Below are 57,671 nucleotides of genomic sequence, written 5' to 3' on the forward strand. Positions count from 1 at the left end.
TGTTGTCGCGCGAGTCGAGGTCGCCGTTGTGGACGGCCAGGTAGGCCCAGTCGAGGAGCTTGACGAAGGACGCCGTGTCGCGCTTCTCGTTGTAGTCCGTGACGAGGTGCCGCGCCTCGCGGAGGAGGGTCTTCGTCCCTTCGCTCTGGACGTCCTTGGCCGCCTTCGTCAGGTGGAAGTCCGGCGTCGGGACGAGGAGGTCCGCGGCGCCCTCGTCGGCGACCGCGTCGTTAACCATCGTCGTCGCCTCGGCCCCGAGCGGGAGCCGATGCTGGGTCTTCGCCGTCCGCGTCTTGCGCTCGGTATCGTGGAGCGTCCATTCGTGGAGCGAGACGATCCCCTTCCACGGGGCGTCCACGAGGAACTCGCCGAGCTCGATCGCCTTGGCGAGGACGACCTCCTCCTCCGCCGTCAGGAGGGCGACCTTGCCGATCTCCTTGAGGTACATCCGGACCGGGTCGTCGATCCCGATCATGTCCGCGGAGAGCGCCTCGAGCTCCTCCGCCGTGGGCTCCCCAAGCTCCTTCGCGTCGAGCTTCGCCGGGGCGTCGACGAGGGCCACGACGATCGGGTCGGCCTCCCCGATCACCTCGACGGCGAGATCCGGGGCGTCGACGATTCCCTCGGGCGCACGCGGGTCGAGGTCGTCGTCGTCCTCGTCGAGCTCCACGACTGGGGTCTTGATGACCCGCATGTTCGCGAGCCGGGCGGCCTCGAGATCCGCCTTCGCCCGGCGGGGACGGCTGAGGACGGCCTCGACGAGGAGCTTGTCGGTGGGATCGACGGTCATGCTCTGCCTCCAGCGGATCGGGTGAGGAGATGGGTGAGCTCGGCTCGGCGATCGAGCGAGCGGCGTGCCTCGTGGTACTGCCGTTCCTGGTCGAGAAGGCGATGCATCGCCTCGCGGTCGCCGCGGAGCTCCGCGTCCGCCTGCTCCGCCTGTGTGTAGGCGATCCGTTCCTCGAGCTGATCGGCCTCCAGGGTGAGGAGGCACTTGTCGATGGCGTAGGCGATCCGCTCGGCCGGCAGCTGGGCCGGATCCGGGCCGGAGCGCGCGTACAGCGCGATCGCGAGCGCCCGCGTCTCGGGATCGAGCGCGTCGAGGAGGGCGCCCCGGACGAACCGGGCGGGCATCGCCTCCATGCCCTCGTCGCCATCGAGACCGCGCTGATGGAGAATCGCCCGATGGAGCTCCCGGGCCACCGTGCTCGGCAGGTCCAGGCCGGCGTCCCGGAGGGCGATCGCGACCCGCGGCTGCTCGTCCGGGACGAGGAGCATGAGTCGGAGCAGCTCCTGCTCGACCGGCGTGATCGAGCGCACGACCTCGTCCGGGCTCACCTGCTCCTGGGCGGCGCGGACCGCCTCGAGCGTGAGGCGAACGCCGCCGTGGTCGGGGGCATCGCCCGCCCTGCCGGGTCCGGCCATCCGTCCCGGTTCGCCTCGCGGCGCCTGGTGGAGCGCTTCGAGGAGCGTCCGCTCGTCGACGGTGGATCGGCGGGCGAGGAGCTGGAGGTACGTGTCGCGGACGGTGGGGTTGCCGACCCGGCGGAGCGTCGGCAGCACCGCGGCGACGAGCCGGTCGCGACCCTCCGGGGTCCGAACGTCGAACCGCGAGGCGTGATGATCGATGAGGTAGGCGAGGATCGGGTCCGGCGTCCGGACCGCCTCGCGCCACAGGTCCGGCGTCTCGCGGATCACCTCATCCGGGTCCTTGCCCTCCGGCAGCCGGACGACGCCGACATCCGTGAGCCCGAGTCCGGCCTCGCCGGCCTGGACCTCGCTGATGAGGGCGTTGAGCTCGGTCACCCCGAAGGTCCCCGCGCTCTGGCCGGCCGGGTCGACGTCGTAGGCGAGGGCGATCCGCTTCGCATAGCGGGTGAGGAGGGCGACCTGGCCGGGCGTGAGCGCCGTCCCGAGGCTCGCCACGACCGTGTCGAAGCCCGCCTGGTGCGCCATGAGCGCGTCCGTGTACCCCTCGACGATGACCGCCTGGCCACCCTTCCGGATGGGGCCCTTCGCCCGGTCGATGAGATAGAGCGTCCGGCTCTTGTCGAAGAGCGGCGTCGCCGGCGAGTTCAGGTACTTGGGGCCATGGTCCGCCGTGTCGCCGTCCGCGACGAGGTACCGGCCACCGAGGCCCACCGCTCCCCCGCTGGCGTCACGGATCGGGAAGACGATCCGCTCGCGGAAGCGGTCGTAGGCGCCGCGCCGGCCCTCGCGCGCCGTCGTGAGGCCCACCTCCGCGAGCTCGCCGGGCTTGACGCCGCGCTTGATCTCGAGCTGCCGACTCATCGTGTCCCAGCCGCCCGGCGCCCAGCCGAGCTGGAAGCGCGAGATGGTCTCGTCCGTGAAGCCCCGGCCCCGCAGATAGTCGAGGGCGGGCTGGCCGAGCTTCGAGCCCGTCAGCACCGCGTGATAGAAGGCGATCGCCGTCTCGAGGACCTCGTGGAGCCTGGCCCGACGGGCATCATCGCGGGAGGTCCGCTCGTCGAGCTCCACGCCGGCCTTCGCGGCGAGCGTCCGGAGCGCCTCCGGGAAGCCCACTCCGTCCCGCTGCATGACGAAGCTGAAGACGTCCCCGCCGAGGCCACAGCCGAAGCACTTCCAGCTCTCGCGGGCGGGTGTCACGACGAACGACGGCGTCTTCTCGCCGTGGAACGGGCAGAGGCCCTTGAACGTCTGGCCGGCCTTCCGCAGCGTCACCGTCTCGCCGACGACGTCCGCGACCTGGAGCCGGCTCTTCACTTCCGCCGCAACGCCGACCGCCGTGGTGGGACCTCCCGCTGTCTGCCTGGTGGTACCGACGACGAAGGCCGGAGGTTCGATGTTCCGGTCCCGTGAGGCTCGTCGGCAGCGCCTGCCGGACATGGCTGCGGGCCTGTCAAGTCTTGACAGGCCCTCTTGGAACGAATCCTACCACTTGACACGGGATCTGTATACCCCGTGGGAGTATTGACATGTCAATGGCTGGCGGTGTCTGAGCCGATCGTCTCGATCCGCCGGCCGATGGTGATCCCGGCGGTGGCGGGACCGCCCGTTCCTGACAGGTGGTCACCAGGCGCACGCTGGTCAGCCGGATCGCGACACACGTTCTCCAGGCGGTCCGATGGCAGGAGTTGACCGCGCTCTGCGCGTCGTCTCACGCTCAGCGCTCGGTCCCGACCCCGGATCGACCCGATGCTCGCGGACGAGTGCGCGCCTGGCGGTCGTTTGACGGAATCGAGATCCTGCGGCCCGGCGGTCAGGCGGCCGGGTTGGCGTTCGTCGCCCCGAGGTCCGCCCGCGCGTGGCTCTGGCCATCGTCGTGCGGCTCGCTACCATCGAAGCTCGCGACGCGGTTCCGACTTCCGCGCTTGGCCCGTCGGCGACGGCCGCCTGGTAGCGGCTGAGGGCCGTCGGATCCGCCGACAGCGTTCTCTTCGACGCTCAACTCAGCCCGCGGCACGACGGGTCGACGACCCGACGCACGTCCCGTGGCGATCGCGTCAGGCGCCCGGCGAGTCCAGAACGCTTCGCACGGCCTCGGCGAGCCCTGGCCCGGTGTACGGCTTCGGCAGGAATGCGGAGGACGTCCAACAGGGCTCTCGACGAAGCGTGCGGATCCATGCGGAACGTGCCTATGCTCTGCGACGTGAGCAACGCAGCGGAACGCTCCTCGAATCTCCCGCTCACGGCAGGCGATCTCGTGGGCGCGTGGCGCCTGCAGCGATGGGACACCGCCTTCGACGATGGATCGGTCGGCTTCGTCATGGGCGCGGAACCGGTGGGCCTGATCGTCTACACGATCGAGGGAACGATCATCACGACGATCTCCGCCGCCGACCGGCCGGCGATCGACGGCAACGACGTGGTCCACGAGGTTGCGATCAGCCTCTTCCCGAACTGGGTCGGCGGGACGCAGCGGCGCCACGTTTCGCTCTCCGACGACGGGCGTGTCCTCACGCTCAGCACCGACCCGCTGGTCGCGGGCGGTCGACGAGGCGTGCAGCCGCTCGTCTGGGAGCGGATCGCGACCGGCTGAGGGCCTGATCCGGCGGCGGCCGACCACCTCAGCGGGCGATGGTCCGCTCGATCCGGCGATCGGGGACGGACCAGATCACGGCGACGGCCAGGTACTGCCCGAACGCGGCGATGATGGCGCGCACGAGCATGGAGTCGGCGAGGGCCGGGTCGACCGGTGACGATCCTCGCCGCTACCATCGCCCCGCACAGCTGCCAGCCTCTGGAGGGACCGTGGAGATCGGCGTCTATACCTTCGGCGAGCTCGCGCCGGATCCGGTCACCGGCCGGACGAGCCCGGGCGAGCGGATTCGCGACCTCGTCGAGGAGATCGTCCTCGCCGATGAGGTCGGCCTCGACGTCTTCGGCGTCGGCGAGCACCACCGGCCGGACTTCGCGGTCTCCGCGCCAGCCGTGGTCCTCGCGGCGGCGGCGGAACGGACGAGCCGGATCCGGCTGACGAGCGCCGTCAGTGTCATCAGCTCGGACGATCCCGTCCGAGTCTTCGAGGAGTTCGCGACGCTCGACCTCCTGTCCGGCGGACGGGCGGAGATCATGGCCGGCCGCGGGTCGTTCATCGAGTCGTTCCCGCTGTTCGGCTACGACCTCCGCGACTACGACGCGCTGTTCGCCGAGAAGCTCGACCTGCTCCTCCGGATCCGCGCCGCCGAGCGCGTGTCGTGGTCGGGAGGCCACCGGGCGGCGATCGACGACCGGGGCGTCTATCCACGACCGATCCAGGATCCGCTCCCGGTCTGGATCGCGGTCGGTGGCACGCCGGAGTCCGCCTGGCGGGCGGGATCACTCGGGCTGCCGATGGCCCTCGCGATCATCGGCGGGCTGCCGGAGCGGTTCGCTCCGTTCGCCGAGATCCACCGTCAGGCAGCCCGCGAGGCGGGGCACGTCCCCCCGCCTGCCCTGAGCATCAACTCCCACGGCTACCTCGCGGACACGACCGAGCGCGCCGCCGAGGAGGCCTATCCACCCCTCGCGACGCTGATGGATCGGATCGCCCGCGAGCGAGGCTTTGCACCGCTGGACCGCGCCTCGTACGACGCATCGCGGACGCTCCGTGGCGCGAACTTCGTCGGAAGTCCGCAGGAGGTGATCGACAAGATCCTCTTCCAGCACGACATCTTCCACCACGATCGCTTCCTGCTCCAGATGATCGGCGGCGGGATGCCGCACGCCCAGGTGATGCGGTCGATCGAACTCCTCGGGACCATCGTCGCGCCCGCGGTGCGGACGGCGCTCGGGACTGCACCGGCGGGCTGATCGGGGTCCGGTCTACCGGTGTCGACGACGACGCCGACCGGATCCGGCGAGACCGAGAGCGATGCCCGAGAGGGCCGCGACGAGGATCGCACCGGCGATCGTGAAGGCGAGGGCGATGAGCCCGCCGACGATCGAGACAAGGGTGCGCGCGACTCGCGGATGGTGGTGGGCGAGCCATTCATACGCGAGGCCGGTGAGTCCGGATGTCGCCCCGGCGAGCAGCGCAGAACCGGCGTTCGATCCCCCGGCCGCGGCCAGCAGGCCGACGACAAGGCCGAGGAGCGCGGCGAGGATGTAGTCGACGGTCGTCGCCGGCGAGGGACCGACGGTCGCATCGGTGCCGGTGACCGGTTCGGCGACGTGCTGGACGTGGCCGGTCGCCGGCGCGGTCGCCGTCGCCTCAGCGTTCCGCGGAGGATCCGCCGCGGGTGCGATCGTCCTCGTCGCGAACAGCCCCGTGCCCGGGATGCCGACCGTCTGGCGGATCCCGCGCCGGCCGACGGTCACCTTCGCGCCGCGCGGGCCCACGGACAGGCTCGGCCCCGACTTCGAAAGGTTTACCGTGACGCCCGGTGCGACCCGGATCCGCCGCCACAGGCGCGTGTGCCACCCCGCCATGTCTCCCCTCCGACCACTGGTCGGGCCACCGTACCACCGACCCGCCGAGCGCGCGGGCTGGCGCGCGGGCCGTCGCGCGATCGCGATCAGGCCGGGACGGTGGACGCCGTGGACCCCGTGTTCGCCGTCGTGGCAGCGTCCGTGCGCTCCTCCGCCCGTGGCACGAGACGGTCGAGACGGGCGACGACCGGCGTGGCCCCGAGCTCGACGAGGATCGGCCGCGCCTCGGCGGCGGCGGCCCGGACCGCCGACTCCCCCGGACCGACGAGTGCGGCCATGTCGAGAGCGGTGATCGCGACGTCGAAGCGGAGGCCGAGGTCGCGGTAGACGGCGAGCGCCGAGCGGTAGTCCGCGACCGCCTCGTCGGACCAACCATCGAGTGCGGCTCGACCTGCCTGCAGCGCGGCGAGGTCCGCATCGCACGCACCGCCGAGGCTGGGCTCGAGGGTCGCAAGCACCCGGTCGACGAGGGCCCGGTCGCCGGCGTGGAGCGCCGCCCGACCGACCCAGAACCGGGCGTTGGGATTCGCGAACGCGTGCTCGAGGAGACGCAGGCCGTAGGCGACCGCGGCCGGGTAATCCTCGCCGGCGAAGGCCGCCTCGAGAGCCCAGAGGCAGCCATTAACGAGCGACTGCGGGTCGCCCGCCTCCTCCGCCTCGCGGATGAGGCCCTCGGGGCGTCCCCGCAGATCCTCGCCGCGCCACGCCCCCTGCCACGATCCCATGTCATTCACCCACTGAATCGTGGGTTCATCGCGGATCGTTCCCGCGAGTTCCGCGGCGGCTTCACGGATGAACGACCAGTCGCCGGTCCGCTGGGCGCCGAAGAGGTTGCTGGCCTGATACGGGGCGAAGGCGCTGAAGCCGTATCTGCGCGCCGTCGCGATCCCATCCTTCGTCCATTCGAGGGACAGCCGTGGGTCGACGTCCATCTGCAACGCGGCGAGGTTCACACCCGCCCGCAGCGCCGCCACGTGCAGCGAGTGGGCGCGCGCGTCGAGATACGCGCCGTTGAGGATCGCGATCCCCTCACGATACGGACCAAGATTCACGAGGGACGATCCCTTCGTGATGAGCGCCATCGCCACGACCTCGTCGAGCCGGCGCGGCTCGGCCAGCGCCAGGGCGCGGTCCGACCATTCCACGGCCACCGCATCTCCCTCGGACCGGAAGGCCGCCCGCGCATAGACCTCCGAGAAGACGGCGACCGCGACGGCGGCCGACGGCTGGTCGGCGAGCGCCTCCGCCTCGCCGCGAGCCGCCTCGACGGTGGCGAGCGCCCGGGAAATCCTCGCCGCGGACAGCTGCGTCTGGGCGAGGAGGGCAGTCGCGTGGAGGGCTGCGGCGCGGTCGCCGAGATCGCGCGATGCTCCCGCAGCGGCCGCGAGGGTCCGTTCCGCGTCGTCGAACCGCGTCGCGAGCGCCTCGATGCCGCCCATCCGTTGCAGGAGCTCCGCCCGCTCAGCCGGTCCGGGCGCGACGTCGACGGCCGCCCGGAGCCAGTCGATGGCTTGGCCGAGCGCGCCGAGCGCCTCCGCCCGGTCCGCCGCGGCGCGGAGCGACACCCGGGCCTGCGCCGCGGCGGCCTCACCCTCCGGTCCGTCCGGCGCGGCGCGGTACGCCGCGAGGTAGTGGGTCGCGAGCGCGCCGGCGAGCTCGTCGTCCTCGAGCGACTCGAAGTGGCGAGCCGCGGCGAGATGGCGGGACCGTCGCTCCCGCTTCGCGAGCGTGCCGTAGGCGACCTCGCGAAGGAGCGCCTGGACGAAGGCGTACTGGCCGCGCGTCGGGGCGCGGGGATCCGTCTCGATGACGAGCAGTTCGCGACGCGCGAGAGCGGCGAGGCGCTGGGCGAGGGTCGCGACATCCTCTCCGGTAACCGCGGCGAGCGCGGCGACGGTGAATGACTGGCCGAGCACGGCCGCGTCCTGGACCAGGACTCGATCGGGGGCCGGAAGGGCGTCGAGTCGGGCCGCGACGAGCGCGTGAAGCGTCGCGGGCACGTCGAGGTCGCCGAGGTCGGCCATCGGCCGGTAGGCGCCGTCGCCGAGGGCGAGACGACCGTCGGCAACCAGCATCCGCACGGTCTCGACCAGGTAGAGCGGGATGCCGTCCGCCCGGGCGAGGATGCGCGCCGTCGCGATCTCCGGCAGGCCGGGCACGAGGGCACCGAGCAACTCGCGCATCGAGGTTTCGTGGAGCGGCTCGAGGCGCATCGCGATCGCACCCCGGCGGTCCGTCCCCCAGCCCGGACGGCGGTCGAGGAGCTCCGGACGGGCGAGCGTCACGACGAAGATCGGGTGGGCGCCGCTCCAGTCGAGCAGATGCTCGATGAAGTCGAGGAGTCCATCGTCGGACCATTGGAGATCCTCGAAGACGAGGGCCACCGTCCCGTCCGCCGCGATCCGCTCGAAGAGCGTCCGCCAGGCGGCGAACAGCTCCTGCCGGCCGCCGGGCGGCGTGCCCTCGAGACCGAGGAGCGTGAACAGGCGCGGCTCGATCCAGCGCCGCTCGTCGGCATCGGGGATGTGCCGCGCGAGCATCGTCGCCACCGCCGCGCGGGTCGTCGGCTCGTCGTCGCCTTCGGCGAGTCCGGCCCGTCGCCGGATCATCTCGCCGAGCGCCCAGAACGTCACGCCTTCGCCGTACGCCGGCGAACGCCCGCGGTGCCACCAGACGGGCTCGACGACGCCGTCAAGGTACTTCTCGAGTTCCCAGGCGAGGCGGCTCTTGCCGATGCCGGCCTGACCGACGAGCGAGACGAGGCGGGCGCGGCGCTCGCGACCTGTGGCGTGGAACTGCTCCTTGAGGAGGCGAAGCTCGTCCGCGCGGCCCACGAACGGCGGCTCGAGGAGGTCGGTCCGACCGGTCCCGCGGCGCTCGGCGACGACGCGGAGCGCGCGGAAGGCCGGCACCGGGAGAGCCTTGCCCTTGAGAACGGCCTCGCCGAGCGGTTCGAACGCGATCGCCGCCCCGGCCGCCTGTCGCGTCGCGTCGCCGACGACGACGGAGCCGGGCAGGGCGATCGACTGCAGGCGGGATGCGGTGTTGACGAGATCCCCGGCGACCATGCCCTGGTTGGTCGCGCCGATCGTGACGGCGGCCTCGCCGGTGAGGATGCCGGCCCGAACGAGGAGATCCAGCCCGGCACGCACCCCGAGGGCTCCGACGCCGTCGACGAGATCGAGGGCGGCCCGCACGGCGCGCTCGGCGTCGTCCTCGTGGGCCGTGGGTGTCCCCCAGACCGCCATGACCGCGTCACCGATGAACTTCTCGACCGTGCCGCCGTATCGCCCGACGATCTCCGTCGCGAGATCGAAATACGCGGTCAGCGTCTCGCGGACCTCCTCGGCATCGCGGCCCTCCGCGAACGAGGTGAAGCCGACGAGGTCGGCGAAGAGGATGGAGACGAGTCGTCGCTCGGCGGTCGGCGGCGGCGCCCCCTCGGGCACCGCTCGGGGATCCGCGCTCCCGAGCGCCGTGGCGCACTCCTCGCAGAACCTCGCCCCGGGCGGGTTCGCCGCGCCGCAGGCCGGGCACGTGATCGAGAGGCGCGCGGCACACTCGGTGCAGAACTTCGCGCCGACCCGATTCTCCGTGCCGCAGCTCGAGCAGATCATGCGGCCTGTCTCTCCCTCAGCGGCGGTCGCGATGGAACACGCCGAGGTGGCGTCGCTCAGGCGGCGACGACCTGGTCGCGGCCGGCTCGCTTGGCCATGAACAATCCGACGTCGGCGGCGCTGAGGAGCGCCTCGCGGGTGGGATCCGACGAGTCGAGCTCGGCACAGCCCGCGGAGACGGTCGCCCGAAGCTGCTGGCCGTCCGGACCGAGGATCGGACGGCCAGCGAGATCGGCCCGCACGTCCTCCGCCGCCGTGAGCGCTCCATCGCGGTCCGCGCCCTCGAGGATCGCGACGAACTCCTCGCCACCATAGCGGGCGACGAGATCGGCCGACCGGAACCGCGTCTTGAGGATGCCGGCAAACGCCCGGAGAACCGCGTCGCCGGCCTGATGGCCGTGCTTGTTGTTGAACCGCCCGAAGTGGTCGAGGTCGAACATGATCGCCGCGACCGGTCGTCGTCCCTCGCGATCGCGCGACCAGCGAGCGATGATGTGATCGAGGCTCGCGTCGAAGTGGCGGCGGTTGTAGAGGCCCGTCAGCGGGTCGCGGATGGCGAGCGCCCGGATTTCCTCGACGAGCGCCGCGTTCGCCAGGGCGAGTGCCGCCTGTGCACCGAGCAAATCGAGGATCTCGCATTCGGTCGGCGAAAAGGCACTGAAGTTCGCCTGTCTGCGGGCGACAGTGATCGCGCCGATGACCACCCCGTCATGGACGAGCGGCACCGCCGCCGACGAGATCGTGTCCTCCGGGATCCTGTCGCGGAGGTCACCCGCGTAGTCCGCCCGACCAAGGGCGTCCGAGACGACGAGTTGTTTCGTTGCGATGGCCCTTCCCACACCACCCTCGTTCGGCCGGATCTCCGAGCCGATCGCACCCTCGCCGAGACCGCGGACCGCCCGGAGGACGTACCGTCCGGTCGCGGGCTCGAACACCGTGAGCCCGACGATCTCCGCGGGGATGACTTCCGCCACGGCGTCGACGAGCGTCGGCCACAGTCGCTCGGAGTCGAGGACCCCGCCGGCAGTCCTGGCGAAGCCAGTGAGCGAGGCGAACAACCGCGCTCGATCGGCGAGGTTCTGCTGGTCCCGGCCGATGATGAGCGCCGTCGAAAGTCGATGGGCGAGCGTCTCCGCGAGGTGGAGGTCCGCCGCGTCGAGGGGAGCCTCGGCCGGCGCCTCGATCGAGAGGACGCCGAGCGTGACGCCCTCCGCTTTGAGCGGCATCGCGATCTCGCTCCGGACGGCACGATGACCGGCGACGTAGTCCGGGTCCTCGGCGACGTTCGTCAGGAGGATCGGTTCGCCGGACCGGAAGGCGCGGCCGACGACGCCGCGACTCGGGTCGAAGTCGTCGTCGAGCGCCTCGTACCCGCGCCGGGCGCGGAGGCGGAGGCGGCCGTCGTCGGCGAGGAACAGGGCGAGGAACGAGTAGCCCATGTGCTCGGCGAGCGACCTGAGGACGACGTCGAGCGTGTCGGCCGTCGGTCCGGTCCTGGCGAGGAGGTCGCCGGCCTCTTCGATCCCCGCCAGCGCCGCTTCCTCGCGGCGCTGGTCCGTGACATCAACCCCGGCGCTGATGACGTGGCTCAGCGTGCCGTCGGCGGCGAAGAAGCAGGAATTCGACCAGGAGATGAGTCGGATGGCTCCGTCGCGGGTGACCCAGTGGTTCTCGTTCGGGGCCGGAGGCTCCCCCGCCCGGAGGCGACCGATCGCGGCTTTCACCGTGCCGGCCTCCGAGGCCGGCACGAGGTACTCCCAGAACGGGCAGTCCGGCAGCTCGGCGCGGCGATAGCCGGACGATATCTCGCACGCCCGGTTGAAGCGGACGAACCGGCCATCCGGAGCGATGACGCACAGCAGCGAGCCGGCGACGTCGATGACGGCGTCGAGGAAGCCCCGTTCATCCTCGAGGATCGCACGGCGGGCGAGCTCCGACGGGCGATCGCGCTCGTCACGCATCGTTCGCCACGCCCCCGTCCGATCGATGTTCACCCGGGACCGCCTCGTCATCCTGGCACATGGCCGTACCGATCGCCGGAATCACGCTCGCGACGACAGACCCGGATCGTAGCCGCCGCACGACGAGATCCCATCCGCCGGAGGTCATCGCCGGGGCGCGCGATAGTCATCGCGGATCCACCCGTTCAGCGGAGAGGGCCGGTTCCTCCGTTGCGCCGGCGCGCGATGGTATGAGACCTCCGACCCGCCGGCCATCGTCTGTCAGGTCGGTGCCACGCAGCTCCGCTATCGGCTGCGGGCGATCGACGATCTCCACGCGATGCTCAGGACCCGCGGCGACTGGATGCCACTCGGCGCTGCGGACGAGCAGAAGGCGGCGGCGGAAGGCACCGTGGAGGCCTGGGGGCGGGCCGTGGACAACCCGGTCGGCGGCTGGTACGGCCTGAAGAAGGGACTCCGCGGCCGGTTCGGCATGTATCTCCCGCCGCTCCTCGAGGCACTCGGCCTTGCGGACGTCACCCACGACCCGAAGAACAACCGGATGCGCGCCCGCTGAGACCGCCGCCGGGGTTGGCGCGAACGGCGGTCCGGTCGCGGCGGCGAGTGCTCCCCCTTCGGCTTCTCCGCGATGTGGGCTTCCTACGCGATGCCGGCGGCGGGCACGGCCGGCTCGTAGTCCGCGTGGCTGAGGACCCGACCCGTCCGGGTCCGGCCGACGGCATGCGCGGCGACGCTTCCGACCACGACGACGCCGAGGTTGAGGACGAAGGCGACGAGGCCGATGTAGAGCTTCGTCCCCCCGGCGCCACCCACCGGATAGCTGGAGAGCGAGCTGCTGAAGCCATTGGCGAGGAGCCAGTACGTCCCCGTCGCCATGCCGACCGCCCAGCCGACCATCACGGCGCGGCGGTCGAGCCACGGGACGTAGAGGGCGAGGAAGACCGCGGGCAGGGTCTGGAGGATCCAGGCGCCGCCCGCGAGCTGGAGCGTGATCGCGTATTGGGTCAACCCGGGAATGAGGATGAAACCGACGGCCCCGACCTTCACGACGAGCGAGGCGATCTTGGCGACCTGCGCCTCTTCGCGGGGCGTCACGTCGGGACGGATGTACTCGCGGTAGATGTTGCGGCAGAACAGGTTGGCGGCCGCGATCGACATGATCGAGGCGGGAACCAGGGCGCCGATCGCGATCGCCGCCAGGGCGAAGCCGGCGAACCAGCTCGGGAAGGCGAACTGGAAGAGCTGCGGCACCACGCTGTTCGCTCCGTACGGCGCGACGGGCTTGATCCCGGCGGCGATGGCCATGTAGCCGAGGAGGGCGATGAGGCCGAGCAGGAACGAATAGGCCGGCAGGAACGCCGCGTTGCGCTTGATCACATGCTGGCTCTTCGAGGCGAAGGTCCCGGTGATGGCGTGCGGATAGAGGAAGAGCGCCAGAGCCGATCCGAGGGCCAGGGTCGAGTAGCCCGCGAAAAGCGAGGGCGGGAGCGTCAGCTTGGCGGCCGGGACCGCGGCGAAGACGGCGCCGAAGCCCCCGAGCTTGGCCGGGATGACGACGATCGCCGCGATCACGGTGATCCAGATGAGCGTGTCCTTGACGATCGCGATGAGCGCCGGGGCGCGCAGCCCGCTGACGTAGGTGAAGACGGCGAGCACGAGGAAGGCGATGATGAGGGCCGCCTCGATGTTGATCCCGAGCGCCTGGATCACCACGGCGATGCCGAGGATCTGGAGGGCGATGTACGGCATCGTGGCGAGGATCCCGGTCAGGGCGATGAGCAGCGCGAGCGTCCGGCTGTCGAAGCGATCCTTGACGAAGTCCGAGGCCGTCACGTAGCCCCGGTTGCGGGCGACCTGCCAGAGGCGCGGCATGATGAGGAAGACAAGCGGGTAGACGATGATCGTGTAGGGCAGCGCGAAGAGACCGAGCGCGCCCGAGCCGAAGACGAGCGCCGGCACGGCGACGAAGGTGTACGCCGTGTACAGGTCGCCGCCGAGCAGGAACCAGGTGACGATCGTCCCGAAGCGACGGCCGGCGAGCCCCCACTCCTCGATCAGGCTCGCCGCGGTCGTCAATGGGGTCGCGGCCGTCATGTTCATCGCCGTCGCGCCCGTCGCCTGGGCACCGGCCGTCCTCCTCGCCGTGGGCTCGATCGCCGGCGGTCAGCTCGGCGCGCGGATCGGTCGTCGCCTGCCGTCGACCGTCCTGCGCACGGTCATCGTCGTCGTCGGTCTGACCGTCGCCATCCGCCTCCTCCTCGGCTGAGGCCCCGCGGCGTCAGCCGATCGCCTCGAGGACGAGGATCCGGGCCCAGAAGTCGCCCTCGGCCGCGAGCGCGTGGCGGTCCACGTCGAGGATCAGGCCGGCCTGCTCGAGATCGTCGCCGCCGCGCGTCCCGCTGTTCGCCCGGCTCGTCGCGTCGTCGATCTCCGGCCAGGCCCGGACCCGATAGCTGGACGCGGGATCGAGGCCCCGCAGGCGGATCCTCCGCGGCCCGGGATTCGGATGGCTGAGGACGCGGTAGAGCCCGACGATCGCCCGGCCCCGATCCGGGGCGACTGCCATCCAGGCCACGAGGTTGCCGTCGCCGTCGAACGGTCCTTGGAGCCGGATGAACCGCCCGCGCTGGAGCACGTCCCGGTTCGCGACGTAGAACGCGATCTGGTCCGCCACCTCGCGCCGCTCGGCGTCCGTCCACGCGGTCGCGTCGAGCTCATACCCGAAGACACCGAAGAACGCCGTCGCGGCGCGGGTCGCGAGGGGTGTGATCCGACCCGTCTGGTGGTTCGGAACGGCCGACACGTGGGCCCCCATGGAGCTGAGCGGATAGAGCGTGGAGGCGCCCCACTGGATCGCGAGACGCTCGACCGCGTCCGTGTCGTCGCTCGTCCAGCCCTGCGGCGCGAACGCGAGCATCCCCGCGTCGAACCGGCCGCCACCGCCGGCGCACGACTCGACGAGGATGTCCGGGAACGCTGCCGTCAGCCGCCGGTACAACTCGTAGACGCCGAGCATGTAGCGATGGAAGAACTCGCCCTGGCGGTCCGGCGGCAGGCTCCCGCCGTACGGTTCGGTGATGTTCCGGTTCATGTCCCACTTGACGTACGAGATCGGTGCGCTCGAGAGCACGTCACCGAGGACGCCGGACAGGTGGTCGACGATCTCGGGACGACTCATGTCGAGGACGTACTGCTGGCGGCTTTCTGTCCGGTCGCGTCCGGGGATGGCGATCGCCCAGCCCGGGTGCGTCTCGAAGAGGCGGCTGCGGGCGCTGATCATCTCCGGCTCGATCCACAGGCCGAAGCCGAGCCCGAGCGCCTCGATGCGGCGGGCGAGGCCGTCGATCCCGTTCGGCAGCTTGCGGCGGTCCACGAACCAGTCCCCGAGCGAGGTCGTGTCGTCGTCGCGGGCCCCGAACCAGCCGTCGTCGAGGACGAAGAGCTCGACGCCCACCTCACGAGCGACGGCGGCGATGGCGACGAGCCGCTCCTCGTCGAAGTCGAAGTACGTGCCCTCCCAGTTGTTGATGAGGACCGGCCGATCGCGGTCGCGCCACACGCCACGAGCCAGGCGCGACCGGTAGAGCCGGTGGTACGCGTCGCTCATGCCGCCGAGACCGGCAGCCGAGTACACGACGATGGCCTCCGGTGCGGCGAACTCCTCGCCCGGGCCGAGTGTCCAGGTGAAGGTCTCAGGATCGATCCCGAGCCGGAGGCGGGTCGTCCCGTACAGGTGGACCTCCGCCTCGGCGAGGAAGTTCCCGGAGTAGACGAGGCTCAGGCCGATCGCCTCGCCGCACGATTCGGTCGTCGCCGGCCGGGCCACCACGAGCGATGGGTCGTGCTCGTGGCCGGATGCGCCTCGGCGGCTCGAGACGGACTGCCGGCCGGGGGCGAGCGGCCGGCGGATCACGTGGCGCTCGCGCGCCCAGGCCCCGCTCAGGGTGAGGAGTATCCAGTCCGAGTCCGGCAGGTCGAGGCTTGCGCTCATGACGGTCCGCAGGCGGAGCGGAGCGGCGCCGTCATTGCGGACGTGCAGGCTCCTCGCGATCGCCGGCTCGTCCCGGAAGATCGTCGTGAGGAGCCGGACCACGGTCGCACTCGGTTCGTCGCGGAGGACGAGCTCGAGCGTCTCGGCCTCGTCGTCCGCCTCGACGTACGTCGACGGCAGGCCCGGGATCGGCGGCTTGCCCGGCAGGATCCGGTGCTCGACATAGCGCAGGTCGAGGACGGTCGAGCCGTCCGGACCCTCGATCGCGAGGGCCGGCACGCGGAAATCGCCGCGGCCCGACGTCGGGAGCTCGAGGGCGATCGGGTCGTCGAGGCGATTCGTGAAGCCGGCGAAGTCGCGACGGCCAAGGTGCCCGTACGTCCGGCCCGCGGCAAGGGCGGGACCGAGATGGAGATGCTCGAGCATCCCGTTGTCGAGGATCCGCAGGAGGTAGCTGATCCGATCGTTCCGCAGGTGGAACTGGCGGAGCCCGGCGTCCCACTCGATCGTCATCGCGATCCGTCCCCGACCGGCCGGAGCTCCCACGCCCAGCGATACGTGCCCGGCCCGACGAGATACTCCGGCAGTGTGTCGGGGCCGCAGCTGGCGGTGCCGAGGCCACGATGGGCGGCGTCGAGATGGACGACCGTCTCGGCCCGCTCGACGACGTCCTCGACGTGATCGGCCGAGGCCAGGTCGACGGCCCGATGATGGCTCGCCGAGACCTGGCGCGGTCCGTCGAGCACCATCCGGACACCCCGGCCGGCCGCGTCCGTGAGGGCGACCCAGCGGACGTCCGCGTGGCCGCCGTTCTCCTGCGGGCGGATGTACGGCACATACTCGCCCGCGACCGTCGAACGCCAGCGCCCGACGATCCCAGAACGGCGACGATCCGGATACGTCTCGTGGGGGCCCGCTCCGAACCACTCGAGCGCCTCGAGGCCCGGCGCGAACTCGAGGACGGTCCCGACGCGCGGGAGATCGGCGAGCTCGGGCGGGATCTCTGCCGTCTCCTCGACCCGGATCCCGCCGTCGTCGAGCGGGCTGCATCGCTGCTCGTGGCGGATGACGCTCCCGCCGGCGGTCACGACCTCCGAACGGACGCGCATCGCGGCACCGTCCCGCTCGATCGCGACGAGGCGCCGCTCGAGCCGATCGAGGCCGAGGGCCGTCCAGCGCGCCGCCATGCCGCCGATCCGGTCGTTGTCCGTGGGCGCCCGCCAGAGGCTCAACGCCGGCGGCACCGCCAGGCGGGGGTGGACGAGTCTGCCGTCGGGATCGAGCGCGACCGGCGGGAGGTCGGTTGGCGGTTGCTCGGAGCGCGGGCGGCCGGTGGGCCGGGAATCGGCCGCCGGCGCGTCGTCCGACGGAGCGGCCTTCGTCGTGGACAGCCCGATCCCGTCGAGGTGGAGCTGGGCGACGGCGATCTCCGTCCCGGCCGGCGCCCACGGTTCGGGTCGCGCGGTCGAGAACCGCACCGTGAGCCAGGCCTCGGTGCCCTCGGCGTGCCGGTCCCACCCCGACCAGCCGGCCAGATCCGCGACGTCTCGTTCGCCCGGGCCGAGGGGAGGCAGGGCGATCTCGCCCTCGATGACCGTCGATCCGTCGACCGCCAGCGCGTACCGCGCGACGAGCCACGAGAGATCGCGGAAGTCGGCGCGATTGTGGATCGCGATCCGGCCGAACCGGACGGTCTCGGCCGTGACCCCGATGCGGACGGGAGCCGCGAGATGGCGGTGTTCGACCAGGGCCGGCTTGGGCGTGCGGTCCGGGAAGACGAGGCCGTCGAGGCAGAAGTTGCCGTCGTTCGGTCGGTCGCCGAAGTCGCCGCCGTAGGCGGCCCGGACCCGGCCGTCCGGCAGGCGCTGATCGAGGCCGTGGTCCCAGAACTCCCAGATGAAGCCGCCCTGGAGGCCCGGCGTCGACTCGATGGCGTCCCAGTACTCGGCGAGCGTGCCGTTGCTGTTGCCCATCGCGTGGGAGTACTCGCACATGATGAGCGGGTGGCGCTGCGTCCCGGAGCGCGCATGGGCGAGGAGCGCGTCGATCGGCGGATACATCGGGCAGGTGATGTCGCTCACACCCTGGTCGCTCGCCCAGTCGAAGCGGATGGCGCCCTCGTAGTGCAGCGGTCGCGACGGGTCCGCCCGGCGCACCCAGCCCGCCGCGGCGTCGTGGTTGGCCCCATGGCCGGACTCGTTGCCGAGCGACCAGAGGATGACGGATGGGTGATTCCGATCGCGCGTCACCATCCGGCTCACCCGATCCACCCATGCGCCAAGGTAGCGCGGGTCGTCGCACAGCGTGCCCCAGAAGGCGTGCGATTCGATGTCCGCCTCGGCGATCGCCCACAGGCCGAGCTCGTCGCACAGGTCGAGGAACGCTGGGTCGTTCGGGTAGTGCGAGGTCCTCACTGCGTTGAACCCGAACCGCTTCATGAGAACCAGGTCGGCGCGCATCGCCTCGACCGACACGGTCCGGCCGGTGTGGCGATCGAAATCGTGGCGGTTCACGCCGCGGATGAGCACGCGGCGCCCATTGAGGAGGAGGTCGAGACCGCGGATCTCGACGCGCCGGAATCCGGTCCGGATGGACGTCTTCTCCACGACCGCGCCGTCCGGCCCGCGGAGGGTGAGGATCAGCGTGTACAGGGTCGGGAGCTCGCCGGACCACGGGGCGACATCGGGGACCTCGGCGATCCAGCGGAGCGAGCCGTCGAGCGGCGGGGCGAGCCGTTCGTGGACGGCGTCGAACGTCGCCCGGTCTTCGGCGCCGAGGACCTCACCCCACGCGCGGCGAGCGACGACGAGCCGTTCGGCCGGCGTCGCCCGCTCGGGCGCACCATGATCGACGACCGTCGGCTCCGAGCGCGGGAGCGCGAGGACCTCCCGTCCGTCCGGATCGATGAGACGACCTTCGAGCGACCAGCCGGGCTCCGCTCGTTCGCCCGGGAAACCGACGACGGCACGGACGTCGATCGTGCCCGTCGCGAGATCGTCGGCGAGGCCGGTCGTCACCGCGAGGTCGGCGAGGTGGACCGGCGCGGTGGCGTAGAGGAAGACCGAGCGGGTGATACCGCCGTGCCACCACTGGTCCTGATCCTCGATGAACGTCGCGTCGGACCACTTCACCACCCGGAGCCGGAGGGTGTTCCGACCCGGCCGGACGTGATCCGACACGTCGAACTCCGCGGCGAGATGCGAATCCTTGCTCAGGCCGACGTCGCGGCCGTTGAGCGTGACGATGAGGAGGCTCTCCGCGGCACCGACGTGGAGGACGATCCGGCGTCCCGGCCAGCTCGCGGGAAGGTCGAATGTCCGCTCGTGGATCCCCGTCGGGTTGTCCTGCGGGACGGTCGGCGGCAGGTCCGGGAACGGCATCTGGACGTTCGTGTAGTGCGGGAGGTCGCCGCTGTCCTGCATCGTCCACACTCCCGGGACGGTGATCTCGCCCCAGTCCGGTCCCGGCGCGGCGTCGGGTCGTCGCACGAGCTGGAATGCCCAGCGGCCGTCGAGGTCCAGGCGATCGAGATGGGGCACGGCGTGCATCGGGAGGCGATGGAGGCCGCTGACCTCCGGGGCGGCCCATGGGCGTCCCGCGAGGAGGTCCACCGTCTCGGCGTCGGAGCGCCGCACCTCGATCGACATGCGTCTCGACCTCGTGCCTGCTCAGGGAGTTGTCGGGCCCGCACGGTCGGCGGCCCTCGGCGTTCAGGATATCGCCGCCGAGGCGGAGGCACGGCGTAGAGTGGCGGCCACAGTCATCCCCCACGGAAGGTGCGACGAGCGATGTCCAGGCCACGCCTCGCGGTCGCCGCCCTCCTCGCCATCGTCGGGATCGTCTGGTTCGGTCAGGGCATCGGCGCGATCGGCGGAAGCGTGATGACCGGGAGCTCGTTCTGGGAGTTCATCGGCCTCGCCTGCCTCGTCGGCGCCGGCGTCATCGCATGGCGCGCCCGCCGCCCGCCTCCACCTCGCTGATCGGCACGGCCGCTCCGGGGATGAGCCGGAGCGCGAAGACGGCAGCGAGCAGACTCGCCGCGACGGCGACCCCGACGGTCCCCTCGAACGACGCGGCGACGAGCCACCCGGCGAGCACGGAACCGATCGGCGAGCCGAGATAGTTGATCGACATCGAGACGGCGAACGCCCGACCGGTCCAGGCCGGATCCGTCCGGCGCTGGCGGAGGGTGAACATCGCGACGTCGATCGGCCCGTTCGCCACGCCGATGACGAGCAGGGCGACGATGACCGTCCACAGGCCGCCGGGCAGCAGGAGCACGCCGAAGGCGGCGGCGAAGGCGAACATCGGCAGCCCGATGAGCAGGCGCTCGCGACCGCGAGTGTCGATCCGGCCCATGAGCGACGCCGCGACGACTCCACCGAGCCCCTCGATCGCGAAGACGGCCCCGACGACGAGCTCACCGAGCCCGAGGCGCTGCAGGACGATCACCGGGACCATGATCGTCGTCATGCCACCGGCGAGGTTGAGCGTCGAGATCGCGGCCCCGAGACCGCGAAGCGTCGGATTCCCGAGCGTGTAGCGGAGGCCGAGCCAGGCGTCCCGGAGCAGGCTTCCCGTCGTTGCGACGACCGACTCCGGCTCCCGGATCCCGATCATGACCACGGCGGCGATCCCGAAGGCGAGGCCGATGACGATGAGCGCCCTCGGTCCGCCGAGCGTCGCCACGAGACCGGCCGCGACCGGCGGTCCGACGATCGAGGCGACGACGAAGCCGGCCGAATCGACCGCGTTCATCCGTTCCCAGAGGTGCCGCGGAACGATGATCGGGAAGAGGCTCCGCACCCCCGTCGCGCTCAGTGGGCCGGTGAGCGACGAGACGGCCGCGATGAGGACGAGGAGCGCGGCTGGCAGGGCATTCGCGAGGGCGAGCGCGCCGATGAGCACGAGCGAGCCCATCGCGGCCACGTAGTCGATGACCACGAGGCGGCCCCGCCCGTGCCGGTCGAGGAGGGCGCCGGCGATCGGACTTACGAGGAGGCCCGGGACGACGCTCGCGAACGTCACCACGCCGGCGAGGATCGTCGAGTGGTACGCGGCGAGCGTGAAGAGCACCGTCGCGACGCCGAGCATCGAGCCGGCGATCCGCGCGATCTGCATCGCGAGGAGGACGCGCCCGAGGGAGGGGACCCCGAGCAGCGCCCGATAGGACCGCTCGCCCGGAGTGTCCGCCGGTGGGGCGATCGGCGGCGGTACTCCGCCGATCGTCACGCGACCGGTCGCCGGGACCGGCCCGATTCAGCCCGCTGGCTTCTGCTCATCGTGGCCCCCGAACTCCTTCCGCATCGCCGACAGGAGTCGGTTCGCGAATTCAGCTTCGCCGCGAGATTCGAAGCGGTCGAAGAGGGCAGCCGAGAGGACGTGGATCGGGACCCCCTCGTCGATCGCGGCGAGCATCGTCCAGCGGCCCTCGCCCGAATCCGAGACCCGACCGCTGAAGCCCTCCAGCGTCGGCGAGACGGACAGTGCCTGGGCGGTGAGGTCGAGAAGCCACGAGGCGACGACGCTGCCCCGCCGCCACACCTCCGCGACGGCGGGGATGTCGATGTCGTAGCGGTAGAGCTCCGGCTCGCGGAGCGGCGTCGTCTCCGCGTTGACCGCGCGATCCACCTTCCCGACGTTCGCATGGGCGAGGACGTTGAGGCCCTCCGCGTAGGCAGCCATGATCCCGTACTCGATCCCGTTGTGGACCATCTTCACGAAATGGCCCGCGCCCGCCGGCCCGCAGTGGAGATAGCCCTCCTCCGCCGGCGACGGGGTCCCCGTGCGACCCGGCGTTCGCCCGGCCGAGGCGACCCCGGGCGCGATGGTCCGCAGGAGCGGATCGATCCGGTCGATGGTCTCGTCCTCGCCGCCGATCATGAGGCAGAACCCGCGCTCGAGCCCGAAGACACCACCGCTCGTCCCGATGTCGACGTAGTGGATGCCCCGCTCGGCGAGCGCCCTGGCCCGGCGGATGTCGTCGTGGTAGTAGCTGTTGCCACCATCGATGATCGTGTCGCCGGGCGACATCCGCGCTGCGAGCTGGTCGATCATGCCTTGGGTGGCGGCGGCCGGGACCATGATCCAGGCAACCCGCGGCAGGCTGAGTTTCGCGATGAAGTCGTCGAGGTCCGCGGCGCCGATCGCCCCTTCGGTGGCGAGGCCGGCGACGGTCGCCGGGGTCCGCGTCCAGACGACGCACTCGTGGCCACCGCGCATCAGCCGGCGGACGATGTTCGCGCCCATCCGCCCCAGCCCAACCATCCCGAGCTGCATCTCATCTCCTGTCCGTGGTCACGGCTCGTCGCCGCGACGTCCGATCCGGCGATCCAGGGGCGCCGCTCGCCCGCCGTGGTGAGGTCGTCTCACAGGATACGGTGCGCCGCGGAGTCGATGGTCCGGTAGCATCGGAGGGGTCACCATCGGGAGGCGCGGATCCTCCGCCCCTCCGGCCATGCCGCACGAGGTGTTTGTGCCAGCCGTCGATCCCGCGTCCGCCCGGAGCGCCCCGCTGGGCGCAGCCGACCTCCTCCGATCGGTCGGCCTCATGGCGGACGGGCCCGTCACCTGGGGCCGGCCGGTGCCGTCCGGCCGACCGGGCGTCTACGTCGTCGAGTGGCCAGAAGCTCGAGCGACGGCCCCGATCGAGCTGACGACGATCGGCAAGTGGATCGAGCGTCGGCAGGACCTCCGCCTCGACGGTCGGCGACCGACGTCGCGCGAGGTCGCCGCGCGGCTCCACGACTTCTGGTTGCCGGGGCAGGTCGTCCTGTTCATCGGCATGGCGACCGGATCGATCGGGGGCCGTGTCCGGGCCCTCGTCCAGACACCGCTCGGCGATCGGCGCCCATATCCGGGAGGCCAGTGGCTCAGGACGCTGACGGGTCTCGAGCGGACGCGCGTGTGGTGGGCCGCCTCCGATGCTCCCGAGGAGTACGAGGATGCGCTCTTCACCGCGTTCGCCGCGGCGGTCGACGCATCCCCCGACGCGGCGCCGCGACTGCCGGACCGTTCGCTCGTGCTGCCGTTCGCCAACCTCCAGGATGCGACCGGGCGGCGGCGGACCCATGGGTTGAGCGGGACGATCGAGCCGAAGCCACCGGCGGTTCCGGCGCCCGGCACGACCATCCGGGAGCTGCCGGGTGGTTCGGCCGACGGCGCCGAGGAGTCCGCCGTGGGACGGCCGCTCGAGCGCCGCGCTCCGAGCGCGCCGCGCCCGATGCCGGCGGACCGTCCGGCCGGCACGGGCTCGCGACGCGCCGCTTCCGTCGATGTCGCGACGCTCAACGACACGCTCCAGCGGATCGCCTGTCGGAGCCTGCTCCGCGAGCTGGCCGTCGCCGACGCAGCGGCCGAACTCGTCGCGGCCGGGTTCTTCCGCGGGACGAAAGCACAGCCGGTCGCCGTCCTCCGCGACCTCCTCAAGCAGGGGCTCGTCGAAGGTGCTCACCAGGACCCGGACCGGCGCTGGTCGATCCGCTGCGCACGCGGGTGATCCCGGCCGGGAACGACGCGGCGCCGACTTGACGCTGCCCTCCGCGCCGTCCCACACTCGGGTCCGCGCCGGCGGGGTGGGACGCGCGGCGAATCCGAGCGGTCGCGTCCAGCCCGTCATCGTTCCGAGCGAGGTGTCGGTGGAGCCCGTATGGGCCTGATCGTCCGTGGTGCGCGGGTCCATCCGACCCGCGACTCCGACTCGGGTCCGATGGACGTGCTCGTCGAGGGCGATCGGATCGCCGCGATCCGGCCCGCCGGGCAGCTGCCCTCCCCCACGGGTCCCGACGCCGTCGAGCTCGATGCGGCCGGGCGGCTCCTCTCGCCACCGCTCGTCGATCCCCACGTCCACCTCGACGCGGTCCTCACCGTCGGGCAGCCGCGCCACAACGAGTCCGGCACCCTCATCGAGGGGATCCTCACCTGGGCCGAGCGCAAGCCGTCGCTCACGCGGGAGGACGTGAAGTCGCGCGCCCGCCAGGCCATCCTCTGGGAGGTCGCCCAGGGGACCGGCCTCATCCGGTCCCACGTCGACGTCTGCGACCCGGGCCTCACCGCCCTCCGCGCCCTCCTCGAGCTTCGCGAGGAGTTGCGCGACGTCGTCGACCTCCGCCTCATCGCGTTCCCCCAGGACGGGATCCTCTCGTTCCCGGACGGGAAGGAGCTCATGCGCGAGGCGCTGCGGCTCGGCTGCGACGTCATCGGCGGCATCCCCCACTACGAGCTGACGCGCGAGGACGGGGTGGACGAGGTCCACTTCCTCTTCGACCTGGCGCGCGAGACGGGCCGGCCGATCGACCTCCACTGCGACGAGACGGATGACGAGCAGTCCCGCTTCCTCGAGGTGGTCGCGGCCCGCACGATCCGAGACGGCATGGGCGGGCGGGTCGTGGCCGGCCATACGACGGCGATGGCGAGCTACAACGACGCGTACGCCTTCAAGCTCATCCAGATCCTCCGCCGGGCCGGCGTGACGATCGTCGCCAACCCGCTCGACAACATCGTCCTCCAGGGCCGCTTCGACACGTATCCGAAGCGGCGTGGGATGACGCGGGTCAAGGAGCTCGACGCGGCCGGCATCAACGTCGCCTGCGGCCACGACTCGATCATGGACCCGTGGTATCCGCTCGGACGAGGGTCGATGCTCGACGCGCTCTCGATGCTCGTCCACGTCGGCCAGATGACCGGCCGGGCGGAGCTGTTCCGAGCGTACGAGATGGTGACGACGAACGCCGCCCGGGCGGCCGAGGTTCCGTATGGGGTGAAGGAGGGTCTGCCGGCCAACTTCGTGGTGTTCGATTGCGAGGACGAAGCAGAGGCGATCCGGCTCCGGCCGGCCGCCCGATGGGTCGTGCGCCTGGGACGGGTCGTCGCGGAGACGGAACCCGCCCGCAGCGTGATCCATCGCACCGCCGGCAGCGAGACCGTCACGTATGTCCCGGACCGGGACGCAGGAGGAGGATCTTCACGATGACCGCGATCGGGATCGGGCGCGACACGATGCCCAGGGGCGAGGGCGACATGACGATCGAGGGCCACGGCATCGAGCCGATCCCGGAATCGGCCCGCTACGGCTCCGTCTATCGGCTGTTCACGGTCTGGTTCACGCCGAACCTCGTCCCGGCGGCGTTCGCCCTCGGGGCACTCGCGTCCGTGCTCGGCCTCGGGTGGTGGTCCGGACTCCTCGCCATCCTCGTCGGCAACGTCATCGGCGGCGGCGTCGTTGCCATCCTCGGCACGATGGGCCCACGACTTGGGCTCGCCCAGATCCCGATCAGCCGCCTCTCGTTCGGCAAGAGCATCGTCGTGCCCGGCATCATCAACTGGCTGAGCACGATCGCCTGGGACGCGATCAACGCCTTCTTCGGCGCCTACGCGATCTCCGTGGTCACGGGCGGGGCGATCCCCTTCCCGGTCGGGCTGCTCATCGTCGTGGTCTGCCAGGCGGGCCTGAGCGTCGTGGGCTACGAAGCGATCCACACGTTCGAGAAGTACGCCGCGATCGGCCTCGCGATCCTCTTCGCGATCGTCACCATCGCCCTCCTGCCGAAGGCGAACTTCTCGTTCACCGGCTCCGCGGAGACGCTCGGCACGTTCGTCCTCATGACGACGATCGTCGGCAGTTTCAACCTCGGCTGGGCCCTCTACGCGTCGGACTACTCGCGGTATCTGCCGAAGGCGACGCCGTCCTTCCGGGTGGCGATCATGGCCTTCCTCGGGATCGCGATCTCAGCCGTCTGGATCGAGGCACTCGGGCTGGCCGTCGTCGGAGCGATCACGGACGCGACCGCCGATCCGGTCCACCAGATCAACACGCTTCTCGGCGGGGGCGTCATCGGCGCCATCGCGATGATCGCGATCTTCTTCGGCACGGTCGCCGTCAACGCCATGAATGATTACTCGGGATCGCTGTCGCTCCTCGCCGCCGGCATCAAGGTGTGGCGGCCGGTGTCCGCGCTGATCGTCGGCGTCCTCAGCTACATCGCGACGCTGTGGCTCTACTCGGCGAACTTCAACCAGACCTTCGAGAGCTACCTCCTCATCATCACCTACTGGATCGGCCCGTGGGCGGCGATCGTCCTCGTCGACTGGCGCCTCCGTCGCGGCTCGACCGCGGGCGCGGCCCACGTCTCGGATTTCTCGCTCCTCCCGAGTGGGCGGAATGCGATTCTCGCCCTCGTCATCGGGTTCCTTGTGTCGGTGCCATTCATGGATCAGTACCCACTGTTCGAAGGATTCGCTTCGACGGCTCTTGGCGGAGCGGACATCGCCTACGTCATCGGCTTCATCGTAGCGGGCGCCTCGTACTGGGCCCTCGAACGAAGCTCACCGACGTCCGTGCCTGCCTGACGCTCGACCCCGCTCGACCCCGCTCGACCCCGCCGGGCAGGGTCCAGGCCGGAAAAACAGTTCACGCATGAACGATTCACGGATGAACGACTTCCGGCGGGGCGGTCCGAGCGCGGCGGGGCGGTCCAGGGGCGGCGCGGAGGTCCAGGGCCTCGGGCGCGCGCACCCGAGGCACAATTGGTGGACGTTCGCCCTGCGATGATGCCGCCATGCGCGACGCCGCCCGGATCCTCGTCGTCGACGACGACCCTCGCCTCGGCGCCTCGATCGGGCGTGCCCTCCGCTACGAGGGCCACACGGTCGAGCTCGCCGGGGATGGCCCGACGGCGCTTGACGCCGCCCGCGACCGACTGCCCGATCTCGTCGTGCTCGACGTCATGCTCCCGGGCATCGACGGGATCGAGGTCTGCCGGCGGCTCAGGGCCGCGTCGGACGTGCCGATCCTCATGCTCACCGCCCGCGACGCGGTCGGCGACCGGGTGATCGGCCTCGATGCCGGGGCGGACGACTACCTCGTCAAGCCGTTCGCCTACGAGGAGCTCGTCGCCCGGGTCAGGACGCTCCTCCGCCGCCGCATCCCCGCCCACCGCGAGATCCTCCGCTGCGCCGACCTCATCATGGATGTGGGCGCCCACGAAGTGCGGCGCGGCGATCGCCCGATCGCACTGTCCGCCCTCCAGTTTCGCCTCCTCGAGCACTTCCTCCACCACCCCCGCCTCGTCCTCGGCCGGGACCGCCTGCTCGACGCCATCTGGGGCCTCGATGCGGACACCGCCTCGAACGTCGTCGACGTCTACGTCGGCTACGTGCGCGAACGACTCGAAGCTGCCGGAGAGCCGAGGCTCCTCCACACCGTGCGGGGTGTGGGATATGTCCTTCGGGAGCCGTGATGCGGATCCGGCGGCGACTCGTCCTCTATGCGATCGGGGTCGCGGCGGCGGGGATGACCCTGTTCAGCGTGCTCCTCATCGCCCTCGCCGCCCAGGGCGTCGTCAGCGACCAGGACCGGACCCTGGCCGCCCTCGCGGACCGCGAGGGCGGCGTCGTCGCGGGGATGGATCCGGGGACGCTGGCGAGCCGGCAGCCGCTCGTCGTCGAGGACCTCGCGACGTCGATCGATCCGTTCGTGCTCGTTCTCCACGACGACGGGACCTCGCTCTACGCCACGGCCCTCCTCGGCGGCGCACCGCCGCACATCCCGGCCGCTGTCCTGGTCGAGGCGATCTCCCTCGGCGACTCGATCGCGACGATCCGACCGGCCCCCACGATCGAGCTCCGCATCCACGCTCATCGCTGGACGGGAGTCGGGAACAAGGGAGTCGTCGTCGCCGGTCAGTCCACCCGCTTCACGGCAGACCAGCTGGCCGGTCTCCGGGCGTTCCTCATCTTCGCCGCGATCATCACGATCGTGGCGGTCGCGCTCGTCAGCTGGCTCGTGACGGGCAGGGCACTCCGACCGCTCCGCTCGCTCGCCGCGACGGCAGCGTCGATCGGCGCGACCGCCGACCTCGCCACCCGCCTGCCGGGGGTGCGGACCCGGGACGAAGTCGGGGTCCTGACGGCGAGCTTCAACGGGATGCTCGACCGGCTGGCGGATGCGCAGGCCCGGCTGGCGGCCGCGCTCGATGGACAGCGCCGATTCGTGGCCGACGCGTCCCACGAGCTGCGGACGCCGCTCGCGACGATCCGAACGAACGCCGGGTTCCTCGTCGAGCACCCTGACGCCACGGCTCCGGATCGCACCGAAGCGCTCGGTGACATCCTTGCCGAGGCTGACCGGATGGCGCGTCTCGTGGACGAACTGCTCGCTCTTGCCCGATCGGACGCCGGCGCCCCGATCGAGCGTGGGCCGGTCGATCTCGCCGCCGTCGCGGCCGACGTCGTGCGCTCGGCGCGGCGGGCGGACCGGGAGGTCCGGCTCGAGGATCGGGGACCGGTCGTCGTCGGGGGCGATCGAGATGCGCTCGCGCGACTGGTCTGGATCCTCGTCGACAATGCGATCCGCCACGGAGCCGGGACGATCTCCGTCGCCACGTCCTCCGATGACGGGTCGGCCCGCCTGACCGTGGCGGACGAGGGACCAGGCATCGCGCGCGGCGATGAGGAACGGATCTTCGATCGTTTCCACCGCTCCGATCCCGCCCGGGCCGGTGGTGGCGCCGGGCTCGGCCTCGCCATCGGGCGAGGCATCGTCGAGGCCCACGGCGGCCGGATCCGAGCGGTGAACCGCCCGACGGGTGGCACGATCTTCACGGTGGAGCTGCCATCCAGCTGAGGGAATCTCTCATCGAACGCTCATCGTCCGCTTGGGCGTCACTCATCCGCCGGCCGGATGCTGGGCCCCATGACCGACACTCCACGACCGCTCCGTCCGGCTCCACCCGACGACATCGTCGAGCTCGTCCGGATCATCGTCCTCCTCCAGGCGGCGACACTCACCCTGGCGACGCTCGAGACGACGGTCTGGTTCGTCGCATTCGGGCCGACCGTGGGTCCCTCCCTCGCGCTCACGGCGATGTCCGCGATGCTCACGTATGCGACGGCCGTCGGACTCCGTCGGCATGCGCGGTGGGCGCGGCGCGTCACCCTCGTCGCGGAGTCCCTGGTGTTCGCCGGCGGGTCGATCGACGCTGTCCTCGCCCTCGTCGTCGCGGGCGGACCGCCGCCGCTCGTGGTGGCGCTCACGAGGATCGCGGTCCCGGTCCTCGTCATCGTCCTCCTCCGACGACCGACCGCCCGGGCGGCGTTCGGCCGTCTCCCTGCGACGGCCACGCCATGATCCCCAACCCGCTCTACCACATCGAGGGCGACCACATCGCCGGCCTCGCCGCGCTCGCGGTCCTCATCGCGGCGGCGCTGCTCGTGGCCGGACTCGCGCGGAGCGGATACGGTCCGGCCCGGCGCATCCGCGACCGCCACGCCGCCCTGCCGCCCGTCGATCGGCTCCTCGTCTGGTGCCTCACCATCTCGGCCGCCGTCCATCTCGGCCTGTTCGCGCATCGCGGTCCGTTCGGACTCGCGTTCGTCGTCGACGGGATCCTCCTCGGTGGGGTGGCCCTCCGGATCCTCGCCGGCCGTCCGTCGCGACGCGCGGCCCGCCTGGTCCTGCTCGGATCGCTCGCCGCGTGGTGGGTGACGGTCCTCGCCGGCGAACCCCCGGATCAGCTCGGCATCGCGACGAAGCTCATCGAGCTCGCCGCCATCGCCATCGTCCTGCGCCCACGCCGCGGCCGCCGAGTCAGGGGAGCGCTCGCGGGGGTCGTCACGACCATCCTCGTCCTCATCACCGGGATCGCGGGCTGGGCGGGCGCCTTCGTGGCCGCCGAGCCGCAGGCGCAGCCCGTCGCGAACGTCAGCGGATCGCCCGGCACGGGATCGTCCGTCGTGGACGGCGGACATGGTCACGGCGCGGTCCCCGGTCCGACGGTCGTCATGGACATCCGGGCCGCGGGGACCGGGGAGGCGAGCGCCGCGGAGCAGGCCGCCGCCGATCGCTTCTACGCCGCGACGAAGGCGGCGGTGGCCCGGTTCGCCGATCCGGCGGTGGCCCGGGCGGCAGGATACCGACTCGACGGCGTGACCGGCGTCGACTTCCATGCCGTGAACAACGCCTACGAGGGCGACGGCCTCGTCCTCGATCCGGCCCGACCGGAGATGCTCGTGTACGCGGCGTCACGGCGGGGTCCGGTCCTGCTCGGAGCCGTCTTCGTCATGCCGGGCCTGCACGAATCCGGACCGGCGGTCGGCGGCCCGCTCACGACGTGGCACGCCCACGAGGACATCTGCCTGTCGATCCTGCCGCCTGGCCTGTCGGGCGCCCTCTCGCCCCTGGGCGACTGTCCCGTCGGCTCGGTGACGCTCCCGATGACGGCCGAGATGCTCCACGTCTGGGTCGCGCCTGGCACGCCCATCCGGTTCGGCGACCTGCCCGAGGCATGGCGGCGTGCCTACGTCGCCCGGCTGGGAGCGTGATTCGTCCTCGCCCCGCCCCGCCCCGCCCCACCCCACCCCGGATCGGATCGTTCATCGGTGAACCATCCACGGATGAGCGATTTCGGCGGCCGCGAGCTCGGGCGGCCCGATCCCTCAGCGGTCGCGCTCGGCCGCGTTCGTGAGTGTCGCCTGGGCCGCGGCGAGCCGGGCGACCGGGACCCGGAACGGCGAGCACGACACGTAGTCGAGCCCGATCCGTTCGCACTTGGCGATCGAATCCGGATCCCCGCCGTGCTCGCCACAGATCCCGAGCTCGAGCGACGGCTTCGTCGACCGGCCTCGCTCCACGGCGATCCGCATGAGCCCGGCGACCGCGTCGTCGAGCGTCTGGAACGGATTGACCGGGAGGATCCTGTCCTCGACGTACTTGAGCAGGAAGCCGCCCTCGGCGTCGTCGCGGCTGAAGCCGAACGTCATCTGGGTCAGGTCGTTGGTGCCGAAGCTGAAGAAGTCGGCCTCGCGCGCGATCTCGTCGGCGGTGAGCGCACCGCGCGGCACCTCGATCATCGTCCCGAATTTGTAGTCGACGGTGACGCCAGCGCTCGACTCCACCGCTGCGGCCTCCGCCTCGAGGATGCGGCGCGTGGCGGCGAGCTCGTTCACGTGCCCGACGAGCGGGATCATGATCTTCGCGATCGGATGCCCGCCGGCCCTGGTCACGGCAATCTGCGCGTTGAGGATCGCCCGGGTCTGCGTCTTCACGAAGTCCGGGATCATGAGGCCGAGCCGGCAGCCGCGAAGGCCGAGCATCGGGTTCTGCTCGTGCATTGAGCGGATCGTGGCGAGGAGGTCGCGGTCCTCGCGACTCGCCGCATCGCCCTCCCTCGTCACCTTGACGAGTTGCTCCTCGAGGTTCGGCAGGAACTCGTGGAGCGGCGGATCGATGAGCCGGATCACGACCGGGAGGCCGTCCATCGCACGGAAGATCCCCTCGAAGTCGCCCTGCTGGAGGACCTCGAGCTTCGCCATCGCCGTGTCGAACCGGGCGACCGCATCCGCTTCGTCGGCGTCGAGCGCTTCGCCGGCGGCGGCCTTCGCCTTCGACCTCGTCGCCTGGTTGGCGACGAGGATCGCGCTGCGGACGATCTCGAGCCGGTCGCCCTCGCGGAACATGTGCTCGGTCCGGCAGAGGCCGATCCCCTGGGCGCCGTAGCGACGGGCCTGGGCCGCTTCCTCCGGCTTGTCGGCATTCGTCCAGACACCCATCCGACGGATCGCGTCCGCCCAGCCGAGGATGGTCTGGAGTTCCTCCTGGTCCTCGTACCGGGCTGAGACGGTCGGCAGGGCGCCGAGGAAGACCTCACCGGTCGAGCCATCGACGCTGATCGAGTCGCCCTCGGCGAAGGTCGCGCCCGACTCCGAGCTCCGAGCGGCCTTCGACCCATAGTCGACGACGAGCTCGGCACAACCGGCGACGCACGGCTTGCCGATCTGGCGGGCGACGACCGCCGCATGGCTCGTGGCACCGCCGCGGGCGGTGAGGATCCCCTCGGCCACCGCCATCCCGTGGAAGTCGTCCGGCGAGGTCTCGACCCGGACGAGGACGACCCGCTCGCCACGCCCGACCCACGCCACCGCGTCGTCGGCGGAGAAGACCACCCGCCCGACGGCCGCCCCCGGTGACGCATTGAGGCCCTTCGCGATCCGCGTCGCCGCCTGGCGAGCCGCCGGATCGAACTGATCGCGCAGGAGCTGATCCACCTGGGCCGGCTCGATCCTCGCGACTGCCTCCTCGGTCGAGATCAGGCCCTCCTCGACCATGTCGAGGGCGATCCGCACGGCGGCCGCCGCGGTCCGCTTCGCATCGCGGGTCTGGAGCATGTACAGCCGGCCGCGCTCGATCGTGAACTCGAGATCCTGGACGTTCCGGTAGTGCCGCTCGAGCTGGCGTCCGATGCGATCGAATTCGGCATAGACCTCGGGCATGACCTCGCGCATCGCGGCGATCTTCATCGGAGTCCGGATGCCGGCCACGACGTCCTCGCCCTGGGCGTTGGTGAGGAACTCGCCGTAGAGCTCCTTCTCGCCGGTGTTGGGGTCCCGGGTGAAGGCGACCCCCGTGCCCGAGTCGTCGCCCATGTTGCCGAAGACCATGGTCACGACGTTGACGGCCGTGCCGAGGTCGTCGGCGATCTTGTTGTACTTCCGGTAATCCCGGGCCCGCTGACCGAACCAGCTCGCGAACACGGCCTTGATGGCGAGGTCGAGCTGCTCCCGGGGGTCGGTCGGGAAATCCCGCCCCGCCTCGGCCCGGACGATGGCGAGGAATTCGCCGACGAGGTCGCGGAGCGCCTCCGGCGTGAGCTCCGGGTCCGTCGCGACCCCGAGGTCGCGCTTCTTCACCTCGAGGGCGTGCTCGAACCGGTCGCCCGGGACGTCCATGACGATCCGCCCGAACATCTGGATGAACCGCCGATACGCGTCCCAGCCGAACCGCTCGTTCCGGGTCAGGGCGATGAGCCCTTCGAGCGTCGCCTCGTTGAGCCCGAGATTGAGGACCGTGTCCATCATCCCCGGCATCGAGAACTTCGCGCCGGAGCGGACGCTCACGAGGAGCGGGTCGGCCGCGTCGCCGAACCCTTTCCCGGTCGCTCGCTCGACCTCTCCGAGCGCCTCGAGGATGTCTTCCCACAGCCCGTCCGGCAGCTGCTCACCGGTCGCGAAATAGTCGTTGCACGCCTCCGTCGTGATCGTGAAGCCGGGCGGTGTCGGCAAGCCCGCCCGGGTCATCTCGGCGAGACCCGCGCCCTTGCCGCCGAGCAGATCCTTCATCGTGCCGCTGCCTTCCGCCTGACCGTCGCGCCACGCGTAGATGTAGCGCTTCGCGGCCCGATGCGCGCGGTCGGCAGGCGAGGCGACGGTGTCGGTCATGGGAGGGCTCCTCGAACGAGTGAGCGGCGCTCACGGCACCGCCGGGAGGTCGATCCGGTACCGGCCGATTGTACGACGGGCGCCTCGGACGACTCCCGGCGGGCGTTCCGTCCGACCCTTCGTCCCCCCGGCCGGGTACGATGCCGCGGACAGTGAATCGGAGACCCCACACCCCATGACCGAGACCCTCGATGGGCGCGCCATCGATCCTGCGGCGGCCCAGTACAACGCGACGCTCATCGCGCGCACGGACGAGACGGACAGCCTCGCCTACTTCGCGGTTCGCTTCGACGGCGAGCCGACACCGTTCGAGCCCGGCCAGTACATGACGATCGGGGTCGTCGCGGACGGGCGCCTCGTGCAGCGGCCGTACTCGGTGGCCTCGGATCCGGCGGTCGCCGGGACGGACGGCTACGAGTTCTACGTCCGCCTCGTCCAGGGCGGCGCGTTCACGCCGCTCCTGTGGCGGCTGCCGCTCGGACACCGGATGCGGATGATCGGCCCGAAGGGCAGGTTCACCCTGGAGCCCGCCGACGACCGGACCCACCTCTTCATCTCGTCGGGCACCGGCAACGCCCCGTTCGTCTCGATGATGCGACGGCTCGGCGCTGCCGGCCGGCCGCGCCGAGCGATCTTCCTCAACGGCGTGTCGCATGCCGACGAGCTCGGCTACCGGACGCTCGTCGAAGGCTGGCAGGCGTCCGGCGCCTACCCGGTGACGTACGTGCCAGCCGTCTCGCGCCCGGCCGATCCGCGCAATGCCGGCTGGACGGGCCGGACTGGCCGGGTCGAGACGATCATCGCTACCGTGTGCGATGAGCTCGGCCTCACCCCGGACAACGCCATCGCCTACATCTGCGGCAATCCGGACATGATCGTCGCCGCCGAGGCGACGCTCCTCGAGCGGGGCTTCCCGGAGGCGCAGGTAAAGAAGGAACTGTACTGGCCCAAAGGAAAGGAACCGACCGGAAACGGACCGATCGGCAGGTGACCTCCCGTGAGCCGGCGTACACCGGTTCGGCGCGTCGGCGACGCGCCGACGCCGCCCTCCCTACGGTCGGGCGGCCGCCAGGCGGTCGAGGATGAGGCGCTTCACGCCTTCGACCGACACCCGCTCCTGGGTCATCGAGTCGCGATCGCGCACGGTCACTGCTTCGTCCTCCAGCGAGTCGACGTCCACGGTCACGCACCACGGCGTGCCGATCTCGTCCTGACGGCGGTAGAGCTTGCCGATCGCCGCCGTGTCGTCGTAGACCGCCATGACGTCGCGGGCCAGGTCGTCCCGGAGCCGGTGGCAGAGCTCGACGATCTCCGGGCGCTTCTTGAGCAGTGGGAGGACCGCCACCTTGTACGGGGCGAGCTCCGGATGGAGGGCCAGCGAGACGCGCTTCTCACCCCGCACCTCGTCCTCGCGATAGGCGTCGACGAGAAAGGTGAACGCCGCCCGGTCCGCTCCGGCCGCCGTCTCGACGATCCACGGGATGAAGTGCTCCTCGGTCGCCGGATCGAAGTATTCGAGGTTCTCCCCGGAAGCCTCGGCGTGACGCGACAGGTCGAAGTCGCCTCGATTGTGGACGCCCTCGAGCTCCTTCCAGCCGAAGGGGAAGCGGTACTCGACGTCGACGGCCTTCTTCGCGTAGTGGGCGAGCTCGTCGCTGGCGTGCTCCCGCAGGCGGAGCCGCGCCGGCGCGACGCCGTAGGCCTCGTACCAGGCGCGGCGCCGGGGCAGCCACTCCTCGAACGCCGTCGTGGCGGCCTCCCCGGGACGAACGAAGTACTGCATCTCCATCTGCTCGAATTCGCGCATCCTGAAGACGAAGTTGCCGGGGCTGATCTCGTTCCGGAAGCTCTTGCCGACCTGGGCGATCCCGAACGGGATCTTCTTCCGCGAGCTCTCCCGGACGTTCTTGAAGTTCACGTAGCTGCCCTGCGCGGTCTCGGGCCGGAAGTAGACGATCGAGGCGTCGTCCTGGAGCGGCCCCATCCACGTCTGGAACATAAGGTTGAAGCGGCGCGGTGCGGAGAGCGGGCCGCCGTCGTTCGGGCAGCGCAAGCCGAGCCGCTCGACGACCGTCGGGTCCATCACGTCGGTGGCGGTCAGCGACTCCGCGCCCGGGAGCTCGTCGAGTCGATAGCGTCGGTGGCACGTGGCGCACTCCACGAGCGGGTCGCTGAAGCTGCCGACGTGGCCGGACGTCACCCAGACCCGGGGATGCATGAGGATCCCCGCGTCGAGGCCGACGATGTCGTCACGCTCCTGGACCATGGCCCGCCACCAGGCGCGCTTGACGTTGTTCTTCAACTCGACGCCGAGCGGTCCGTAGTCCCAGACCGCGTTGATGCCGCCGTAGATCTCGCTGCTCGGGAAGACGAAGCCGCGGCGCTTCGAGAGCGAGACGATCGTGTCGAGGTTCGCGATTGCAGGGGGGACGTCGTCGGGGTCGGTCGGCAGGGTGGGCACGGGGACTCCGGTAGGGCGGCCGGCCGTGGCAGGGGCGGTCGCGCTGGTGGGCGGGACCCGATGCTACCAGACGGCCGGCTCAGCTCCCGGCGCGGACCTCGTCGAGGAAGGCGAGCGACCGCGCTTCGCGCTCGAGGACGTGGGCGATGTACGTCCGCATCGCCGACTCCGCCTCGCGTTCGAGCTCCGGAGCGAGGCGCAGGTCGGCGAGGGCCTCGGCATCGAGACGCTGGTAGGCGCGAAGGAGCTTGAGGCACTCGAGGGTGAGGTTCGTCCGCGCCGCTGGTGGGCCGGGGTCGCAGGCGCACAGGACGCCGCCGAGCGGCGGCACCCAGCGGAACGTGTCGGTCGGTTCGAGGAACCGGTCGCATTCGACGCACCGCTCGAGCTCGGGCCGGACCCCGAGCTCCGCCGCGAGCCGCATCTCGTACCAGCGGGCCACCCGACCGGGCGCCATCCCGGCGTCGAGGAGCTCATAGGCCCGGTGGAGCAGCGCGTACAGCGGCTCGGCGGCATGCCGTTCCTCGAGGCTGCGGTCCGCGAGCTCGGCGAGGTACCAGGCGGTGGCTGCCGGCTCGAGCGAGTCGCGAAGGCGGAGCCAGGCCTGGCCCACGACCACCTGGGTGACCACGTCGAACGTCCGCCCACGCGCGAGCTGGACGCGGAGCTCGGCGAACGGCTCGAGGCTCCCGCCGATCCGGCTCTTCTGGCGTCGGACGCCCTTGGCGATCGCCTTGAGCTTGCCATGCTCGGGGGTGATGAGGGTGAGGACGCGGTCGGCCTCGCCGAGGTCGAACCTCGAGAGGACGATCGCATCGGTGACGTAGGTCCGACGCCCGGGCACCGCTCGACGGTACCACGGCGCGTCGCCGCCAACCGGCTACCCGGACCTCGCATGTTTGTCGGGAGCCCGGTACACTCCAGCCGATGACCGAGCCCATGACGCTCACCGACCTCGACATCGGCGAGCTCATCGCCGCCACGGAGACGGAGATCCGGAGCCTCGTCCGCGACCGGGACGGGTCGACGGCCGGCGTGTACGAGATGGTCCGCTACCATCTCGGCCTCGACGGGAGCGGATCGCGCGGCGGGAAGCGGATGCGGCCCGTCCTCGGCCTGCTCGCCTACGCCTCCATCGCCGGCGATTACGAGCGGGCCCTGCCGGGCGCGGCGGCGGTTGAGCTCGGCCACAACTTCAGCCTCGTCCACGACGACATCGAGGATGCGGATGCCGAGCGACGCCACCGCCCGACGCTGTGGACGATCCACGGCATCCCCCAGGCGATCAATGCCGGTGACATGCTCTTCACGCTCTCGCGGATCGCGCTCCACCGGCTCACGGACCTCGGCTTCAGCGACGCGAAGGTCCTCCGCCTCATGCGCCTCTACGACGAGACGTGTCTCGCCCTCTGCGAGGGCCAGTATCTCGACATCTGGGCCTCCGAGCACGACGACGTCATGTCCGTCGAGGGCTACTTCGACATGATCGGGCGGAAGACGGCGGCCCTCATCGCCGCCTCGGTGGAGGCGGGCGCCCTCCTCGCCACGGACGACGAGTCCGTCATCGCCCGCTACCGCGGCTTCGGCTGGGCCCTCGGTCTGGCCTTCCAGCTCAACGACGACGTCCTCGGCATCTGGGGTACCGAGCGGACGACCGGCAAGGTGGCCTCCGATCTGGCCCGCCACAAGAAGACGCTGCCGGTCATCTACGCCTTCGAGCACGCGACGCCGGGCGACCGGGCCCGGCTGGAGGCGCTCCATGCGATCCCGGCACCGACGCCGGCCGAGGTCGCCGAGGTGGTCGCGATCCTCGAGCGGACCGGCGCGGATGCGTTCACTCGCCGGGAGGCGCGCCGCTGCCGGGACGAGGCACTCGCCGAGCTCGATGCCGCCGGCGTCGTCCGGCCGGAGGCCCGCGCGGCGCTCGAACGGATCGTGGTCTCGGTCATCGCCGCCTGAGCCGGGCCGGGCGGTCCGGTCCGCTCCGCCCGGCGGATCCTCAGCGGTCGCCCTCGTCGTCGAGCATGTCGTCGTGGGCCCGCGGCGGGCGGACGACGAGGACCTTGCCGACCCGCCGTCCATCGGTCGATTCGACGGTGAGGGTCAGACCGTCCACGTCGACCGTGTCGCCGGGCCGCGGGATCCGGCCGATGCGGTGGAAGACGAGACCGCCGACGGTGTCGTATTCGTCGTCGTCCTCGAGGGCGATCGGCGTCCCGAACAGCTCGCTCAGGTCGTCGACGGACGCCCGCCCGTCGACCCGCGCCTCGTCGTCCGAGATCCGGACGACCATCGGCTCCTCGACGTCGTACTCGTCCTGGATCTCGCCGACGATCTCCTCGAGGAGGTCCTCGATCGTCACGAGGCCCGCGGTCCCGCCGTACTCGTCGAGGACCACCGCGAGGTGGACCTTCCGCCGCTGGAACTCGTGGAGGAGGTCGTCCACGGACATCGACTCCGGGACGAAGACCGGCGTCCGGAGGAGCGTCCGGATCGGCGGCGGCGACACGGCGTCGCGCTTGAGGAAGGCGAGGAGATCCTTCGCGTAGAGGATCCCGATGACCTCGTCGACGGAGGATTCGTAGACCGGCAGCCGCGAATGCCCCTCGTCCACGACGAGGGAGATCGCCTCCTCGAACGTCGCGTCGGCGGGCAGGCCGACGATCGCGGTCCGCGGCACCATCACCTCGTGGATGCGGCCCTGGCCGAGCCCGATGACGGCGTTGATCATCTGCTCCTCCTCGGCCTCGAGGACACCCTGCTCGCCGCCGCGCTCGACGATGAGCCTGAGCTCCTCGGCGCTGATCCGGACGTCGCTCGAGACGTCCGCGCCGAGGAGCCGGGCGATCGGTGCGGTGACGCCGGTGAGGAGGGCCACGATCGGCTGGAGCAGGCGGCCGATGAGATCGATCGGGCCGGCCACGGCGAGGGCGACCCGCTCCGTGTGGGCGAGCGCGAAGCTCTTCGGCACGAGCTCGCCGATGACGATCGTGAAGAGGGCCAGCAGGAGGGTGACGATGACGAGGGCGATCCCGTCGGCGCTCTCTCTGAGGGCCGGGATCCCGCGGAGCGCGCCGGCGAGAAGGTTGGCGAGGCTCACGGCCGCGTACGCCGAGGCGAGGAAGCCGATGAACGTCACCCCGATCTGGACGACGGCGAGGAACCGGCCGGGTGCCTCGAGCAGGCCACGGACGCGGCGCGCAGGACGGCTTCCCTCATCGACGAGCTGCTCGATCCGGCTCCGACGGATCGAGACGAGGGCGATCTCGGAGGCGACGAAGAAGGCCTCGACGAGGGTGAGGACGACGATGACGAGGAGTTCCGGGATCGGAGCGCTCATCGACCGTCCGGTCCCGACGTCTCGTCGCTGGCGGCCGTCCGGACTCGGGCCGGCACGCCGACCACGAGCGCATCGGCCGGGACATCCCGGGTGACGACGGCGCCCGCGCCGGTCTTCGCCCGGTCGCCGATCTCGACCGGGGCGACGAGCATCGTGTCGACGCCGAGGAAGACGTCCTCGCCGATCGTCGTCCGGTGCTTCGCCCGGCCGTCGTAGTTCGCGGTGATCGTCCCGGCACCCACGTTCGTCCGGGCGCCCACGTCGGCGTCGCCGAGATAGCTCATGTGATGCTGCCGGACGCCCGGTCCGAGGCGACTGTTCTTGACCTCGGCGAAGTTGCCGAGTTGCGTGCCGCGCTCGACATGGGAGCCCGGTCGAAGGTGGCTCATCGGGCCGATGGAGACGTCGTCGCCGATCTCCGAGCCCTCGACGACGCTCGCCCAGATGAAGCAGCGGCGCCCGATGGTCGAGTCGACGATCTGCGATCCGGCGCCGATGACAGTCCCCTCCCCGATCCGCGTGCGGCCGCGGAGGATGACGTTCGGCTCGAGCCGAACGTCAGACTCGAGTTCCACGGTCGGTTCGATATACGCCGTTGACGGGTCGGCCATCGAGATCCCGGCGAGGAGATGGCCCTCGTTGATCTCCGCCCGGAGGTCACCCTCCGCTTCCGCGAGCTGGAGCCGATCGTTGATCCCGAGCAGCCGGCCGTCGTCGGCGACGACGACCGAGGTCACGATCACGCCGTCATCGCGGGCGATTCGGACGAGGTCCGTCAGGTACACCTCGCCCGTCGCGACCGAGGGCCGCAGATCGCTGATCCGTCGCCGCAGCCAGGCGGCGTCAAAGGCGTAGATGCCGGCGTTGATCTCGGTGATGCCAAGTTCTTCGTCGGATGCGTCCTTCGCCTCGACGATGCCGCGGATCGTCCCGTCCGGCCCGCGGACGATCCGGCCGAGCGAGCCGGGTTCGTCGACCAGAACGGTCGTCAGGGCGATCGCGGCGCCGCTCGCCCGCCGCTCTTCGAGGAGCGCCGTCCCGAGCTCCGGGTGGATCCGCGGCACGTCGCCGATGAGGACGAGGATCTCGGCGGTGTCGGCCGGCACCGCGGCGAGACCGGCCCGCAGCGCGTCGCCGGTCCCGATCGGGGCATCCTGGAGCGCGACATCCGCCTCGCCGGCGACCGCCTCCCGAACGGCGGCCGTCGCCGGCGAGTAGACGACGATCGGCCGTCGCCCACCCGTCGCCGCGCGGGCCGCGTCGAGGACGAAGGCGAGCATCGGCCGGCCGAGGAGCGGGTGGAGCACCTTCGGGAGCCGGGACCGCATCCGCGTGCCGAGCCCGGCGGCGAGGACGATGGCGACCGCGTTGGCCGGGACGGCCGCCTGAGGGGTCGTCACGGTCCGGGTCCGCCGGCCGATCCGATGATCGGGACGACCGGCGTCGGCGTCCCGATCCCGGTCCGGCGATCGTGGAGCTGCAGTCATCGATCGGTCGGCCGATGGTACCGGCTCGACCGCGGCCCTGTCCATCCTGGCCCTCTGCGGAGCACACCGGGCCGGAGCGGTTCGCTCATCGGGCCCGGCGGACGGCGACCGCCTCGATCTCGATTCGGCCGCCTTTCGGGAGGGCGCCGACGGCGAACGTGGAGCGCGCCGGCGGCGGGTCCGGCATGTGGGTCGCGTACACGGCATTGACGGCCGCGAAGTCGGCGATGTCGGCGAGGAAGACGGTGGTCTTCACGACGTCCTCCCACGTGCAGCCGGCGGCCTCGAGCACGGCGGCGAGATTGCGGAGGGCGCGATCGGCCTGGGCCTCCACGCCCGTGGCGAGCTCGCCGCTCAGCGGATCGAGGCCGAGCTGGCCGGAACAGAAGACGAGGCCGTCGGTCGCGATGGCCTGGCTGTACGGTCCGATCGCCGCCGGGGCGCCGACGGTCCTCATGGCGTCGCGGGTCATGGTGCCTCCCGAGGTCGCACTCCCGAACCGAGGGCCGTTGCGATAATCGTCGGCGGTCCGTCGCCGGCGAGCGGCAGTCGACCGCCCGAGATCGCCGCCCGGACGTCCTCGGCCGCGGCGTCCGCCGCGTTCCATGAAGGATAGAGGGCCCAGAGCGTGGGACCGGAGCCCGATTGTCCGACGGGCCGGCCAAGGAGCCGGATGAGCGCGCGGCGGACGTCGCGGAGGCCGGGCACCAACGCCTGCGTCGCCGCGGCGAGGTCGTTCGTCGAGGCGAGGACCGCGGCACGGTCGACGAGTGCCCGGACCGACAGGCCGCGTTCCATCTCGGCAGCGAGATGGACGGACGCTGCGCGGCTCGCTCCGGGGTCGGCCGGCCGGGCCCCGTCCGCGAACGCGCGGTAGACGGCCTCCGTCGGGACGGCGACGTCCGGCGTGACGAGGAGGACGCCGGTCGGCTCGCCGTCAGCGATGGTCCCTCGGAGGCGCGTGACCCGCTCGCCGCGTCCCTCGATGAGGACCGCGCCACCGACGAGGAAGAGCGGCACGTCCGCGCCGAGGCGGACGGCGATCTCGGCTCGCCGACGGTCGTCGATCTCGGCCGACCACGCCGTGAACGCGCCATCGAGGGCAGCTGCGGCGTCGCTGCTTCCGCCGCCCAGCCCGGCAGCGACCGGGATGCGCTTGTCGAGGCGGACGGCGAGCGGTGGCGCGACAGCCGGACCGACCGCGCGGCGCGCCTCGTCCAGGGCACGCAGGACGAGGTTGTCCATCACCGGTCCGGAATCCCGACCGACGACGTGGAGCGAATCCATTCCTCCGGCCGCCGGGGCGAACGTGAGTACGTCGGCGAGCCGGAGGGGCACGACGACCGAGTGGAGGTCGTGGTAGCCGTCCGCCCGCCGGCCGACGATGGCAAGCGTCAGGTTGAGCTTCGCCGGGGCGAGCCGGACGACCGGACCGGATCCGACCGCGCCCGTCATCGGTCGCCCGCCACCGCGCCGACCGTCATCGTTCCGCTCGCCGGCCGCGCGCGTCGGGACCGATCGGGCCAAGCGCCTTCCGAAGGGCGAGCCACTCGCCGACGGCGAGGGTCTGCGGCCGTCGATCCGGGTCGATCGCCGCGGCGGCGAGTGCCCCGGCGACCCGCTCGGGAGCGATCGGCAGCTGACGGACGAGGACGTTGTGGAGCATCTTGCGGCGTTCGCGGAAGGCTGCCTGGACGAGCCGCCAGAGGGCGTCCACATCCGCCGGCTCGAGGGTGTCGGCGGCTGTGCCGGTGTGCGGTTCGACGACGACGACCGCCGACTCGACGGTGGGTGCCGGTTCGAAGGCCGCTGGCGGGACACGGAATGCGATGCGCACGCGGGCGTGGTACTGGACGAACACGGAGAGGTAGCTCATCGCCCCGGGCGGTGCGGCGATCCGTTCGGCGACCTCCCGCTGGAGCATGAGGATGGCCCGCTCCGGGCGCGGCGCAGCCTCGAGGAGTCGGTGCAGGATCGGGCTCGTCACGTGATAGGGAAGATTCGCGACGACGTCGAACGGTGGTTCAAGGAGCGTGGCGAGCGGCTCATCGAGCGCGTCGCCCTCGATGAGCCGCAGACCTCCGGCGGCACCGGGATCCGAGCCGGCCCGCTCGATCGCCGCCGCGAAGATCGTCCTGAGCCGCGCGGCGAGGCCGGCGTCGAGCTCGATCGCGGTGACCGCAGCGCCGGCTTCGAGGAGGCCGCCCGTGAGGACGCCGAGGCCTGGCCCGATCTCGAGGATCCGTCGTCCGGTTCGGGGCGCCGCCTCAGCGAGGATGGCCTCGAGCACGTCGACATCGGCAAGGAAGTTCTGCGACAGGCCACGCCGCGCCGCGAGCCCGGCGGAGCGGAGCGCTCGCCGGACCGCACCCGGATCGAGGCGCGGCGCTCGCGGCGGCGTGGTCACGGCGTCACCCTCAGCGACGGGCAAGCGGCAGCGACGGGCGGGCGTCGAGATCGAGCCCGGCGCGCTCGCCGGCGGCGAACCGGCGGCCGCCGGCGGCGCCGATCATCGCCCCGTTGTCCGTGCAGAGGGCCGGACGCGGGACGAGGAGCGGCAGCCCTCGAGCCGCCGCCTCGTCGGCGAGGCGACCGCGGAGGACGCCGTTGGCCGCAACGCCGCCCCCGAGGACGATGGATCGGGCGCCCGTGGCCACCGCCGCCCGGATGGTCTTCGTGACGAGCACGTCGACGACGGAATCCTGGAATCCGAAGGCCAGCTCGGCGGTCCGTTCCTCGGAGAGCGCCGCCGCCGGATCGTCGGGCCGAAGCCCCTCGTCCATCCGAGCCCCCTCGACGATCCGCCGGGCGGCCGTCTTGAGGCCGCTGAAGCTCAGGTCGTACGAGTCACCGAGCCACGCCCGCGGAAACACCGCGTCCCGTCGCGTGGCCCTCGCGGCAGCCCGCTCGATGGCCGGACCGCCCGGGTAGCCCAGTCCGAGGAGACGGCCGACCTTGTCGAAGGCCTCCCCGGCCGCGTCGTCGACGGTCGTGCCGAGGAGCCGGTAGGCGAGGTGGTCCTGCATCTCGGCGAGGAACGTGTGGCCGCCGGACACGACGAGCGCGACGAGCGGGAACACCGGCTCGTCCGGATCCGTGCCCCGATCGGCGAGCCAGGCCGCGTAGACATGACCCTCGAGATGATTGACCCCGACGAGCGGCAGCCGGTGCGCCCATGCGAGTGCCTTCGCGAAGTTGATCCCGACGAGAAGCGAGCCGGCGAGACCCGGGCCATAGGTCACGGCCACGCCGTCCACATCCCCCCAGGTCACGCCGGCGTCCGCCCAGGCGGCTTCGAGGACGGGCACGATCCATCGGACGTGGGCGCGAGCGGCCACCTCGGGGACGATCCCTCCCGTCGCGGCATGGAGGGCCACCTGACTCGCGACGACGTTGGCGTGGATCGTCCGGCCACCCTCGACGAGGGCGATCCCCGTCTCGTCGCAGCTGCTCTCGACCGCGAGGAGCAGGGGTCCGCTCACCGTGCGCCATCCGGGTCGGCGACGTCGAGTGCGTCGAGCGCCTCGACCGCCGCGCGGCGGTCGGCGAGTCGGCGCCGCATCGGGGGGTCGAGGAGCGGTTCGGTGGTCATGATGAGGGCGTCCTCGCGATCATCCGTGTAATACCGCGGCCGGACGCCGACCGGCCGGAAGCCGAACTTCTCGTAGAGCCGGCGGGCCGCCAGGTTGGAGAGGCGCACCTCGAGCGTCGCCTCGCGTGCGCCGCGCTCGATCGCGAGGTCGAGGATGGCGAGGAGGAGCCGCTCGCCATGGTGGCGACGCCGCCATGAAGGGTGGACCGCGAACGTCGTCACGTGCGCCTCGTCGACCATGAGCCAGACCCCGGCATAGGCGACGACCCGGTCGTCGAGCCGGAGGACCCGGTAGTGGGCGAGGCGGTTCGACTCGAGCTCGGTCCGGTACGCGTGCGGGGGCCACGGTGTCGTGAAGCTCAACTGCTCGATGTCCGCCACTGCCGGGAGGTCGTCGACCTCCATCGGCGCGACCCGATACCTCACCGGCGGTCGCGCGACCATTCCACCTCCCCGCCCTCGCGGCGCACACCGCGCGGTCGCGTCACGTACTCGGGCACCACCGCGGCCGCATCGTCGCTCGCGCCGGCCGCGAGCCTCGCTGCACCGATCCGGAGGAGCGACTCGCCGAGGCGGGCACAGGCGTGCCGGCCGAGCTCGAGCGCTGTGTCAGGAGCGCGGCCATCGAGGTCGACGGCGACGAGGATCGTCCCGACCGGAAGATCGATTGACTCGTCCGGTCCGAGCTCCCGGGCGCGCCCGTCATGGACGAGCAGGCGCCCCTGCGGGCCGGCGGGCTGGAGGAGCGCGGCCGGCGATCCGGCGATCGTGGCGAGGAGGGCGGTCGAGGTCGAGACGGCGACGAGCGGCACGCCGAGGCCGATCGCGAGGCCCTTCGCCGTGGCGAGGCCCACGCGGAGCCCGGTGAACGTACCCGGTCCGGTCCCCACGACGACGGCCGCGATCGTCGCTCGATCGACGTCGTTCGCGGTGAGGAGCCGCTCGAGCGACGGCAGGAGCGTCTCGCCGTGGCGGTGGCCGGCGGCCCACGCCGCCCCATCGAGCATCCTCCCGTCCGGATCGCCGAGCGCGAGCACGGCCCGGCTCGTCGCCGTGTCGATCGCGAGGATCGGTCCACCGCGTGGGCGGACCGCAGCGGGCGTCGCTCCGGGGACGATCATCGGGCGGCTTCGACGAACCGGGCGTGGCGAGCATCCGACGGGATGAGCTCGACCCGTCGCGACCCGTCAGCCACGTCGTCGATGCGGACGTCGAGGCGCGACGGCGGGAGCGCCGTCCCGAGGCGTTCGGCCCACTCGACGACCGTGACACCGGACGACTGGCGCTCATCGAGGAGGCCTCCGTCGACGACATCCGCCGCATCGCCGAGCCGGTAGAGGTCGAGATGGAAGAGCGGCAGCCGCCCTTCGTACTCGGCCATGAGGATGAAGCTCGGCGAGATGACCGTCTCGGCGACGCCGAGACCGAGCCCGACACCCTTGGCGAGGACCGTCTTGCCCGCTCCCAGGTCGCCGTACAGGCAGAGCAGGTCGCCCGGCTCGGCGATCCGGGCGAGCGAGCGCCCGAGGCGCTCCATCGCCGCGGCGTCGCGGACGGAGACGATCCGTCGGTCAGGCATACCGCTCGAGATCGGCGAGCGGCACGGCGGCCCGCGATCCGTCCGCGAACCGGACGATGCCCGCCTCGAGATGGATCCCGGCCCGGAATCGGCGGATCCCGGCCAGGCCGGCCCATCGACCGGACCGCCCGGCGAGCGGGCCGTGCGTGACGCGCACTGCAAGCGGATCGAGCCGTGGCACGAGCGCCGCGCCGGCGCCAAGGAGCAGCATCGGGGGGTCGGCGACGATCGCCGCGTCGCGACCGCCGGCCGCGGCGAGGATGGCGCGGACCGGTTCCGAGATCGGACGGCGGAGCGGCCCGTCGAGCACGAGCACGGCGAACGGCGGAGACCGATGGACCCCCGCCAGCTGCCGTCGTTCGGATGCCGCGAGATCGTGGAGGTCCTTCTCTGACATGCCGCCCACGACGATCCCCCGGACTCCCATCGCTCGGGCTCGGGTGAGCGCCTCCGCGTCGACCCGTCCACCGACGATGAGGATCGCCCCGGCCCGCCCGACGTCGATGGCTCCGGCACGAAGGTCGCTGTCCCGCGGGTCGATCGCCTCGAGCCGCCCGCGCGCCGGGCCTCCCGCCGCGGTCGTCCCCGGTACGCCGAGACCAGCGGCGACGAACTCGATGCCGATCCCCGGTCGGACCGATCCGACGACACCGGCGACGGGCGCGATCAGCTCGTCCGTCGCCGTCCCGCGAGCGACCCACCAGCCGCCATCGACCTCGAGCACCCGCTCGCCGTCGCCAGCGGCGGGGTCGGAGCGCCACATCCCCGATCGGAGATCGCCGTCCTCCGGCACGCGTCGCGGTCGGACGCGCCCGCGCCGTCCACGGTCCACGACGGCCACCGTCGCGTCACGGAAGCGCACGGCGAGGGGCGCACCCGCGGCGACGGCGAGTCCCGGCTCGACGAGGATCCTGTCCCCGACTCCGAGCGGCAGGCGGATGGAGGGCTCCTCCACGACGAGCGGGCGCACCGCGACGAACTCGAGGCCGACCTCCCCATCTCGCCCGACGGCACCGTCGACGACCCGCGACGACGCTCGCCGCGCCCTCGTCACGCCTCGGCCCCGGACCACAGGGCGCGCTGCCACGCGGCGAGCAGCTCACGGCGGTGCTCGAGGCGATCGGGCAGCCGGAGCGGCACGTCGCGGAGGTCGACGAGCAGCCCGCCGAGGCCGCCGGCGACCTCGACGGAGAAGCGCCGGCCGCGGGTGCCGAGGCGCACCGGATCGCGGAACTCGAACTCCGCCGAGGCGACGTGCCCCGGCGGCAGATCGACGAGCTGGAGACCGCCGGGCACGAGGTCGAGCTCGGCGAGACCCGTGCCGGATCGCACGCTCAGCCGGCCGGCGCTCCGGCCGGCGTGGAGACCGGCCGGCGCGACGACACTCCCGAGCGGGACGAGAAGATCGTCGACGAGGTCCTCGACGACCCGTCGACGCTCGAGGTCGTCGTCGATCGTCCCGAGCGGGCCGAGGAGCCGGGCGTGATCGAGGGCCAGGCCGCTCGCGCCCGGCCTCCGGATCGTGTCGGCGATCGCGAGGGCCACGGCCGGACCCGGGGCCATCGAGAAGACGCCGCCCGTCGCGATGATGAGATCGGGCGGATCGGCAGGGAACCGGTCCGCGGTGGCGGCACCGAGCCGGCTCAGCGCCGCCCGGGCCGCCGCCATCCGAAGCTCCGCGCCATCGCCATCCGCGTCCGACCACGGCGTTCGCCCGAGATCCCCGAGTCGATCCCGGAGGCGGACCCGATCGAACGGCATCGTCGCCCAGGCGAGGACCTCGTCCACGTCGGCGTCGCCGAGCGACCGGGGAACGAGGCCTGCCGACGGGACGACCACGAGGTGCGACGACGAAGCGATCTCGGGCGACCCGTCGTCGCGATGGGCCGCTGGACGGGCCGCGACCCGCAGGCCGGAGCCCATCCCGAGGCCGAGCGTCTCGATCCGGATCCCGAGGACCTCGGCGAGGGTCTGGGTCGTGCGGGCGATCCCGGTCGCGGCGTCGCCCGCATGGCTGCGGAGGCGCTCGAGGAACACGACGAGGGGATCGGGCGGTCGACCGCCGTTCCGCTCGCTGCGGGATCCGCGCCCCGATCCAGCGTCGACGGCCGGCGGCGCGTAGAGCAGTTCCGCGCCACCGCTGCGGCGCTCGATCGGGGCGAGCGCGAGCGGGCCGGAAAGGACGACCGTCGCGTCCGGCCGACGGTCCACGATCCCGGCGACGAGCGCCTCGAGGATCGCCGCACGGTCGCGCTCGGGGCCCGGGACCGGATCGGCCGTGCCGGCGAGGAGGGTGGTCACCCCAGGTGACAGGCCGCAGCGGAAGACGGCGAGCAGGTCGTCGCGCTCCAGGCTCGCGCTCGTCACCCGCCAGCCAGCGACCGTCGCCGCCCGCTCGAGCCGGAGGCGCGTCGCCTCGGTCGCCGCGAGCACCGCGATCGTCTCGGCCGCGCCGCTCCGGGCGGTGATCCGGGGCAACCGGGCGAGGCCGTCCGGGTCGTCGACCCCGAGCGTGGATCCGAGCGCCCGATCGGCGGCGGCGACCCGCGCGGCGAGCCGACGGACGACCGCGTCGACGGGTTGCGACGCCGGCCCGGCGAGCGAGCCGAGCAGCCGCCAGCGGTCGTCGATCCGCCCGATGAGCGAGGCGTTCGACGTGGCGGTGCCCACGTGGAGGGCGATGAACGCTCGGGGATCGCTCGTCACCCGCCCATGCTACCCGTAGCGACCGGCCACCACCCGGCGCGAGCGGCCGCGGCCGCCCTCAGGCATCCCAGGCCGACTCTTCGTCGAGCTCCTCGAGCCGATCGATGAGCTGTTCGATCCCGTCATCGTCGGCGAGGATCTCGCTCGCCATCACGAGGTCGCCGCCGAACAGCCCATGGACCCCCGGATCGAAGAACAGCATCGCATCCGCACCGAGCGGCCGGTACGGCCGGCTCGCATGGAGGAAGTGGACGGCCGACGCGGTGAGGCCGCGGAGCTGGATCTCGCGGGCGACGCGCTCGACGAGATCCTCCCGGGCGTCGGCGCTGGGATCGCGCGACATGGTCATCCGACGGCCGCGGCGGAGCGATGTGCCGCGCCCCGCGCGATCGCCGACTCGAACGCCTGATAGGTGGCCGCCCCGCGGAGGGCGAAGACGAGGCGCTCCAGGTCCGGCAGGCTCGGGATCGTCTCCCGCACGGTCTCCACCGTCACCCGCGCGGCCTCATCGAGTGGGAACCCGCCGACGCCGGTGCCGAGCGCCGGGAAGGCGATGCTCGCGATCTCCAGCTGTCGGGCCCGGTCGAGGGCGCTCCGGACCGCCGCGGCGATGGCCTCGGAACTGGTCCGCCGGTTCGCGTCGATCGACACGGCATGGATGACGAACCGGGCCGCGAGCGTCCCGCCTGTGGTGACGACGGCGCTCCCGAGCGGCATCGGGCCCTGTCGGACCGCGGCGAACTCGATGGCGTCGCCGCCGCGGCGCTTGAGCGCCCCACCGACCCCGGTCGACATCCACAGTGAGGGGCTGGCGGCGTTCACGATCGCGTCGACCTCGAGGTCGCAGATGTCCCCGTTCCAGAGCTCGATCCGGGCTGCCACTGGTAGACCTCCTCCGTGAGCGTCCTGATGCCCACGGGCACGGCCGCCGCATGGTACACCCGGGGCAACCGGCCAGCCATCTGGGCCATCACCTCCCAGGTGATCGTGGTGCGGGTGTGCGCCAGCTCCACCGCCCGGATCTCTGCATCTCCCTGCCGGCCGAGGAGCACGAACTCGTCGTCCACGGTGACCGGGGACCCCGGAACGTCCGTCACGTCAGCGACGACGGCATCCATCGCCACCGTCCCGACGAGCGGCACCCGCCGGCCGCGGACGAGCGCGGCTGCCCGGTTGGACAGGACGCGGGGCCAGCCATCGCCGTAGCCGATCGGCAGCGTCGCGACCCGGGACGGACGGGCCGTCACGAAGCTCGGACCGTAGCTCACCCCATGGCCGGCTGGCAGGTCCGCAACCCGGACCGGACGCGTATGGAGGGACATGACCGGCGCGAGCGCCGTCGCGAGTTCGAGGCGCCCGGCCGCCGGTTCGAGGCCGTCCGGCACGAGGCCGTACAGCCCGAGCCCCAGGCGGACGCGTTCGTGGAGCGGCGCTGACGCCGCAAGGAGGGCACCCGTCGCCACGAGATGACGGGCCACCGGCGGCGCCTCACCGCGTGCGCCGGCCGACGCATCGGCGAAGCGCCGCACGGCGAGCGTCGTCGAGACCGCGTCCTCGGGGGCCGCCAGGTGGGACCACAGGCCGCCCAGGGTGATTCCGGGGGTCGCCCCGATGCGATCGACGACGCGAGCGACCGCCTCGACGGCGACCCCGCCCCGTCCGAGGCCGGTCTCGACCTCGACATGGAGGACGAGCGGCGGACGACCGGCCGCCGCCGGCGACGCCATGGCGTCGCAGAGGCGGGCGAGGAGCGCTTCGTCGGCGACCGTGACCGCGAGTCCGAGGTCCGCCGCGGCCGGGCCGCCGTCCGGCGGGATCGGGTAGAGGACGAGGATCGGACGCTCGATGCCCGCGGCTCGGAGGAGCTGTCCCTCGTCGAGCGTGGCCACGCAGAATCCGTCCGCCCCGCATCGCTCGAGCCAGCTCGCGACGGCGACCGCCCCATGGCCGTAGGCGTCCGCCTTGACGACCGGTTCGATCCGGACGCCCGCCGGCACCGCCGCCCGGACCGCCGCGAGGTTGGCGGCGAGACGGTCGAGGTCGATCTCGAGCCATGCCGTCCGCGGCAGCCCGGGCAGGGCGGCCCGACGAAGCGCGTCCTCGATCCGCTCGTTCAGCTCGACGGTCCGTCCGGCCCGTCGGCGACCGCGGGCGACGCCGGTGACGCTGCCGCGTCGCGATCCCGGACGAATCCGAACCGACCCGCTCGACCTCGGCGTTCGGCGATCACCGCGAGGCGCCGTCTCGCGAGCGCGATCTCGAACGGCAGGTCGGCGGCGAGGAGTCCAGCATCGCCGAGGCGCTCACTGACCGACTCGCCGGCCATCCCGTGAAGGTGGACGCCGAGGCGCGCCGCGTCATAGGGCGTCAGCCCCTGGGCGAGGAGCGCGCCGATCGTCCCGGCGAGCACGTCGCCGGTCCCGCCCGTCGCCATCGCCGGGTTCATGAAACGGGCGATCGCGGTCGCCCCGTCGGGCGCCGCCACGACGGTCCGGGCGCCCTTAAGGACGACGGTCTGGCCCCACTCGACGGCGGCCGCCGACGCGGCGGCGACGCGGGCGTCGTCGTCACCGATGAGATCGCCGTCGAGAGACGGATCGTGGCCGGCTCCGGCGCGAAGGCGGGCGAACTCGCCGACATGCGGCGTGAGGACGGCCTGTCGCGTGACGGCCGTCCACCACGAATCGGTCGACGCGAGGGCCCGCAGCGCTTCCGCGTCGAGGACGATCGGGGGCGGGGTCGATCGATCCGACGGGCGAGTCTCGATGCCGACGTCGCCGCTCGCTGCCACGAGGTCGGCGATGAACTGCCGGGTAGACAGGCCCGGCCGGAGTCCGGGACCGACGACGATCGCGTCGTGCTCATGGTCGAGGACGCGGGCGAAGGCCGCCTCGGCATCGAGCTCCTCGAGATCGTCCTCGGGCAGGGCGAGCGTCGTCGCCTCGACGACCTTCGCGGCGAAGAGCGGCTGGAGCGATCCCGGCACGGCGAGGGTCACGAGGCCCGCCCCCGCGCGCCCGGCCGCGACACAGACGAGGAGGGCGGCCCCGGCGTAATCGAGCGAGCCGGCGACCACGAGCAGGCGCCCGAACGATCCCTTGTGGGCCCGCTCCGGCCGGACCGGCACGAGCTGCGCCGCGACGCCGTCGTCGAGCGCCGCTGCGCCGGCCGCGCCGGTCGCCGCGGGCGCGGTCGACGCGCCGACGTCGGCGGCCCCCGGACCACGACCGAATCCGAGCGGCCGATCAGTCACGGGCGGCCGCCTCGCCGACGGTCCGGAGCCGCTCGAGTCGGGCGAGGATCCGCCGTTCGCGTTCGTCGAGCCGCTCCTCGATGTCCGGCGGGAAGACGTACGCGCCACCCGTCGCCCGGACGCCGAACGCGATGGCCACGGCGTAGTCGGACTCGTGGCTGATCGACACCGCGATCCGCGCCATGCCGAGCTGCTCGGCCCGGGCGGCCGCCCGGCCGTGAAGGCGGACCGACGGCTGGCCGGTCGGCAGGCGTTCGATCTCGATGTCTCGCCACCCGATGCCGCGGACACCGAGACCGAGGACCTTCGAGACCGCCTCCTTCGCCGCCCAGCGGCCGGCCATGGTCTCCGGCCGACCCCGCACGTGACGCTGTTCACCCGGCGTGAGGACACGGTTCGTGAACCGCTCGCCGAACCGGGCGAGGGTGGTCGCGATCCGATCGACCCGGATGATGTCGATGCCGAGCTCGGTCGTCCCCGGCGGCACGGGCGGCGTCGGCACCGGTCCCCTACTCGACCGTCACCGACTTGGCGAGGTTGCGCGGCTGATCGACGTCCGTGCCCCGGGCGACCGCCATGTGGTAGGCGAACAGCTGCAGCGGGATCACGGCGAGGACGGGAGCGAGCGCCTCGTGGGTGTCCGGGACCCAGCAGACGTCGTCCGCGAAGCGCTCGATCTGGGTGTCGCCCTCCGTCGCGACCGCGATGACCTTCGCATCGCGCGCGCGGCCCTCCATCACGTTGCTGATGAGCTTGTCGTACGTCGACGAACGGGTCGCCACCGCGACGAGCGGACACTCGGCGTCGAGGAGACTGATCGGTCCGTGCTTGAGCTCGCCGGCCGCGTAGCCCTCCGCGTGGACGTAACTCACTTCCTTGAGCTTGAGCGCGCCCTCGAGCGCGGCCGGGTACGTCTGACCGCGGCCGACGAACATGAAGCCCCGGGAGTTCACGTAGCGACGGGCGAGGAGGGCGGATCCGGTGGCGTGTTCGAGGGCCCGTTCCGCCGCTGCCGGGAGGGCGCGGAGCGCCAAGCCCAGGGCGAGCTCGGTCTCGTCGGCGAGGCTTCCCCGGGCCTTGGCGATGGCCGCGGCGAGGATGACGAGCGTCGTCACCTGGGTGACGAACGTCTTGCTCGCCGCGACCGCGATCTCCGGGCCTGCCTGGAGGAACAGGACGGCATCCGCTTCGCGGGTGATCGCCGAGCCCACGGTGTTCGTCACGGCGACGATCGGGCAGCCGCGTTCGCGGGCGAGGCGGGTCGGGGCGATCGTGTCGGCGGTCTCCCCCGACTGGGTGACAGCGATGACGAGCGTCCGGCCGTCGAGCGGCGGCGGCGCGTAGCGGAACTCGGAACCCACGGTGGCGCGGGCGGGAAGACCGGTCCAGTCCTGGAGGGCGGCCGCTCCGACGAGCGCCGCGTAGTACGCACTGCCGCAGGCGACGAGCTCGATCCGCTCGATCGCGCCGAGGATCCCGGCGACGGGACCGAGCTCGTCGACGCGGATGCGGCCGTCCCGGCCGACGCGCCCGGTGATCGTGGCCCGCAGGGCGTCCGGCTGCTCGTTGATCTCCTTGAGCATGAAATGGGCGTAGCCGCCCTTCTCGGCCGCCTCGAGCGACCACCCGATCGTCGTGGTGACACGCTCGCGCGGGACGCCGTCCACCCCGCCGATCGAGACGCCGCCCGGTCGCAGGTCGGCGATGTCGCCCTCCTCGAGGAAGATGACCCGGTCCGTGTGGGCGAGGATGGCGGCGACGTCGCTCGCGAGGAACGATTCGCCGTCGCCGAGACCCACGACGAGCGGGACGTTCATGCGGGCCCCGACGAGGCGGTCCGGTTCGCCGCGGTGCATCACCGCGAGGGCGTACGTGCCCTCGATGTGGCCGAGAGCGAGCCGCGTGGCGGCGGCGATGTCGCCGCTGTAGGCCTCCTCGATGAGATGGGCGATCGCCTCCGTGTCGGTCTCGGACGTCAGCGTGTGACCGCGGGCCTCGAGCCCGTCGCGGAGCTCGCGGAAGTTCTCGATGATGCCGTTGTGGATGACGGTGATCGCGCCGCTGCAATCCTGGTGTGGGTGGGCATTCAGATCGTTCGGCCGACCATGCGTCGCCCAGCGGGTGTGGGCCAGGCCGATCGCCGCGTGGGGCGTCCGGTCCGCGATGGCGGTCGCGAGATTGGCGAGCTTGCCCGCCCGCTTCTCGACGAACAGGTCGCCCCGTTCGTCGACGAGCGCGATGCCCGCCGAGTCGTAGCCGCGGTACTCGAGCCGCCGCAGGCCATCCATGAGGATCGGTCCCGCCTCGCGGGGTCCGGTGTAGCCGACGATGCCGCACATATTGGTGTGTCTCCTCGCGACCCCGCTGAGGCGCGCCCCTGGGGCCCGGTCAGTCTAGACGGTCTCCGGCGAGTGCCGCCAGCGCGTCGGCGAGCTCCGCGACGAGCTCCGGATCCGTGCCTTCGACCATGACCCGCAGCGCCGGCTCCGTGCCCGACGGCCGGACGAGGATCCGACCCCCCGGACCGAGCCGCGCCCTGGCGTTGCGGATCGCTCCCTGGAATACCGGATCCCCCTCCCACTGGTCGCGATGACGCGCGGGCACCGCGCGCTGTTGCTGCGGGAGCAGCGGGATCCTCGCGGCGAGCTCGCGGAGCGACGCGCCGGTCCGGGTCATGACGCGGAGCACCTCGAGGGCGGTGACGATCCCGTCGCCCGAGGTCGTCTGCTCGAGGACGATGACGTGGCCGCTCTTCTCGCCTCCGAGCGTGGCGCCGCTCACCTGCATCCCCTCGAGGATGTACTTGTCGCCGACGGGCGTCCGGACGACCTGCCCGCCGGCCGCCTCGACGACGGCCTGGAGGCCGCCGTTGGAGAGGACCGAGACCACGAGGGCGCCCCCGGGAAGCGCACCGCGGACGAGGCGGTCGAGGGCGAGGATCCCGAGGACCTGATCGCCGTCCACGATCGCGCCCGTCGAGTCCACCGCGATGAGCCGGTCGGCGTCGCCGTCGAGGGCGAAGCCGACATCGGCGCCGCGGCCGACGACCGCCTCGGCGAGCGACCCGGGTGCCGTGGCACCGGACCGCACGTTGATGTTGACCCCATCCGGGTCGTTGTGGATGACCTCCACCCTTGCACCCGTTGCGGCGAGGATCTCCGGGCCGAGGGCGCCGCCCGAACCGTTCGCGCAGTCGAGGACGATCCGGACGTCCGTCGGGATCTCCCCCGCGAGGGCAAGCCGAGCCGCGCGATACCGATCCACGAAGGCGCGCGCCCGATGGACCCGGCCGAGCTCGGCGTTGGGGGCGCCGCCGAGCTCCTCGGAGCGCCAGATGAGCGCCTCGAGCTCGTCCTCGATATCGTCGTCGAGCTTGAGGCCCCGTCCGTCGAGGACCTTGAGACCGTTGTCGTCGGCCGGGTTGTGCGACGCGGAGACCATGATCCCGGCCGCGAACTCGGCCTGGCCGGCGATGAAGGCGAGACCCGGCGTCGGGACCACGCCGACGTCATGGACGTCCACTCCGAGGCTCGTCGCGCCGGCCGCGATCGCCGCGACGAACATGTCGCCGGAGCGCCGGGTGTCCTGGCCGACGACGATCGCGCCGCCCGCACCCACGAGCCGGTGGGCCGTCGCCCGGCCGAGCGCGTAGGCGAGGGTCGGTCGGAGGTCGACGTTGACCACCCCGCGGATGCCGTCCGTGCCGAACAGGCGGGCCACCGTCAGGGCCCCGAGGGTGAGGGGGACGGCGAGAGGAGCGGTCCGATCGTCACGCCGATCGTCGGCGGACTGACTGCCACCACCGTGAGACCGGCGGGCAACGTCGCCTTGAGGGGAACGTCATGCACACCGGGAGCGAGTCCGTTGACGTCCGCGATCAGGACGAGCGCGTCGCCCTGGATCGTCGCCAGGTCGGCGGCCGACCCGCCGATGGTCACGAGCACCTGGGCCGTCGACAGCGTGTAGACGCGGTCCTGGCGGGCTCCCGCGAGGACCGGTCCGACGCTGAACGTGCGGGTCCCGGTCGCCGCGCTGACGCGGGCCGTGATCGAGATGGTCGACGTCCCGAGGACGGCGACGCCCGGCGGCAGGACGAGGCCGACCGCCCCCGTCACGTCGGACGCCGCGCCGGTGACAGAGAGAGGTTGGGTATCAAGCTTCGTGAGTGCCTTGAGGGTCACGATGTCGCCCTCCACCGTCACCACGAGAGGCGCCACGTCGACCGAGGTGAGGGTATAGCCGGTCGCCGGCGTCCCGGTGACGATCGGGTTCACCGGCAGGGACCGACTCTGCAGCTGGCTCCCGACGAGGATCCGGACGCGAACGCTCGACGGGTTGAGGTGGACCTGGCTGACGGCGATCCCACGGGCGTCGATCGCCTCGAGGTCGACCTGCTGGTCGATCGACACGCCCGACGGGTCGATCCGGACGCGAGCCACGGCCGCGACGACCTGGCTCACGTTCGACTGCGTTCCGGAGACCGTCACCTGGGTCACGTCGACGATCGGCGGGCGGACCTCGAGTCCCGATGGCGCCGTCCCGCTGTCGACCTGGACCGGGACGACCTTCTCGCGGAGCGGATCGAGCCGCACGGAGATGAGCCGCGGCGTCCAGTCGAGGACCTGGACCTGCGGGTCAGGCGAGGTGACATTCACCGCGACGACGAAGTCGTTCGAGGAATCGGGGGAGGCCGTCGAGAGGTCGATCCAGGCGGAGAACATGTCGCCCGAGATCCGATTCGCGACATCGACGGGGGCGAAGTAGCGGATGCTCGTCACGTACCGGATCCCGCCGAGGAGGACTGCCGAGGCCGGCTGGTTGCGGACCTCGATCGCCACCTGGCCACGCCAGTCGTTCGAGTTCTGCGACAGGACGAGCACGACGTAGAGGAGCGCAGCCAGGCCGATCGCCGCGAGCTTCAGCGGCCAGTTGTGGAGGACGAGACGGAACGTCCGCCTCACCGGTGCGCCCGTGCCGCAGCGACCGCCCGAGCCTCCTCGTCGGCGTCGCGGTCGGCCGGCTCGACCCGATCGGTCCGCTCCTCCCGCGCGGCCCGGCGGTCGCGGCGGCGTCCGACCGCCCGACCCAGATCACGGAGGCGAGACGCCCGGCCGCCGAGCCCCGCATCGCCCGGACCCACGGCCCGCAGGTCGAAGATCGATCGACGGCCGGCGCTCGGGTCGAGGAGGGCGGTGAGGGCCCGGGCGAGCTGTCCCTCGGACAGGTTCCGGACGATCCGGGCCCGCTCGACGAGGCTCACCTGGTGGTTCTCCTCGGACACGACGACGACGACCGCATCCGTCTGCTCCGTGATCCCGAGGGCCGCCCGATGCCGCGTCCCGAACCGCTCCGTGTGGACCGACGTCTCGGCGAGCGGGAGGAGCGCGCCGGCGGCGAGGATCCCGTCGTCGCGGATGATCACCGCGCCGTCGTGGAGGGCGCTCCGGGGCATGAAGATCGACTGGAGCAGGTCCACCGAGAGGTCCCCGTGGACCATGACGCCGCTCTCGGCGACCTCCTCGAGTCCGGTCTCGCGCTCAAGGACGATGAGGGCGCCGTGGCCGTCCGTCGACATGAGCGAGGCCGCATGGGCGACGGTCGTCGCGACGTGTTCGGCGGTCCGTCGCTCGCTCGGCGAGACGAGCCAGGCGAACGATCCCACCCGGCCGATCCGCTCGAGGGCGCGGCGAAGCTCGGGCTGGAACACGACGACGAGCGCGAACAGCCCGACGACGCCGCCGGTCTGGAGGATCTGCGAGAGGAGGCGCAGCTCGAACGCCTGCGCCGCGGCATAGACGGCGAAGAGGACGCTGACACCGATGACGAGGCGGACCGCGCGCGTGCCGCGGATGAGGCTGAAGAGCCAGTAGATGAGGAGGGACGTGATCGCGATGTCGACCACCGTCGACAGTCGGACCTGGTCAAGGATCGACTGGAGGAGCTGCGGCATCGTCCGCGCAGTCTACATCGCACCATCCGGCCGCCCGGCGTCCGGCGTCAGGCGCAGAGGGCGGTGAGCCGTGGATCGTCGGGGAACCATGCCTCGACGACCTGGCAGAGGCGCGCCCGCGCGGCCGGGTCGACGTCAAGGTCGAGCAGACGGCCGAGCAGGGCGAGCTTGTCGGCGGCGAGGCCGCTCCATCCCCTGGCGAGGTAAATCTCGGCGAGCTCGAGGTGGAGCGACGGGTCCGCCGGGACGACCGCGAGCGCCTGGTGGCAGAGGTCGAGCGCCGCCGCGTAGTGGCCGGCCGCGACATGCACGCGGGCGGCATCGAGGAAGGGCCGTCCAGCGGCCATGGACACGGCCGACTCGGGCGCAGCGGCCACGGACACCTCGGACGCGAGGGCAGCGGACTCGAGCGCAGCGCCCGCCGCGGTGGCACGTCCGTCGAGACGGAGGGTCGCCGCGGCGATCGTCGCATCGTCGGCCGGGCCGGCATCCTCCGGAGCGAGGGGCAGCGGGTCGGATCCGATGACCGGGGCGACGGCATCTTCGGCCTCCGCCGCGCGATCCGGAGGGTGCGCTGCGGCGACCCCGCCGAGGACGCGAACCGCCCGCGCCACCGCCGCGTCCGCGTCGC

Annotated in this window: 47 protein-coding genes and 1 pseudogene (1 of these 48 running past the window's edge); 14 read left to right on the forward strand and 34 right to left on the reverse strand. The window is 72.0% G+C overall.

The genetic code is table 11. The features are described 5' to 3' along the window. Both IVW53_07775 and dnaG read right to left on the reverse strand, forming a co-directional pair. Positions 1-790 (reverse strand): hypothetical protein (locus IVW53_07775; GenBank protein ID MBF6605463.1); only part of this gene is annotated, 790 nt, incomplete at its 3' end. After that, the gene (dnaG, locus tag IVW53_07780) at positions 787-2,745 is read right to left on the reverse strand and encodes a DNA primase (protein ID MBF6605464.1); all 1,959 of its coding nucleotides are present in this window, start codon (positions 2,743-2,745) and stop codon (positions 787-789) included. The genes dnaG and IVW53_07775, both read right to left, overlap by 4 nt. 886 nt (positions 2,746-3,631) lie before the next feature. On the opposite strand from dnaG, the gene IVW53_07785 reads away from it, so the two are divergent. Both IVW53_07785 and IVW53_07790 read left to right on the forward strand, forming a co-directional pair. Next, entirely contained in the window at positions 3,632-4,021 is a 390-nt protein-coding gene (locus IVW53_07785; protein ID MBF6605465.1) for a lipocalin-like domain-containing protein, read from the forward strand. Positions 4,022-4,233: 212 nt separating this feature from the next. Next, positions 4,234-5,274, forward strand: coding sequence for an LLM class flavin-dependent oxidoreductase (locus IVW53_07790; protein ID MBF6605466.1), 1,041 nt, complete (start codon positions 4,234-4,236; stop codon positions 5,272-5,274). 447 nt (positions 5,275-5,721) lie between these two features. Here the strand turns inward: IVW53_07790 and IVW53_07795 are convergent. The 3 genes and pseudogenes from IVW53_07795 to IVW53_07805 all read right to left on the reverse strand — a co-directional run bounded on the left by IVW53_07795 (position 5,722) and on the right by IVW53_07805 (position 11,503). Next, a pseudogene (locus tag IVW53_07795) lies at positions 5,722-5,892 on the reverse strand (DUF4236 domain-containing protein). An 86-nt stretch (positions 5,893-5,978) separates the two neighbouring features. Then, positions 5,979-9,509 carry an AAA family ATPase gene (locus tag IVW53_07800; GenBank protein ID MBF6605467.1) on the reverse strand — a complete coding sequence of 1,177 codons (3,531 nt, stop codon included), beginning with the start codon at positions 9,507-9,509 and terminating at the stop codon, positions 5,979-5,981. 56 nt (positions 9,510-9,565) lie between these two features. Then, positions 9,566-11,503 (reverse strand): diguanylate cyclase, encoded by a 1,938-nt coding sequence (locus tag IVW53_07805; protein MBF6605468.1) that lies wholly within the window; start codon positions 11,501-11,503, stop codon positions 9,566-9,568. A gap of 142 nt (positions 11,504-11,645) precedes the next feature. Here IVW53_07805 and IVW53_07810 point away from each other — a divergent pair, with 142 nt between their 5' ends. After that, positions 11,646-12,026: a hypothetical protein gene (locus IVW53_07810; GenBank protein ID MBF6605469.1), complete on the forward strand. Its 381-nt coding sequence runs from the start codon at positions 11,646-11,648 to the stop codon at positions 12,024-12,026. A gap of 83 nt (positions 12,027-12,109) precedes the next feature. On the opposite strand, the gene IVW53_07815 is transcribed toward IVW53_07810, so the two are convergent. Next, positions 12,110-13,570 (reverse strand): sodium:solute symporter, encoded by a 1,461-nt coding sequence (locus IVW53_07815; GenBank protein MBF6605470.1) that lies wholly within the window; start codon positions 13,568-13,570, stop codon positions 12,110-12,112. Here IVW53_07815 and IVW53_07820 point away from each other — a divergent pair. Beyond that, positions 13,563-13,736, forward strand: a complete 174-nt coding sequence (locus IVW53_07820; GenBank protein ID MBF6605471.1) for a TSUP family transporter — start codon at positions 13,563-13,565, stop codon at positions 13,734-13,736. The two genes, IVW53_07815 and IVW53_07820, sit on opposite strands and share 8 nt — an antisense overlap. A 12-nt stretch (positions 13,737-13,748) precedes the next feature. On the opposite strand, the gene IVW53_07825 is transcribed toward IVW53_07820, so the two are convergent. Further along, on the reverse strand, positions 13,749-15,974 hold the full coding sequence (locus tag IVW53_07825; GenBank protein ID MBF6605472.1) for an alpha-galactosidase: 2,226 nt from the start codon (positions 15,972-15,974) through the stop codon (positions 13,749-13,751). Further along, on the reverse strand, positions 15,971-19,009 hold the full coding sequence (locus IVW53_07830; GenBank protein MBF6605473.1) for a DUF4981 domain-containing protein: 3,039 nt from the start codon (positions 19,007-19,009) through the stop codon (positions 15,971-15,973). The genes IVW53_07825 and IVW53_07830 overlap by 4 nt, the downstream gene beginning before the upstream one ends. Before the next feature lie 240 nt (positions 19,010-19,249). Here IVW53_07830 and IVW53_07835 point away from each other — a divergent pair, with 240 nt between their 5' ends. Continuing rightward, entirely contained in the window at positions 19,250-19,441 is a 192-nt protein-coding gene (locus tag IVW53_07835; protein ID MBF6605474.1) for a hypothetical protein, read from the forward strand. On the opposite strand, the gene IVW53_07840 is transcribed toward IVW53_07835, so the two are convergent. Together IVW53_07840 and gnd are read right to left on the reverse strand one after the other, a co-directional pair. Next, positions 19,401-20,693, reverse strand: a complete 1,293-nt coding sequence (locus IVW53_07840; GenBank protein ID MBF6605475.1) for an MFS transporter — start codon at positions 20,691-20,693, stop codon at positions 19,401-19,403. The genes IVW53_07835 and IVW53_07840 overlap by 41 nt on opposite strands. A 27-nt stretch (positions 20,694-20,720) precedes the next feature. Next, on the reverse strand, positions 20,721-21,740 hold the full coding sequence (gene gnd / locus IVW53_07845) for a decarboxylating 6-phosphogluconate dehydrogenase (protein MBF6605476.1): 1,020 nt from the start codon (positions 21,738-21,740) through the stop codon (positions 20,721-20,723). A 178-nt stretch (positions 21,741-21,918) separates the two neighbouring features. Between gnd and IVW53_07850 the strand changes: the two genes are divergently transcribed. From IVW53_07850 to IVW53_07880, 7 genes are all read left to right on the forward strand, one after another. Continuing rightward, on the forward strand, positions 21,919-22,959 hold the full coding sequence (locus tag IVW53_07850; protein MBF6605477.1) for a hypothetical protein: 1,041 nt from the start codon (positions 21,919-21,921) through the stop codon (positions 22,957-22,959). A 150-nt stretch (positions 22,960-23,109) separates the two neighbouring features. Further along, a complete protein-coding gene (gene codA / locus IVW53_07855) occupies positions 23,110-24,432 on the forward strand; it encodes a cytosine deaminase (protein MBF6605478.1) in 1,323 nt (440 codons plus the stop codon). Next, on the forward strand, positions 24,429-25,808 hold the full coding sequence (locus IVW53_07860; GenBank protein MBF6605479.1) for a cytosine permease: 1,380 nt from the start codon (positions 24,429-24,431) through the stop codon (positions 25,806-25,808). Before codA ends, IVW53_07860 begins: the two co-directional genes overlap by 4 nt. 209 nt (positions 25,809-26,017) lie before the next feature. Next, on the forward strand, positions 26,018-26,698 hold the full coding sequence (locus IVW53_07865; GenBank protein MBF6605480.1) for a response regulator transcription factor: 681 nt from the start codon (positions 26,018-26,020) through the stop codon (positions 26,696-26,698). After that, on the forward strand, positions 26,695-28,083 hold the full coding sequence (locus IVW53_07870) for a HAMP domain-containing protein (protein ID MBF6605481.1): 1,389 nt from the start codon (positions 26,695-26,697) through the stop codon (positions 28,081-28,083). Before IVW53_07865 ends, IVW53_07870 begins: the two co-directional genes overlap by 4 nt. A gap of 69 nt (positions 28,084-28,152) precedes the next feature. Further along, complete coding sequence (locus tag IVW53_07875) at positions 28,153-28,587, forward strand: hypothetical protein (GenBank protein ID MBF6605482.1); 435 nt, start codon at positions 28,153-28,155, stop codon at positions 28,585-28,587. Beyond that, complete coding sequence (locus IVW53_07880) at positions 28,584-29,780, forward strand: hypothetical protein (protein ID MBF6605483.1); 1,197 nt, start codon at positions 28,584-28,586, stop codon at positions 29,778-29,780. The genes IVW53_07875 and IVW53_07880 overlap by 4 nt, the downstream gene beginning before the upstream one ends. A 114-nt stretch (positions 29,781-29,894) precedes the next feature. Here IVW53_07880 and IVW53_07885 read toward each other — a convergent pair whose 3' ends face one another. Continuing rightward, the gene (locus IVW53_07885) at positions 29,895-32,672 is read right to left on the reverse strand and encodes a pyruvate, phosphate dikinase (protein ID MBF6605484.1); all 2,778 of its coding nucleotides are present in this window, start codon (positions 32,670-32,672) and stop codon (positions 29,895-29,897) included. 175 nt (positions 32,673-32,847) lie between these two features. On the opposite strand from IVW53_07885, the gene IVW53_07890 reads away from it, so the two are divergent. Continuing rightward, a complete protein-coding gene (locus IVW53_07890; protein ID MBF6605485.1) occupies positions 32,848-33,663 on the forward strand; it encodes a hypothetical protein in 816 nt (271 codons plus the stop codon). A gap of 60 nt (positions 33,664-33,723) precedes the next feature. Here the strand turns inward: IVW53_07890 and IVW53_07895 are convergent, their stop codons facing one another. Continuing rightward, on the reverse strand, positions 33,724-35,091 hold the full coding sequence (locus IVW53_07895; protein MBF6605486.1) for a glycine--tRNA ligase: 1,368 nt from the start codon (positions 35,089-35,091) through the stop codon (positions 33,724-33,726). A 121-nt stretch (positions 35,092-35,212) separates the two neighbouring features. Beyond that, positions 35,213-35,977, reverse strand: a complete 765-nt coding sequence (gene recO / locus IVW53_07900; protein ID MBF6605487.1) for a DNA repair protein RecO — start codon at positions 35,975-35,977, stop codon at positions 35,213-35,215. An 83-nt stretch (positions 35,978-36,060) separates the two neighbouring features. Between recO and IVW53_07905 the strand changes: the two genes are divergently transcribed. Then, the gene (locus IVW53_07905; GenBank protein ID MBF6605488.1) at positions 36,061-37,092 is read left to right on the forward strand and encodes a polyprenyl synthetase family protein; all 1,032 of its coding nucleotides are present in this window, start codon (positions 36,061-36,063) and stop codon (positions 37,090-37,092) included. A 40-nt stretch (positions 37,093-37,132) separates the two neighbouring features. On the opposite strand, the gene IVW53_07910 is transcribed toward IVW53_07905, so the two are convergent. The 21 genes from IVW53_07910 to IVW53_08010 form a co-directional block, all read right to left on the reverse strand. After that, entirely contained in the window at positions 37,133-38,473 is a 1,341-nt protein-coding gene (locus IVW53_07910) for an HlyC/CorC family transporter (GenBank protein ID MBF6605489.1), read from the reverse strand. Next, a complete protein-coding gene (gene glmU, locus IVW53_07915; protein MBF6605490.1) occupies positions 38,470-39,873 on the reverse strand; it encodes a bifunctional UDP-N-acetylglucosamine diphosphorylase/glucosamine-1-phosphate N-acetyltransferase GlmU in 1,404 nt (467 codons plus the stop codon). The genes IVW53_07910 and glmU overlap by 4 nt, the downstream gene beginning before the upstream one ends. A gap of 172 nt (positions 39,874-40,045) precedes the next feature. Further along, a complete protein-coding gene (locus tag IVW53_07920; protein ID MBF6605491.1) occupies positions 40,046-40,432 on the reverse strand; it encodes a RidA family protein in 387 nt (128 codons plus the stop codon). After that, positions 40,429-41,415 carry a hypothetical protein gene (locus IVW53_07925; protein MBF6605492.1) on the reverse strand — a complete coding sequence of 329 codons (987 nt, stop codon included), beginning with the start codon at positions 41,413-41,415 and terminating at the stop codon, positions 40,429-40,431. Before IVW53_07925 ends, IVW53_07920 begins: the two co-directional genes overlap by 4 nt. A 25-nt stretch (positions 41,416-41,440) precedes the next feature. Continuing rightward, positions 41,441-42,367: a ribosomal RNA small subunit methyltransferase A gene (gene rsmA, locus IVW53_07930; protein MBF6605493.1), complete on the reverse strand. Its 927-nt coding sequence runs from the start codon at positions 42,365-42,367 to the stop codon at positions 41,441-41,443. Positions 42,368-42,377: 10 nt separating this feature from the next. Next, positions 42,378-43,442 carry a tRNA (adenosine(37)-N6)-threonylcarbamoyltransferase complex transferase subunit TsaD gene (tsaD, locus tag IVW53_07935; GenBank protein MBF6605494.1) on the reverse strand — a complete coding sequence of 355 codons (1,065 nt, stop codon included), beginning with the start codon at positions 43,440-43,442 and terminating at the stop codon, positions 42,378-42,380. Further along, positions 43,439-43,957 (reverse strand): ribosomal protein S18-alanine N-acetyltransferase, encoded by a 519-nt coding sequence (gene rimI, locus IVW53_07940; protein MBF6605495.1) that lies wholly within the window; start codon positions 43,955-43,957, stop codon positions 43,439-43,441. Before rimI ends, tsaD begins: the two co-directional genes overlap by 4 nt. 17 nt (positions 43,958-43,974) lie before the next feature. Further along, on the reverse strand, positions 43,975-44,673 hold the full coding sequence (gene tsaB / locus IVW53_07945) for a tRNA (adenosine(37)-N6)-threonylcarbamoyltransferase complex dimerization subunit type 1 TsaB (GenBank protein MBF6605496.1): 699 nt from the start codon (positions 44,671-44,673) through the stop codon (positions 43,975-43,977). After that, on the reverse strand, positions 44,670-45,131 hold the full coding sequence (gene tsaE / locus IVW53_07950) for a tRNA (adenosine(37)-N6)-threonylcarbamoyltransferase complex ATPase subunit type 1 TsaE (protein ID MBF6605497.1): 462 nt from the start codon (positions 45,129-45,131) through the stop codon (positions 44,670-44,672). Before tsaE ends, tsaB begins: the two co-directional genes overlap by 4 nt. Next, positions 45,124-46,185, reverse strand: a complete 1,062-nt coding sequence (locus tag IVW53_07955) for a hypothetical protein (protein ID MBF6605498.1) — start codon at positions 46,183-46,185, stop codon at positions 45,124-45,126. Before IVW53_07955 ends, tsaE begins: the two co-directional genes overlap by 8 nt. Continuing rightward, positions 46,182-47,837: a hypothetical protein gene (locus tag IVW53_07960; GenBank protein ID MBF6605499.1), complete on the reverse strand. Its 1,656-nt coding sequence runs from the start codon at positions 47,835-47,837 to the stop codon at positions 46,182-46,184. Before IVW53_07960 ends, IVW53_07955 begins: the two co-directional genes overlap by 4 nt. A gap of 58 nt (positions 47,838-47,895) precedes the next feature. After that, a complete protein-coding gene (locus tag IVW53_07965) occupies positions 47,896-48,180 on the reverse strand; it encodes a hypothetical protein (GenBank protein ID MBF6605500.1) in 285 nt (94 codons plus the stop codon). Positions 48,181-48,182: 2 nt separating this feature from the next. Continuing rightward, a complete protein-coding gene (locus tag IVW53_07970; protein ID MBF6605501.1) occupies positions 48,183-48,719 on the reverse strand; it encodes a macro domain-containing protein in 537 nt (178 codons plus the stop codon). Next, positions 48,656-50,029, reverse strand: coding sequence for an alanine racemase (alr, locus tag IVW53_07975; protein ID MBF6605502.1), 1,374 nt, complete (start codon positions 50,027-50,029; stop codon positions 48,656-48,658). Before alr ends, IVW53_07970 begins: the two co-directional genes overlap by 64 nt. Then, positions 49,951-51,090, reverse strand: a complete 1,140-nt coding sequence (locus IVW53_07980) for an NAD(P)H-hydrate dehydratase (GenBank protein ID MBF6605503.1) — start codon at positions 51,088-51,090, stop codon at positions 49,951-49,953. Before IVW53_07980 ends, alr begins: the two co-directional genes overlap by 79 nt. Beyond that, positions 51,083-51,592, reverse strand: coding sequence for a holo-ACP synthase (gene acpS / locus IVW53_07985; protein MBF6605504.1), 510 nt, complete (start codon positions 51,590-51,592; stop codon positions 51,083-51,085). The genes IVW53_07980 and acpS overlap by 8 nt, the downstream gene beginning before the upstream one ends. A gap of 7 nt (positions 51,593-51,599) precedes the next feature. Beyond that, positions 51,600-53,429, reverse strand: a complete 1,830-nt coding sequence (glmS, locus tag IVW53_07990; protein MBF6605505.1) for a glutamine--fructose-6-phosphate transaminase (isomerizing) — start codon at positions 53,427-53,429, stop codon at positions 51,600-51,602. A 49-nt stretch (positions 53,430-53,478) separates the two neighbouring features. Then, the gene (glmM, locus tag IVW53_07995; GenBank protein MBF6605506.1) at positions 53,479-54,810 is read right to left on the reverse strand and encodes a phosphoglucosamine mutase; all 1,332 of its coding nucleotides are present in this window, start codon (positions 54,808-54,810) and stop codon (positions 53,479-53,481) included. A 2-nt stretch (positions 54,811-54,812) separates the two neighbouring features. Continuing rightward, a complete protein-coding gene (locus tag IVW53_08000; protein ID MBF6605507.1) occupies positions 54,813-56,051 on the reverse strand; it encodes a hypothetical protein in 1,239 nt (412 codons plus the stop codon). Then, complete coding sequence (locus IVW53_08005; GenBank protein ID MBF6605508.1) at positions 56,048-57,040, reverse strand: TIGR00159 family protein; 993 nt, start codon at positions 57,038-57,040, stop codon at positions 56,048-56,050. Before IVW53_08005 ends, IVW53_08000 begins: the two co-directional genes overlap by 4 nt. 47 nt (positions 57,041-57,087) lie before the next feature. Then, on the reverse strand, positions 57,088-57,671 hold the 3' portion of the coding sequence (locus IVW53_08010; protein MBF6605509.1) for a tetratricopeptide repeat protein. Its footprint extends 448 nt past the window's final position; 584 of the gene's 1,032 nt are visible here — the last part of the coding sequence; the start codon falls outside the window, past its right edge; its stop codon occupies positions 57,088-57,090.

The organism is Chloroflexota bacterium, from assembly GCA_015478725.1.
Classification (GTDB): Bacteria; Chloroflexota; Limnocylindria; order Limnocylindrales; family CSP1-4; genus C-114.

Excerpts from the sequence above, each read along its gene's own strand:
- IVW53_07800 (MBF6605467.1), bottom strand. The coding sequence starts at position 9,509 with ATGATCTGCTCGAGCTGCGGCACGGAGAATCGGGTCGGCGCGAAGTTC.
- IVW53_07820 (MBF6605471.1), top strand. The coding sequence starts at position 13,563 with ATGTTCATCGCCGTCGCGCCCGTCGCCTGGGCACCGGCCGTCCTCCTC.
- IVW53_07815 (MBF6605470.1), bottom strand. The coding sequence starts at position 13,570 with ATGAACATGACGGCCGCGACCCCATTGACGACCGCGGCGAGCCTGATC.
- IVW53_07825 (MBF6605472.1), bottom strand. The coding sequence starts at position 15,974 with ATGACGATCGAGTGGGACGCCGGGCTCCGCCAGTTCCACCTGCGGAAC.
- IVW53_07830 (MBF6605473.1), bottom strand. The coding sequence starts at position 19,009 with ATGCACGCCGTGCCCCATCTCGATCGCCTGGACCTCGACGGCCGCTGG.
- IVW53_07835 (MBF6605474.1), top strand. The coding sequence starts at position 19,250 with ATGTCCAGGCCACGCCTCGCGGTCGCCGCCCTCCTCGCCATCGTCGGG.
- gnd (MBF6605476.1), bottom strand. The coding sequence starts at position 21,740 with ATGCAGCTCGGGATGGTTGGGCTGGGGCGGATGGGCGCGAACATCGTC.
- IVW53_07850 (MBF6605477.1), top strand. The coding sequence starts at position 21,919 with ATGCCGCACGAGGTGTTTGTGCCAGCCGTCGATCCCGCGTCCGCCCGG.
- codA (MBF6605478.1), top strand. The coding sequence starts at position 23,110 with ATGGGCCTGATCGTCCGTGGTGCGCGGGTCCATCCGACCCGCGACTCC.
- IVW53_07860 (MBF6605479.1), top strand. The coding sequence starts at position 24,429 with ATGACCGCGATCGGGATCGGGCGCGACACGATGCCCAGGGGCGAGGGC.
- IVW53_07865 (MBF6605480.1), top strand. The coding sequence starts at position 26,018 with ATGCGCGACGCCGCCCGGATCCTCGTCGTCGACGACGACCCTCGCCTC.
- IVW53_07875 (MBF6605482.1), top strand. The coding sequence starts at position 28,153 with ATGACCGACACTCCACGACCGCTCCGTCCGGCTCCACCCGACGACATC.
- IVW53_07880 (MBF6605483.1), top strand. The coding sequence starts at position 28,584 with ATGATCCCCAACCCGCTCTACCACATCGAGGGCGACCACATCGCCGGC.
- IVW53_07885 (MBF6605484.1), bottom strand. The coding sequence starts at position 32,672 with ATGACCGACACCGTCGCCTCGCCTGCCGACCGCGCGCATCGGGCCGCG.
- IVW53_07890 (MBF6605485.1), top strand. The coding sequence starts at position 32,848 with ATGACCGAGACCCTCGATGGGCGCGCCATCGATCCTGCGGCGGCCCAG.
- IVW53_07905 (MBF6605488.1), top strand. The coding sequence starts at position 36,061 with ATGACCGAGCCCATGACGCTCACCGACCTCGACATCGGCGAGCTCATC.
- IVW53_07910 (MBF6605489.1), bottom strand. The coding sequence starts at position 38,473 with ATGAGCGCTCCGATCCCGGAACTCCTCGTCATCGTCGTCCTCACCCTC.
- IVW53_07920 (MBF6605491.1), bottom strand. The coding sequence starts at position 40,432 with ATGACCCGCGACGCCATGAGGACCGTCGGCGCCCCGGCGGCGATCGGA.
- IVW53_07925 (MBF6605492.1), bottom strand. The coding sequence starts at position 41,415 with ATGACGGGCGCGGTCGGATCCGGTCCGGTCGTCCGGCTCGCCCCGGCG.
- rimI (MBF6605495.1), bottom strand. The coding sequence starts at position 43,957 with ATGGAGGTCGACGACCTCCCGGCAGTGGCGGACATCGAGCAGTTGAGC.
- tsaB (MBF6605496.1), bottom strand. The coding sequence starts at position 44,673 with ATGATCGTCCCCGGAGCGACGCCCGCTGCGGTCCGCCCACGCGGTGGA.
- tsaE (MBF6605497.1), bottom strand. The coding sequence starts at position 45,131 with ATGCCTGACCGACGGATCGTCTCCGTCCGCGACGCCGCGGCGATGGAG.
- IVW53_07965 (MBF6605500.1), bottom strand. The coding sequence starts at position 48,180 with ATGTCGCGCGATCCCAGCGCCGACGCCCGGGAGGATCTCGTCGAGCGC.
- glmS (MBF6605505.1), bottom strand. The coding sequence starts at position 53,429 with ATGTGCGGCATCGTCGGCTACACCGGACCCCGCGAGGCGGGACCGATC.
- IVW53_08005 (MBF6605508.1), bottom strand. The coding sequence starts at position 57,040 with ATGCCGCAGCTCCTCCAGTCGATCCTTGACCAGGTCCGACTGTCGACG.